We start from the raw sequence: 55,528 nt of genomic DNA, 5'->3' as shown, positions 1-55,528 counted from the left end.
TACACGCATTTCTCCGCGCGCGTGCCGGGCCCCGATGCGCATTTCCTGATCAACGCCTATGGCCTGACCTTCGAAGAAATCACCGCGTCCAACCTGGTCAAGGTCGATATCGACGGCGAGATCCTGCGCGACGACACCGGCCTTGGCATCAACCCGGCCGGCTACGTGATCCACAGCGCTATCCACGCCGCGCGCCACGACGTGGGCTGCGTGCTCCATACCCACACGGCCGCCGGCATCGGCGTGTCCGCGCAGCGCGATGGCCTGCTGATGATTTCGCAGCACGCCATGCGCTTCTTCGACAGGGTGGCCTATCACGACTACGAAGGCATCGCCATCGACCTGGACGAACGCTCCCGGCTGGTGGCGGACCTGGGCGAGCGCGACATCTTCATCCTGCGCAACCACGGCCTGCTGACCTGCGCGCCCACCATTGCGCAAGCCTTCCAGGAACTGCATATGCTGGAGCGCGCCTGCGTAGCGCAACTGGCCGCGCAGTCCGGCGGTGCGCCCCTGGTGATCGCGCCGGATGCCGTGGCGCGCAAGGTGGCGGACCTGGTGGTGAGCAATGCCGGCGGCCCCGTCACGCGCAAGCACTGGGCCGCCCTGCTGCGGCAGCTCGATCGCAGCGACCCGTCGTATCGCCAGTAATTGCCAGTAATTGCCAGTAGTTGCCGGTAATCGTCATTAGCCGCCAGTCACTGTCAGTGCGGCGGTAACGACGGCACGTGCTCCGTGGCCGGCTCAGCGCCGGTGGTCGAAGCGTCGCGCCAGCCGCTCGCCGCCAAACTGCACCAGCGTGACCAGCGCGACCAGGATCACGATCACATTGAACATCACCGCGGTCTCGTAACGCTCGTAGCCGTAGCGGATGGCCAGGTCGCCCAGGCCGCCGGCGCCCACCGCGCCGGCCATGGCCGACGAGCCGATCATGGCGATCACGCTGACGGTTGCGCCGCCAACGATGCCGGGCAGCGCTTCGGGCAGCAGCACGTGGCGCACGATGTGCCAGCGCCGGCAGCCCATGGCGCGCGCGGCCTCGATCAGGCCCGGATCGATCTCGTTCAGGCTGACCTGCGCAATGCGCGCAAAGAAGGGAATCAGGTGCACGCTCAGCGGCACCACCGCCGCCCACGTGCCCATGGTGGTGCCGACGATCAGCCGCGTCACGGGCAGCATCGCCACCAGCAGGATGATGAACGGGATCGAGCGGAAGGTGTTGACCAGCGCCGACAGCGTACGGTGCAGCCGCGGACGCGGGCGCAAGCCGCCCGGCGCGCTCAACGTCAGCACGATGGCCAGCGCCATGCCGCACACAAACACCACCAGGCAGGCGGCGCTCACCATCAGCAAGGTCTCGCCCAGCGCCCTCACGTACTTGTCAGCCATTGGCGGGAACATAAGCCTGTATCTCGATATTGGCGCGCGCACTCGCGTACGACGCGTTGGCCGCATTGGCGGCATGCATGGCATTGGCAAACTCGCCGCGGGCCGGCACTGGCAAATCCAGCCGCAGCGGGCGCAGCAGCGCCAGCGTGGCGGCGGCCTGCGGCTCGGCAAACACCTGCCACACCGTGCCCAGTTCCACCGCACGGCCTTGGTCGAGCACCAGCACGCGGTCGCAAGCCTGGCGGATCACTGCCATGTCGTGCGTGATCAGCACCACGGTCAGTCCAAGCGTGCGGTTGATATCGCGCAGCAGGGCCAGGATCGACTCGGTGGTCTCGGGGTCCAGCGCCGAGGTAGCCTCGTCGCACAGCAGGATCTCCGGGCGGTGCACCAGCGCGCGCGCAATGCCCACGCGCTGCTTCTGCCCGCCGGACAGCGTGGCCGGGTAAACCTGCGCCTTGTCGGCCAGGCCCACCAGTTCCAGCAACGCCATCACGCGCGGCACAATCTCCGCGCGCGGCACGCCGGCCACGCGCAAGGGCAAGGCCACGTTCTCGAACACGGTCTTGGCCGACAGCAAATTGAAATGCTGGAAGATCATGCCGATGCGCCGGCGCAGCGCCACCAGGCCATCTTCATCCAGCGTGCCCACGTCCACGCCATCCACGCGCACCTGCCCGGCGCTGGGACGCTCCAGCATGTTGATGGTGCGCAAGAGCGTGGACTTGCCCGCGCCGCTACGCCCGATGATGCCGAAGACCTCCGCGCGCGCCACCGTGAACGACACGTCCTGCAAAGCGGCCGCGGGCGCGCCCGGGTAGTGCTTGCCAAGCTGCTCGAAGACGATGTGCGGCGGACTTGATTGCAGCGGGGGCGCCTGTGACACGATGAAAATCCTCCGGAAACAACATGAACAACATGAACAACGACATCCGCCACATCAGAACGCCGGGATCACCGAGCCCTGGTACTTGGTCAGGATGAACTTGCGCACCTCGTCCGACTGGTACGCCTTGATCAGCGGTGCCACCCACGGCGCGGCCTTGTCACGCTCGCGCACGGCGATCACGTTCACGTACGGGTTGTGCTCCTTCTTCTCCACCGCAATGCCATCGCGCGTGGCGATCAGCCCGGCCTGGTAGGCAAAGGTGTTGACCACGGCGGCGGCATCCACGTCCGGCAGCGAGCGCGCCAGCACCACCGAGGCGCTCTCCACCAGGTCCAGTTTCTTCGGGTTGGCGGTGATATCGCCCAGCGTGGCCGTGCCGGTGTACGGGTCGAAACCCTCGCGCAGCTTGATCAGCCCATGATCGCGCAGGATCACCAGCGCCCGGGTCTGGTTGCTCGGATCATTGGGAATGCCCAGCCGCGCGCCCTGCGGCAGCGACTCCAGTGACTTGTATTTGCGCGAGTAAAAGGCGATCGGCGAGATCAGCGTGTCCGCCACCGCCACGATCTTGTAGCCGCGCTGGTTGATCTGGTCACGCAGGAACGGCTTGTGCTGGAACGCGTTGGCGTCGAGATCGCCATTGTTCAGCGCTTCGTTGGGGCTGGCGGTGCCGGTAATCACGATCGGCTCCACGTTGAGGCCTTGCTTCCTGGCCACCTTGGTCACCACTTCCCATATCTCTTCGTCCACCCCGCCGCGCACGCCGACCTTGATGGGCTTGTCGGCGGCCAGCGCCGGGGCGGCGCCGATGGCAAGCGCCGTCGTGGCGGCGAGGACCGTGGAGAAAATTGCACGCAGGTTCATAAGCCGTTCACCTCGAAGACGTTGCTGGCGTTGATTGAGCTGGCGAAGTGCCAGGCAACCAGTCTAGGTAAGCGACGGCATGCCGGTCCAAGAATAAAACCGCAATAGCAAATCCGGAAAACCTGCCAGCGTGGCAGCCGTGGCGACCAGAAGTCAAAACGTGCGCACGCCGTACGCATATCCATGCGCCGATTTGTTCCTTCCGCACGCAGGGCCGGCTGCGTAGAGTGACGGGTTTCCGTACGCCGCGCGAGCTGCACGGCTCGCGCCGCCATCACCCCAAGGCTTCACCATGGCTTCCTCCCCGGGGCACGCGCCCGCCTCCCCCATCCACAGCGAAGTCGATTTCGGCGCGCCGGGCAAGCACACCGGCTACCTGCGCCTGCCGCACTCCGCGCATCGCTCCGCCTATGGCTGGCTGCCCATCCCGATCGCCTCGGTACGCAACGGTGAAGGCCCCGCCGTGCTGGTGATGGCAGGCAACCACGGCGACGAATACGAAGGCCAGATCCTGGTCTCGCGGCTGATCCGCGCGCTCACGCCGGAGATGGTGCAGGGCCAGGTGATCCTGCTGCCGATGGCCAACTATCCGGCCGCGCAAGCCGGCCTGCGCACGTCGCCGCTGGACGGGGGAAACCTCAACCGCAGCTTTCCTGGCGATGCGCGCGGCACGCCGACGCAAGTCATCGCCGACTATATCGAGCGTTCGCTGCTCACGCGCGTGAGCCTGGCTATCGACCTGCACTCCGGCGGCAGTTCACTGCAATACCACGGCGCCACCTTGTTTGCCCAGGCCGCGCAAGACGCTGCCGCCAAGGCGCGACTGTTCGACGCGGTGCATGCCTTCGGCTTGCCGCACACCTTCATCAACGAGGTTCCCAACCCGGTCGGCTTGCTGGCGGCGGCGCGCCGCCAGGGCGTGCTGGCACTGCTGACCGAACTCGGCGGCGCGGGCATGGTGGATGCCGTGGCCCTGCAAGATGCGTGGCAAGGCTTGCTGCATCTGCTCGGGCACCTTGGCGTTGTGCGCGGCCCGCTGGTGCCTGCTGCGGCGCCGCACACCACCCGCCTGCTGCGCGTGGACCGGGAGCGCCACTATGTTTACGCGCGGGAAGACGGCATCTTCGAGCCACTGGTGCAACTTGGCGATCGCGTGGACGCCGGCCAGCCCGCGGCGCTGCTGCATACGCCGCACAGCCTCGAGCGCGAGCCGGTGATCGCCCGCTTCCCGGCAAGCGGGCTGGTGATCTGCAAGCGCGTGCCCGCGCTCACGCAGCGCGGCGATTGCCTCTTCCAGCTGGCCGACGATTGATCAGCGTTTGCTCCGCACAAGACGCGCATGCCGGCATCACGCCGTCGCTTTACACCTCACCAGTATGCATTCCCATGCCCAGGCTATCTGACTCACCACGCCGCACCCTCCTTGCGCTCGTGCTCACCACCCTGCTCGGCAGCGCCACCGCCCACGCCGACGCCACGCTGGATCGCATCCACCAGCGCAAGACAATCAGCATCGGCGTCATCGTCAACGGCACGGGCGGCTTCGGCTCGATCGATCCGGCCAGCGGCGAGATGATCGGCTTCAATCCGGATCTGGCCAGGCAGATCGCCAGGGACCTGGGCGTGCAAGCCGAACTGGTACCCGTGCTGCCAGCCAACCGCGTACAGTTCCTGCAGCAAGGCAAGGTGGACCTGCTGGTTGCCAGCATGCTGCTGACCCCGGAGCGTGCCGCGCAGATGGATTACGCGCCCACGCCGTACTATCGCAACGGCGGCACCGCGGTCTTTCTCAAGCGCAGCGGCATCAAGCGCTGGGAGGATCTGCGCGGCAAGCCGGTCTGCCTTTCGCAGGGCAGCAGCTATGCCAAGCCGCTGAGCGCGCAATACGGTGCCGAGCTCAAAGGCTTCAAGGGCATGTCCGAATCGCTGCTGGCGCTGCGCGGCGGCGCCTCATGCGTGGCAGCCGTGCATGAGAGCGTGACACTGAACACGCTGGTGGCGCGCGATCCGGAATGGCGCGACTACGCGGTGCTGCCCGACGAGGTCGATCCCGCCCCGCAGGTGGCCTGGGTGCGCAAGGGCGAGAAAGACACGGCGGCGGTGGTGGATCGCATCATCCAAGACCTGCACCGCTCCGGCCGGCTGATCGAACTGGAGAGCAAGGCCGACCTGCTGCCGCGCTCACCGCTGCTGGCGCAATTGCACCGCAAGTTCAGCGGCAAGCCTTAGAGGCCGTTTCAGATAGCTTCTGGCGTCGGTGCGCGGCCTTGGCCGATCCGCTTGTACTGTCTGCGGCCGCGCGCCTGGACAGGACCGCTTCGCTTCATGTTGAAACGGCCTCTTAGGCAACGATCTACTTCAGGTATTTCCATACGCCATTCTGGATCTGGACCAGCACCGCGGCCCGCTTGTCGTAGCCAACATGGTCGGTCCGGGACATCGTCGTCACGCCTTGGGTCGTCACGACACCGCTGGTGCTCTCCAGCGCGTCGCGCAGCGCAGTGCGGAACGCCTCGGTGCCCGGTTTGCCCTTGCCAAGGGCGGCGGGAATCGCCGCGCGCAGCACCAGGCCCGCATCCCAGACATTGGCCGAGAAAATCGAGGCTGAGTTAGGGCCGTACGCGGCCTCRTAGCGCTTGATGAAATCCTGTGCCACGGGTCGCAGGTTCTCATTCTGGATCGCCTTGAGTGCCCACCGTCGTTTCTCGTCCTGCGGCTCGACGATCCTGGCGCTGGCGGCCAGGCTCATCAACGGCACCTTGGTCTCGGCGGCAATGTCGACCAGCGCAATGGTCGACGGCGTAACCGAGGAGCCCATCACCACGTCCACCTTGTGTTCATCCACCAGGCGGCGAAAGTTACGTACGCTGACGCTCGGATCCGAGGTGTCATCGAGGAGGATGAAGTTCAGCTTCTGCCCTGCGACCTCCTTTGGCAGAAGGTCGATCGCGCGCTTTGCCGGCATGCCGAGTGACGCCGCCGGACCGGTCAGCGACAGGGTGACGCCGACGTTGATATCGGCACGCGCGGGGGGTGCTGCCAGGCCGGCCATGGCGAGCACGGCAACCAGTATTGAGCGAATGGGATGGAACATCGTCTTGTCTCCTTGGATGATCGCGGCCATCTGGGTGGCGCGTGTTGTGGTGCTTTTGCCAGGCGGCGGGGCTGCGCGGCGTGCTCAGATGTCCAGTTCCAGCTCGGGAGTCAGCGCCCGGGAAACGCAAATCATGATGGCAGTGTTGGCCTCGCGCTCTTCGTCGCTCAGCACGTAGTCCCTGTGGTCCGCCTTGCCGGACAGCAGGGGCACCTCGCAACTGCGGCACAGCCCCTCGCGGCAGGAGAACGGCAACGGCAAACTGTTGTGCTCAAGCGTTTCGAGAATGGTGGAACCGGCGGGCACGGTGAAACGGCCGCCGTGCCGGTGCAGGACAACCGTGAAAGCCGTGTCCGCATCGGCACCGGCATCGGCGCTGGCCTGCCGCGGATCCGCGCTGAACCGCTCGAAGTGCGTGGCAGCGCGTGGCACACCCGCCGCCTCCGCCTTGACGGCCACCGCATCCATCAGTGGCAAAGGCCCACAGCAATACACGTGACCGCCCTCGTGCAGCCCGCCAAGAAAAGAGGCAAGATCCGCCAGCGCACCCTGGCTCTCGTCATCGACATGCAGTTGCACCCTTTCCCCATAGCGCGACAACGTATCCAGGTAGGCCGCGCGCTGGCGCGAGCGCATGCAGTAGAGCAGTTTCCACGGCCGGCCGTTGGCCTCGCACCAGCGGATCATGCTGAGAATCGGCGTGATGCCGATGCCGCCGGCGATAAACAGATGCGCCGAGGCAGCCGCGTCGATGCCGAACAACGAACGCGGCGCGCTCACGGCGAGCGCGTCGCCCTCCTTGAGTCCTTCGTGGACATACTGCGATCCCCCGCGCGACGAGGGCGCGAGCCCCACGCCAAGGCAGTAGCGGTCAGTCTCCGCGGAGTCGTTGCACAGCGAGTATTGCCTGACGATGTTGCCGGGCAGGTGCACATCGATATGCGCGCCCGCGGTGAACGCCGGCAAGGCGCCGCCGCAGGGGCGCCGCAGCTCGATGCCGAGAATGCCCTCGGCCTCCGCGGTCATCCTGGATACGATCAGTTCGAGCATGCCGGGCTACCTCTGCGCGGACGCCGCCGCTTCCTCTTCGAGCTTCTGGTTCACCGCCCAACGGAATTGCGAGAGCGCGGCGTCGATGGAAAACGGCATCATCTTGAAGCTGGGATCAAGCTCAAGGCTTCGCTGCTGCGCCGAGATGATCTCGCGGTCTTCGTCGAACGCGGTGACCACGCTTTGGTGAATCGACGCGGTGACTTCCGGCTTGTCGATGGCAAAGTTGTGCGGATGGGCGAAGAAGTAGTGCGTGGAGTTTTCCGTCTCGGGGGTGATGGCCTGGCAGCCACGGAATTCGGCGGCATCGACGCGCACGCCCGCCGGCGCGCCCGTGCCGGTGGGAGACATGCCGGAGTCCATTAACAGGATGGCGGGGATCGTGAAGTTGTAGATGTTCCAGCGATCGACCTTCCCGGGATAATCCTTGACGGCCTTGGCGAAGGCGGGCGCTTCGGTATTGATGGCCCAGCGCGTGATCCGCACGCCGCCATCGATACGCTCCACCTTGGGCCGCACCGCGGCATAGTCCTCGCTGCCGCCCAGGGTGGTGGGGTGAACGAACGGCAGGTGCGAGAAGTCCAGCAGGTTGTCGCAGATCAGCAGGTAATTCACGTCGTAGTGGATGTAGCCGTCCAGGCTGCGCCACTCCGGATGGTCCAGCCACTGCGTATCCGGGATCAGCGACGGATCGGCATTGTCCGGGTCTCCCATCCAGATCCACACCCAGCGGTGTTGCTCGACGATGGGGAACTTGCGCACCTTGGCCTGCGGCGGAATGCGTTCCTGCGCGGGCGCCTCGATGCATTTACCCGCGCTGTCGAATTTCAGGCCGTGATACATGCAGCGAATGCAATCGCCTTCCCTGCGCCCGACCGACAGCGGCGCGCCACGATGGCAACAGCGATCCTCCAGCGCGACGATGCTGCCGTCTTCCTTGCGGTACATCACGACAGGCACGCCGATGATGGTGCGGGAGAACATGCCTTCGCCAGGGATTTCCTTATCCCAGCCGGCTACATACCAGGTGTTTTTGATGAACATGCGGGGTTCCTTGGAGCGTTCACTTTGCGCCCGGCGCGCAGATTCAGGGCGCACGTTGCCATGCACGCATTGCTTGCAAGCAATGCGTGTTGCGGGCGTTAAAAAAAGCGGAGAGTCAGGATGGCGGCAATGCGCCTTGCAGGGCGGGACGCAGGTGGCGTCGCGTGCGAGCGTGGGGTGTCATGTCTTGTCTCCAGTGCGGCGACCCATCTCCGGGGTCCTTGACTGCAGAATAGATTTGGAGGAAACATGCGTCAACGTCATCCACCTAATAGCGAGAATGTACGCCATGCATGCAGATGAGCTGGACCTCAACCTCCTTACGGTGTTCGATGCGATGCTGCGCGAGCGCAGCGTGACCAAGGCCGCGCAAGAGCTGGGCCTGACGCAAAGCGCGATGAGCCACGCGTTGAACCGGCTGCGCGCCTTCTTCGACGACCAGTTGTTCGTCAAGACACCAGCAGGCATGATGCCCACGCACAAGGCGCAGGAGCTGACCGAGGCCATTGTGGGCGTGATGGCCACTGTGCGGCAGCAAGTTCTATCGCAATCCCGCTTCGATCCGCTAGCGGCACGGCGCACGTTCAACCTGTGCATGACCGACATGGGCGAACTGGTCTTCCTGCCGCCGCTGATCAGCAGGCTGCGCCGCGAGGCACCGCACTGCAAGCTGCGCACGTTGCAGGTTCCACTACAGCAGATTGAGGGCATGCTCGGCACGGGCGAGGCCGACCTGGCTCTGGGATCGATTCGCGCCGCGCCGGAAGGCTTGTTCCAGCAGCGCTTGTTCATGCACTCGTTCGTGACCATCGTGAGCGCGCGCAACCAGGAGGTTGGCGATGCCCTGACGCTCGAGCAGTTCCAGCGCATGCCGCAGATTGTGGTCACGCTGTCCGGGCGCGCCAGCGCGGCGTATGACAGCGCGTTTGACGACCATGGCATCCAGCGCAATATCTACCTCTCGACGCCGCACTTCCTGGTAGTGCCGCTGCTGATGGAGCAGCAGCCGGACCTGATCGCCACGGTACCGCTGGAGCTCGCCAACGTCTTTGCCCGCTACGGCACGGTGCGCGTGATGCAGCCGCCGGTGGCGCTGCCGGAATTCGCCATCAAGCAGCATTGGCATCCGCGTTTCCACCATGACCCGGCAATCATCTGGCTGCGCGAGCTGGTGAAACGGACCTTCGAACATTATCCACGGGTCTACGATGGCGAGGACGAGGCGGCGGTGCCTGTGCCGCAACCCAAGCGGCACAGGCGCGTGGCAAAAGGAAAGTAAGCGGCGGCTCGGCTATCCGTTCCCCGCGGCTGCCTCTAGCGGCGCTATCGGCTCCATCGCGCCAAACCGCCACGACAACCGCCGCGCCGCCTGCAACAGCGTCCCGGCCGTTGCGCCGTCCGTACCGCTGTCGAAGCTGCCCGATGTGCCAATCAGGGCGATGACGAGCGCAATGCTGCCGGTGTGGTCGAACACGGCCGCCGCAAGTGTGTCGATGCCGGGCACGGGCCGGCTCAGCGCATTGTCGATCCGCTGCGCGCGGATTTGCGCCAGCCGGGCCGCGTACGCTGGCGCAAGCGCTTCGCCCGCGCCGCCGTCCGCTTCGACGACTTCCGATTTCGGTACACCTGCGAGCCGAAGCGCGTCCTGGCCCAGCAGGCCGATCAGCACAGGCTCCGGCAGGTGCGCCGCGAACAGCCGGCCGATCGCCGTATTGACCAGCGACAGCACAGTGCCGACCCGCAGGCTGACGTGCTGCGGCCGCGCGGCTTCCTCCAGGCGGACCACGGTCGGCCCCAGCGGGCCAAGCACTGCCATTGCCACGCTCAGGCTGGTCGCGCCCGCCAGTTCGATCACTTCCGGCTCGGCCTCGCGGGTTGGCGAGAGCCGCTGCAAGGCGATCAGCCCGAGTTCGAGGCCCAGCGGGCCGGACAGGAAATTGCCCGCCGCGTCGCGCGCCAGCAAGCCGATCTTCTGCAGGCTGACCAGATGCGGGAACGCTTTGGCGGGCGGCATGCCGGCCGCGCGTGCAAGGTCGCGCAAGGGCAGCGGCCGCCCGGCCGCGACCAGCGCGGCGAGCAACTGGCCGGTGTTGTCCAGCGACTGGATGCCGCGTTGCGGCTTGGCGGCTTCGCCCAGGATGTCGTCGATTGGCATGGGGGCGGGTGTCATTCGGCTTCGGTAGTGGCGGCGATCGCGTCACGGATGGCGGCGGCGGTGTCTAGCAATGCGACAGCCACGGGGCCGCGCCAGCCCACATCGATGGCGCCGGTCGATCCCACCACGGTCAGCGCCAGGCGCAGCCGCCCGCTGGCGTCCAGCACCGGCACGCACAGACTGCTGACGGCGGGGCTTGGCGCGTCGATGCTGCGCTCGATGCCACGCTCGCGGATGGCGGCAAGATCCGCAGCGAACGCGGTGGCGTCCACGGCGGGCGTGTCGCCCGCGTGCTGTTGCGCCCAGATCGCCTGCCACTGGCCGGGCGGGAGAAACGCGCAGAACACGCGGCCGGTCGCCGTTGCCGACAGCGACATCACCGTGCCAACGTGCAGGTTCACGTGCAAGGGCGAGCCCGCGTGCGCATAGCGCACGATGGTGGGGCCCTGCGGGCCGGCGGCGCAGATCGCCACACTGAACCCGCACGAGCCAGCCAGCGCGGCCACCCGCGGCACCGCCGCCCGGTAGGCCGGATCGTGATCCAGATACAGCATGCCGAGCTGCAGCGCCAGCGGGCCTGGCTCGTAGCGCCCTGACAGGTGGTCGCGCTTGATCAGGCCAAGCCGCACCAGGCTGACCAGGTAAGTGTGTGCTTGCGCGGGCGCAATCTGCACGCTGGCCGCAAGCTCGGCCAGGGCCATCGGCGCACGGACATCGGCCAGCGCGCGCAGGAGGCGGCCGCCGACTTCCACGCTCTGGATGCCGCGCTGCGCCTTTTCCTCGCCGCCGGCGTCCGCCATGTGGTCCTCGGATCGCGCTGATCGTGCTGATCGTGCTGGTCGTGGCATTCGGCCCCCGCTTGAAAACCCAGATAGTAATCGACCCGGCGCTATCCACCTGGCGGGACCAAGGGTTTCCCCTCGGATTTCTGGGTCTTGCTTGTGCCTTACCCGTCTCGCCATGTTAGTTAGTCAAAAACAATACGATTTGTTATTGACTAATTTCACTGCGATTCCTAAGATGGCCTTACCCCGATACCGGTGCAGCTATAGAGTGAATACGGGGCGAGACAGTCCCCCGCTATGCAGTGATCCGCTCCGGCGCCTGCTGTCTCGTCTTTTCCCCACGCAAGACAAAAGAGATGAGGCAAGCATGAGCAAGGCATTCGCATCCCAGGCCGACCTGGAAGCCAAGAAAGTCACCTTCACCCAGCTCTCCGAGAACGCTTACGCGTACACCGCCGAGGGCGACCCCAACTCCGGCGTGATCATTGGCGACGACGGCGTGCTGATCGTCGACACCACCGCCACGCCCGCCATGGCGCAAGACCTGATCGCCAGGATCCGCTCGGTGACGGACAAGCCCATCAAGTACGTCGTGCTCTCGCACTACCACGCGGTGCGCGTGCTGGGTGCTTCGGCCTATTTCGCCGAAGGCGCGCAGCAGATCATCGCCAGCCGCGGCACCTACGAAATGATCGTGGAGCGCGGCGAAGCCGACATGAAGTCGGAGATCGAACGCTTCCCGCGCCTGTTCGCCGGCGTGGAAACCGTGCCGGGCCTGACCTGGCCGACGCTGGTGTTCGAGAAAGAAATCACCCTGTACCTCGGCAAGCTCGAAGTGCGCATCGCCCATCTGGGCTCGGGCCACACCAAGGGCGATACCGTGGTCTGGCTGCCGTCGCAGAAGGTGCTGTTCTCCGGCGACCTGGTGGAATACGACGCGGCCTGCTACTGCGGCGACGCGCAACTCGAGCAATGGCCCGCCACGCTCGACGCCCTGCAGGCGCTGGGCGCCGAGAAGCTCGTCCCCGGCCGCGGCCCGGCCCTGACCAATCCGGAAGAGGTCAAGAAGGGCATCGAGTACACCAAGGATTTCGTCACCACGCTGTTCCAGGCGGGCAAGGAAGCCGTGGTGGACCGCCTGGACCTGAAGAGCGCGATGGCCCATACGCGCAAATCGATGGACCCGAAATTCGGCCACGTCTTCATCTACGAGCACTGCCTGCCGTTCGACGTGTCGCGCGCCTTCGATGAGGCCAGCGGCATCCAGCATCCGCGCATCTGGACCGCGCAGCGCGACAAGGAAATGTGGGCCGCGCTGCAAAACTGAAGGCCAATCGCCGCAGAGATGGAATGGCCGTACAGAGTGGATGGAGACACAAGCATGAGCAACGATTACCAGAACCAGTCATTTGAGTACCAGCCCTGCCGCGAGCAAAGGCAGGCGCACGCAGGCAAGCCGCACCCGGTGATCGTCGTCGGCGCCGGGCCGGTCGGCCTGGCCACCGCGATCGACCTGGCCCAGCACGGCGTGCCGGTGGTGCTGGTGGACGATGACTGCACGCTGTCGAGCGGATCCCGCGCAATCTGCTTTGCCAAGCGCACGCTGGATGTCTTCGACCGGCTCGGCTGCGGCGAACCCATGGTGGACAAGGGCGTGCGCTGGCACGTCGGCAAGGTCTTCGTGCGCGACGAGCAGGTCTACACCTTCGACCTGCTGCCCGAGGCCGGCCATCAGCGTCCGGCCTTCATCAACCTGCAGCAGTATTACGTCGAAGGCTTCCTGCTCGATCGCGCGCGCCAGTTGCCGAACCTGGAGATCCGCTGGAAGCACAAGGTGACGGGCATCGAACAGCGTCACGCCGGCACGCCGGACGCGGCCGTGGTGCTGACCATCGACACGCCGGACGGCCCCTATGCGCTCACCGGACGCTACGTGGTGGCGGCCGATGGCTCGCGCAGCCCGCTGCGCAACCTTCTGGGCCTGGACAGCAAGGGCCGCACATTCAAGGATCGCTTCCTGATCGCTGACGTGAAGATGGAAGCCGAATTCCCCACGGAGCGCTGGTTCTGGTTCGACCCGCCTTTCCATCCGAACCAGTCGGTGCTGCTGCACCGCCAGCCCGACAATGTCTGGCGCATCGACTTCCAGCTCGGCTGGGACGCCGATCCCGTGCTGGAAAAAACGCCGGAGCGCGTGATTCCGCGCGTGCAGGCGCTGCTCGGGCCGGACGCGAAGTTCGAGCTGGAATGGGTCAGCGTCTATACCTTCTCCTGCCTGCGCATGGACAGCTTCCGCCATGGCCATGTGCTGTTTGCCGGCGACTCCGCGCATGGCGTCTCGCCGTTCGGCGCGCGCGGCGCCAACAGCGGCGTGCAGGACGCGGAGAACCTTGCGTGGAAGCTGGCGTACGTGATCCAGGGCCGCGCGCCGGACAGCCTGCTCGACACCTATGCAAGCGAGCGCGAATACGCTGCCGACGAGAACATCCGCAACTCGACGCGCTCGACGGATTTCATCACGCCGAAGAGTGCGGTCAGCAAGGTGTTCCGCGATGCCGTGCTGGCACTGTCGAAGAAGCATGCGTTCGCCCGGCAGCTGGTGAATAGCGGGCGGCTGTCATTGCCATCCGTGCTGCGCGATTCGACGCTCAACACGCCTGACACCGGCGACTTTGCCGGCACCATGGAGCCGGGCACGGCCTGCGTGGATGCGCCGGTCCGCGGTGCGCAAGGCCAAGGATGGCTACTGCCGCAACTAGGCGGGCAATTCACCGCGCTGCTGTTCGGCACGCCCGACGCCGACAGCCTGGCCGCCTTGCAACGGCTGCAGCAAGGCACGCTGCCGCTCAGGCTGGTCGTGGTCAGCGCGGATGCCCTGTCCGCAGCATCGCCCGGCATAGCGGTATGGCATGACGCCGAGGGACTCGCGGCGCAGCGCTACGACGCGCGGCCCGGCACGCTGTACCTGATCCGCCCCGACCAGCATGTCTGCGCGCGCTGGCGGCAGGTCGACATCGCCGCCGTCCAGCAGGCCATGTCACGCGCGACCGGCAACTTGCTCGGCGCGCAGACCGGCGCACCGGCAGCGCAAGCGGCCGCTCCGGTAGCGGCATGAATCCCGCCGCGACATTCTGAGTCAGAGAGACAGCAATGGCACTCAATACCCAACCCAACCTGGCGCGCGCCGACGACTTCTACGAAGCCCTGATCGACATGCACCGCGATCTCGACGACGGCCAGAGCCAGGCGGCCAATGCGCAATTGATCCTGTTGCTCGCTAATCATATCGGCGACCACGACACGCTCGCCGCCGCCATGCAGCTCGCGCGGCAGGGCGCGGCGCCGGAGATCAGCGCGCAAGCCTGATTGCAGCGGGCGCGGCCCACTGCCCACTGCCCGCTTCCCGCTTCCACTCATTGCCAATACGCACCAGACGTCGGCATCCAGGGCCCCGCCGGGCCCGCGTTCCCGGAGACAATCCATGACCTATTCCTCTGCAGGGGCCATTGCGCCCCCGGCTTCTGCTGCCCGCGACGAAGACGCGCTCTATCGCAAGATCTGGCTGCGCATCATCCCTTTCCTCTTTGTCTGCTACGTCATCTCCTTCCTTGACCGGATCAATATCGGCTTTGCCCAGCTGCAGATGAAGCAGGACCTGGGCTTCAGCGATGCGATGTACGGGCTGGGCGCCGCGGTGTTCTATGTAGGCTACGTGCTGTGCGAGGTGCCCAGCAACATGCTGCTGGCCCGCTTTGGCGCCCGCCGCACCTTCACCCGCATCATGCTGCTGTGGGGCCTGGCATCGGTCGGCATGATGTGGGTGTCGACACCCACGCACTTCTATACGCTGCGCTTCCTGCTGGGCGTGTTCGAAGCCGGCTTCTTCCCGGGCATCGTGCTCTACCTGACTTACTGGTTCCCGGCGCGGCGGCGCGCTGCCGTGATGGCCATTTTCTTCGCGGGCGTTGCCGTGGCCGGCGTGCTGGGCGGGCTGGTGTCGGGCTGGATCATGCGCGACATGGCCGGCGTGCTCGGGCTCTATGGCTGGAAGTGGATGTTTGCCATCGAAGGCGCGCCCGCCATCTTGCTCGGGCTCGCCGCCGCGGTGTTCCTGGTCGATGGCCCGCAGCAGGCGAACTGGCTCACCGCCCCGGAGAAGGCATTGCTCGCCGCGCATAACGGGCCGGCCGGACAGGCCACGCGCGCGCACTCGTTGAGTGCACTCATCGAGGCGTTGCGCAACCCGCGCATCTACCTCTTTGCCTTCATTTACTTCGCGCTGACCTGCGGCTCGCTGACGCTGAGCTTCTGGATGCCCCTGATGATCCGGGACTTCGGCATCACCGATGTGATGTCCATCAGTCTTTACTCCGTCATCCCGAACGCCGTCGGCGCCGTCGGCCTGATCCTGATCGCCCGCCACTCCGACCGGCGCGGCGAGCGGCATCGCCATTTCGTAGCCTGCACGGTGGGCGGCGCGCTGGCACTGGCGCTGCTGACCCTGCACCTGCCCAGCTTCGCGGCGATGCTCGCGTTGCTGTCCGCCGCGTGCGTGCTGATCTTCGCCGCGCTGCCGATCTTCTGGTCCTTGCCGCCAAGCCACTTGCCAGCCCACACCGCCGCCACCGGCATTGCCTTTATCAGCAGCATCGGCATTACCAGCGGCATCGTCAGCCCGTGGGTGATCGGGCAAATCAAGACGCACACAGGCAGCATGGACAACGCGCTGTACCTGCTCGCGGGGTTGCTGCTGGCCAGCGGCGTCGCCATGTGGGCGGGCGTGCCGAAGGCCGAGCCACGGCACTGATCGCCGGGGGCCAGTTGGCCCCTGGGCTCCCATCTTTTTGGGGTTTCGACTAAACTTGCCCGCCCTCTTGTCGATATGAGGGGCGTACTGGCGCTTTCCTTGGCGCGCTCGCTTGGCGCGTGCGCGCCGGGCGGCCTCCAGGCAGGTCCAAGTCAACACCCAGAAAGGTCTTCCATGCACGCCGGTAGCTACAACAGTTTGCTTGTGCTGTTCTCACTGCTTGTGGCGATGCTGGCCTCCTACACCGCCCTGGACATGGCCGGGCGCATTGCCACCGCGCAAGGGCGCGCGGCCCACTGGTGGCTGGCGGGCGGCGCCTGCGCCATGGGTACCGGCATCTGGTCGATGCACTTCATCGCCATGCTGGCGTTCCACCTGCCGATTCCGCTGGGCTACGACCTGCCCATCACCGTGGCCTCGCTGCTGATCGCCATCGCGTCATCCGCGCTCGCGCTCTGGCTGGTGGGCCGGGAGACCTTGCCGTGGCGGCGCCTGGCTGGCGGCGCCTTGTTGATCGGCGGCGGCGTTGCCGGCATGCACTACACAGGCATGGCTGCACTGCGCATGGTGCCGGGTATCCACTACATCCCATCGTTGTTCGTCCTGTCCGTGGTCATTGCGGTCCTGGCATCGGGCACGGCGCTGTGGATCGCGTTCAACCTGCGGCGCGAGTCCGTCTGGGTGCGGCCCTTGCGGGCGAGTGCCTCGGTGGTGATGGGCTTTGCCATCGCCGGGATGCATTACACCGGCATGGCGGCCGCGCAATTTCCGATCGGCGCCGTCTGCGGCGCGGCGCGCGACGGCATGGACACCGGCTGGCTGGCCGTGGTGATCATCGTCGTCACGCTGGCCGTGCTGGCCATTGCCTTGATCACCTCGGTGCTCGATGTGCGCCTGGAAGCCCGCACCTCCATGCTGGCCATCTCGCTCGCCGAAGCCAACCAGGAACTGACCTACCTGGCGCTGCACGACAACCTCACCAAGCTCCCCAACCGCGTATTGCTGGAAGACCGGCTCGAGCAGGCGATCCAGGGCGCCACGCGGGAGAAGAGCCGCTTCGCCCTGATGTTCATGGACCTGGACGGCTTCAAGGCGGTCAACGACGCCTACGGCCATCCCATTGGCGATCAGTTGCTGGTGGAAGTCGCGCGGCGCATTGGCGCCAATGTCCGCTCGCAAGACACCATCGCACGGCTGGGTGGCGACGAGTTCGTGCTGCTGGCCGGCGTCAGCGAGCCGGCGGATGCCGCCACCCTTGCCGAGAAGGTGCTGAGCGCCATGCGCGAGCCCTTCCAGGTAGCCGGCCGCGAATTGCGCGTCTCCACCAGCATCGGCATTGCCATGTACCCAGGCGATGGCGAACTCCAGCACGACTTGCTGACCAACGCCGACGCGGCGATGTATCACGCCAAGGCGCTGGGCCGCAACACCATCTGCTTCTTCGAAGCATCGATGAACGCCAACGTGCACGAGCAGCTTCAGCTTGTGCAGGACATGCGCATGGCGCTGGAACGCCGTGAGCTGACCCTGCAGTACCAGCCCAAGCTCACCGCCCCCAACGGCCCGATAGTCGGCGTGGAAGCCCTGGTACGCTGGATGCATCCCACGCGTGGCCTGATCGCCCCGGACCAGTTCATTCCCCTCGCGGAGAAAACCGGCCTGATCGTGCCGATCGGGGACTGGATCCTGGACGAAGCCTGCCGGCAGATGCGGGCGTGGCGCAACGAGGGGCGCCCCGAGTGGAGCATGGCGGTCAACCTCTCGGCGCTGCAGTTCCGGCACGCCAGCCTGATCGCGACCGTGCGCGACACCCTGGCCCGGCATGCGCTGGAGCCATGCTGCCTGACGCTGGAGGTCACCGAATCCACGGCGATGCGCGACGCGGACGCGAGCCTGCAGATCCTGCAGCAGCTCCACGACATGGGCGTGCGCATCTCGATCGACGACTTCGGTACCGGCTACTCGAGCCTGCTGTATCTCAAGCGGCTGCCTGCGAGCGAGCTGAAGATCGATCGCGGGTTCATCCGGGACCTGTCACGCGATACCGAGGATGCGGCGATTGTCTCGGCCATTGTGGCGCTGGGGCGCACGCTGAATTTGAATATCGTTGCAGAAGGGGTCGAAACGGCGAAGCAGCAGGAGTTCCTGACGCGGCTTGGATGCAATTCGCTGCAAGGATTCCTGCTCGGACGACCGATGTCCGCGGAGAACCTGATTGCATCGCTGTCCAACGACAATCTGCTATCGGATGCCAGATGAAGAAGGCACCATAGGGTCATTCAATGACGCGGGCTACCTCACGCCGCATTATGACTAGCCAAATACTTGACCAACCCCTCAATCCCCCCCTTAGCCACAATATCTGCAAACTGCTTACGATAAACCTCAATCAACCAAGCCCCGCTCATATTGATATCGTAAATCGACCACCCCGCCGCACCCCGCTGCAGCCGATAATCGATCTGCACCACATCCCCGTTGTTCAGCACGCTGGTCTCCACCACCACATCATTTCCCGCGGTCCGCGGCGCCTTGTAGCGAAACTTCAGCGTCTGCTCGCGCACTTGTGAAAGGGACAAGGCGTAGCTGCGCACCAGCAGTGTCTGGAACTGCTCGTAAAGCTGCTTCTGCTGCTCAGGTGTGGCACTGCGCCAGGCGCTGCCGACCGCAAGCCGGGTAGTGCGCTGGAAGTCGGTATAAGGCAGGAACTGCCGGCGCACCACGGCCGTGATCTTGTCCAGATCGCCGTTACGGGTGTCGGCGTTGGCCTGGATGGTGGTGAGTACGCCTTCGACGGCGGCGCGGACCATGCGGTCCGGCGAGGAGCGGTCAACGCCTACGGCTGCGGGGTTCTCGCCAGGAGTCGCGGCCGGCGCGGCGATGGGCAAGGATGCGCCAAGGACAAAGATAAAGCCGGCGGAAACCGCGAGCACGGCGGCGTTGCATCCCGCACGGGCAAAGCGAAGGCGCAAACGGCGAGGCATCGCAATGATCCTCCACGAACAAGATGCGCTCGCCCGGGGCCCGGGGTACCCGCATCTCTTGCCTAATGCTAGTGCTTTGCCGCCAAAAATAAAATGACGAAAACGACAGTGGCCGGCGCGCACCGCGCACCGGCCAATGCCAGCAGGCAATTACTGTGTCAGCGCCTTGAAACCCTGCAGCAAGCGCTCGATGTCATCCATCTGGATATTGCCCATCGTGGAAATGCGGAACAACTCGGCCGACAGCCCGCCCTGCCCCGCATAGATGACAAACCCGCGTTCCTTCAGGCCGTCATGCAGTTGGGGATACGACAAGCCGGCCGGCAAGCGGTAGGCCCGCAGCACCACCGAGGACTGGTCCGACGGCCACAGGGCCGGCATGCCAAGGGCCTCAAGCCCGGCGCGCGCGCGTTCCGCAAGGGCCGCATAGCGCGCATGGCGGGCGCGCCAGCCACCCTCTTCCGCCAGTTCGCGCAGCGCTTCCACCAGTGCGTAATAGGCATGCACCGACGGCGTGAACGGTGTATTGCGCTGGTCCTGCAAGCGCGCGAGCCGCCCGAGATCCAGGTAGTACGTCCGGCTGGCGGCTTGCTCCAGCGCGCTGCGCCGCACAATGACGAACGATGCGCCCGGCACGCCATGCAGGCACTTGTTGGCCGTGGCCGCCACCGCGGCAATGCTGCCGCCGAAATCGATCGCCTCGGCGCCGAAGCTGCTCACGCCATCCACCAGCAGGCGCACATCCCGCGCGCGGCACAGTGCGTCCAGTGCCTGGAGATCATTCAGGCGGCCGGTGGTGGTTTCATGATGGATCACCGCCACGTGCGTGATCGCGCGGTCGGCGTCGAGCGCGGCGGCAATGCGGGCAAGATCGGGCGCCTGCATCCAGTCGTGCGCCACGACCTCATGGGCGATGCGGTACTGCGTGGCGATCTGCGTGATGCGCTCGCCGTACACGCCGTTCTGGACGATCAGCAGCTTGCCTTGCTCGGGCACCAGCGCGGCGATCATGCTCTCCACCGCCGCCGTGCCGGAGCCGGTCATCAGGACCGCGGCCCACTCGGCGGGATCCAGTTCGTAGATGTCCAGCAGGCGTGCGCGGGCTTCGTCCTGCAGGTCGAAAAACTCGCTTTCGCGGTGGCACAGGTCGGGCTGCAGCAAGCTTTGGCGAACACGTTCCGACAGGGTAACGGGGCCCGGATTGAGTAGCAGCATTTACTTCCCTCCTTGGTCGGCGCCGATGTGTCGCGCCAGGCGCGTCTTCACATCGACCGGGGTGATGGTCGGGCGCGGCAAGCCGTCCGGCGTGCCGGCGCTGATCGTCAGCGCGACAAAACGCGGGCCGGCGGCGCTCGCGGGCGCGGCCGTGAGCGTCTGGTCAAGCAGGTCGAGCTGGTCGCCCTCGGCCGCTGACGCATAGCCGCAGGCGGACGCCACGCCGGCAAACGAGACATGGTGCGACACGGTCGCCTGTCCGCCGGTGGAGTCATGGGCGCCGTTGTCCAGCAGCACATGCGTGAGGTTGCCCGGGCCATAGGCGCCGAGCGTGGCGAACACGCCCATGCGCATGAGCGCCGCGCCGTCGCCGTCCACGGCGACCACGTTGAGGTCCGGACGCGCGAGCGCAAGGCCTAGCGCGAAGGGCGTGAGACAGCCCATCGAACCCACCATGTAGAGCTGGTTGGCACGGTCGTCGAGCGCGTAAAGCTCACGCCCGCAGAAGCCGGTCGATGCCAGCACCACGGTCTTGTCCGCTGGCGTATGCGCGATCACGCGTTGCAGCGCGTCGCGGCGCGTAGGCAGGCCATCGCGCGAAGCGCCCTGCGCGCCCGAGAGCGGCGTGCACTTGGGGCGCGGCGCGGGCTGCTCCTGCTGCTTGAGCGCATACGGCGCGACGCTGCCCTTTTGCATCACCAGCGCGTATGGACGGCCGGTGGCATCCATATGCGCGACCGCGCGATCCAGCGCCGGGCCAACCTCGGCCGGGTCGGTCGGGAAGGTTTCCCACGGAATTTCCATGGTGTCGAGCATCGTCGGGGTGACCGGGCCCATCAGCGCGTGCTGCGGTTCGTCAGCCACGCCCGGCTGCCCGCGCCAGGTCACGATCAGCAACTGCGGCAGGCGAAACGTCCACGTGAGCGAGGTCAGCGGGCTGACCGCATTGCCCAGGCCGGAGTTCTGCATCATGGTGACGCCACGGCGGCCGCCCTGCGCGCCCAGCGTCACGCCGGCGATCAGCGCCACCGCATCGCCTTCGTTAGCCGCCGACACGTAGTGCAGCGACGGATCCTGCATCACGTAGTTGATGAACGGCGTGAGATACGAGCAGGGCACCCCGGCATACCAGTCGAAGCCGCGCGCACGCGCGGCCTCGACAAACTGTGCCGCTTCGATCATCGGGCTTCCTCTGCGTCCGTGCCGCCGACCGCAAACGGCGTCTGCGTATGCGCGAAATCGCCCGCGCGCCGGAAGTCGTCGAGGTCGTTCACGCCGCGCCAGTGGCCGTGCACATATTTCACTTCGATCTCTTCGCCGGCTTCGACCAGCGCGTTGAGCAGCGCGGGCATGTCCAGCGTGCTGAAGTCGTCGCGCTTGCGCAGTTCGGCGACCAGCTTCTGCAGGCGCACGCGGCCCTCGCCGCGCACGTTCAGCAGGCCGATCCAGCGGCCGTGCGGTGCCTGGGCTTGACCTGCGCCCGGCTCCTGGCCCTTGCTCGACACATGGCGCAGCAGGATCTTCTGGCCGAACAGGTCGCGGTCGTCGGGCGCGGAGCAATAGGCGAAGTCGCGCACGCTCTGGTTCGACTCCGTGGTCAGCGACGAGTCCACCACCACGCTGAACGGCGCGTCGCTCTCCAGCAGGTCGCGCAGGATATAGCTGCGGAACAGCAGGTCGCCGTAGGCGATCACGGTATCCGTCTGCAAACCGTCGACGGCGCACGCCAGCGAGGCCAGCTCGCCGGTCTGGGCATACTGCTCGTTGACCACCAGCTTGATGCCGGCCGTGTCGATGGCCTTGGCCTGGTAGCCGCCCACCACGGTGATGTCGTTGATCGACTGCTTCTTGAACGCGTCCACCAGCCAGCGCAGCAGCGGCTTGCCGGCCACGGGCAGCATGACCTTGGGACGGTCCTCGGTGAGGGGCTCCAGGCCGGTGCCGCGTCCGGCCGCCAGCACCACCGCCGCGCCCGGCGCTTGCGAGCCGGACAGGTAGATCTTCTCGGCGGTCGAGTATTCGTCGGCGTCCTGCAGGCGGAAGATCTCGTTGACGGTGGCGATGCGGTCTTCCACGTTGACCAGCGTCTCGCTGTCGTGGATTTCCTTGGCCACGGCCTGCATCGAGGATGCCGCCACGCGGATCAGGTGGTTGGCCCAGATCACCACGCTGATGCCGGCCTTGCGGAAGGCTTCGGTCGGGGTGCTGTAGTACTTGGTCGGCACGATCACCAGCKGGCCCCGGCCGGCCCACTCGCGCGCGAACTGCAGGATCTCGTCCGGGCGCGACAGCTTGCTGTGGATCAGGATGGCGTCGGCGCCGGCCTGGCGATAGGCCTCGGCGCGGCGCAGGGCTTCGTCCATGCCCCAGCCTGCGATCAGGGCTTCCACGCGGGCGACGATGGAGAAGTTGTCGTCCGACTGCGAATCCTTGCCGGCCTTGATCTTGCCGCAGAACTCATCGATCTCGGCCAGCGGCTGGCGCTCGCCGTCGATGAAGCTGTTGGTCTTGGGAAACTGCTTGTCCTCGATGCACACGCCGGCAATGCCGCGCTGCTCGAGCTTGCGCACCAGGCGGCGCACATTGTTGAAGTTGCCGTAGCCGGTGTCGCCGTCCAGCAGGATTGGCAGGTCGCTGGCATCGGCCATGAACTCCAGCGTATCGACCACCTGGGTCCAGCTGGCTTCGTTGTTGTCGCGCACGCCGTACTGGGCGGAGATTGCCAGGCCCGAACCCCAGATGGCCTTGAAACCGGCCTCGCGCACGATGCGCGCGGACAGCCCGTTGTGGGCTTCCATCATGAATTCCAGCTCGTTGCCGACAATCATCTGGCGCAGCCGGGCGCTGCGCGAAGCAGTCGAGAAAATCGGGTCAATCGCGTTCACTGTGCTACTCCCACAATCGGCTGAAGTTCGGGCAGGACTTCGTCGCGCGCGCGCGCCACGTCGTTCGGGAAATCGATCTCGATCCACGGTGCGCCGCTCACATCGGCGACATCGAATACGTGGCCGCCTTCGAGCAGCAGGTCGCGCACCGCTTCTTCGTGTGGCATGTTCGAGCGGCCGCTGTCGACATAGCCCTGGACGATCTGCGCCAGGCGGCGCGCGGTTTGCTCCTGAAAGCGGAAGAAACCGACCGACTCGCCAATGGTGTCGTACTCCAGGCCAACCGCGAGCTGCTTGCGCAGCTCCACCGGCACGCCGTCCTTGAGGCACAGCTTGACGGGTTCGTCGCCGGCCTCGAAATCGCGGTCGATCAAGAGGCGGTTGGTAGTGCCGCCCGCCACCAGCGCGCTGAGGATGCGCTCGTCGTAGAGCACGTCCGCATCCATCAGCAGCACGTCGCCACCGCGCGTGAGCGCATCGGCCACCGTGTGCACGGTCAGCACGCTGCCCAGGTCGTAACGCGGGTTCAGCACGATCTCCGGATAGGGGTCGCGCCCCAGCCGTACCAGTTCGGCTTCGACGTGTTCCGGCTGAAAGCCCAGCGCCAGCACGATCTCGTCCACCCCGGCCGCGTCGAGCATGCGCAGATGCCGCTCCAGCAGGGTGATGCCCTCAAAACGCAGCAGGCATTTGGGGAATTGCTCCCCGGGTTGTTGCTGAAGTCGCAGGCCTAGGCCCGCGGCAAGGATGATTGCTCGCATTCGTTCTCCGCACCCATGCAAATTGCCATCGATCAATCGGCGGCCCGCTGCACACCTGCTGCACGCCGCCGTTGGAATTTTCGTTCACTCAAATGTAAATACAGCAGCCCCGGCGCGCCGAGCCCGATCTCGCGGGCGCGCTTTGCCAGGGACAGTGCCAGCGCCGCATCGGGCGGCAGGCCGACGATGGGCGCCAGCAGCAGGTAGCCGCCTTCCTGCGCGCCCAGCGAGCCGGGAATGGCAAACGCCGCGCCACGAATCGCCTGCCCCACGCTCTCCAGCAGCAAGGCGTCGAGCCAGCTGACGGGATGCCCGAGGAAATGCAGGGCCAGCCAGACCTCGCCCGTGCCGACCAGCCAGCCCACCAGGCTCAGCGCGAAGGTGGACGCCACCTTGCGGCGGTCGCGGTACATGCCTTGCACGGCCGCGTCCACGGCATCGGCGCGCATGGTCAACCCCGACCAGTCGCGCTTGCCGAACACCTTCGACAGCAGGCGCAGCACCCGGCCGAACAGGCCGCGCTTCTGCACCACGTAGAAACCCGCTATGCATAGCGCAAGCACGGCGGTAGCGACCAGGGTCGGCGTGCGCAGGTCCGCAAGCGCGTCGTGCCCGCCATACAGGCCAAACAGCGCCAGGCCGATAAAGGCGAACACCATCTGCGCCAGCGCCTGCATGGTGGTGCTCACCGTGATGGCCGCGGCGGCGTCGCGCATGCGCGTGCCGCGCTGCGCCAGGTAGCGCACCATCAGGACCGGGCCACCGATCTGCCCCGCGGGCAGCAGGCTGTTGACGGACTCCCCGGCCCAGCGCGCCAGCAGCGCGTCGCGCATGGTGCCGTGGCCGGCCCGGCGGTCGAACAACACGTAGATGGCGCCGGCGTCCAGCACCAGCGGCAGCAGGTGGAACGCGGCGACCAGCACCAGGCCCCAGCCGGCCGACATGAACGTCGACGCGACGGAGCCGAATCCCTGCCAGGCGAGCAGCGCGACAAAGAGCGCCGCGCCGATCGACAGGAAAAGCATGGCAGCACGGGTCATGGGCGGGGCTTCTGGCCCGGCACCAGTCTCTTGAACACTTGCCGGAAGCCGAAATAGGCGACCGCATCCTTCATATTGGAGATGAAGCGCAGCCACGGACGCATGCCCGGATCGGTCACGTATTCGAACGTCAGCGACACGCGCATTTCGTTGGCGCCGGCCGGCGTGATGCGGTGGCGCAGCTTGTCGCCATCGAAGAACACCAGCCCGCCGGGCGTGGTCTGCACCGAGCCGGGCTCATCGGGCACCTGCGCGTTGCGCGTGTGCAGTTCGTAGTCCAGGCGGCATGATGATTCCTCGATCACGCCCAGCAGCAGCGTGTAGCGGCGGCCGTCGTAATAAGAGGTGTCGTAGTGCCAGCCAATGTGGTCACCCTGGCGCGTGTAGTAATACAGCGCGTAGGCATGGGGATCGGAGTCGGGGGAGAGCAGCAGCTTCTCGCCGCACATCTGCTCCAGCCAGCCGATCAGCGCCTTCGACCGGTACAGCTCGGCGATGAACGGCGCGAGCTCGTCGATGGTGTGCCGGCTGACGCTGCCGCCCTGCTTGTGGCCGGGCAGGTAGTTGCGGTTGATCTGCGGCAGCAGCGCGCGGGCGCTGGCCACCAGTTGCGCGGTGACCTCAGGCGCCAGAAAATCCTCCAGGTGCAGGAAAGCGCCCTGGCGCACGAAATCGGCGCGCAGCTGCTTGCTGTCGAGCCGGGCGGTGCGCTCGGCCACGGAGGCATCGGGATTGGGCAGCATGGCGCCGGGGGCAGGTTCCACGCCCGGCCTTTGGCGGGAGGGAACTAAAGCGGAGGACGGGTCGTCCAGCGTGATGTCGTTGGCTTGCTCGCTCATCGGGTTTCTCAGATCTCCGTCGAAGCCGTGGCCGGCAGGGGACGCCGCATCACGCGCCAGTAATCGATGATGACCCAGGCCGCGAACAGGGGGGCGCCGATCGACGCCGCCATCAGGAACGGCGCGATGCCGCTGGTCAGCGTAACGAGCGGAAGCAGGTAAAGCACGTCTTCTGTCTCGAAACCGCCGGCAGAGGCTTGCTTCGTCCCGCTTTTCCCCACGCGCGACTCGATCCGCATGCGCAGGAAGAAGATCAGCGCCACCGCCACGCCGGCGAGCGTGCCTTGCAGGACAGGCGACATCGCATCTGCCGCGGCCTGCCCGGAAATGGCTACGCCCATGCCCACGAAGAGCAGGACGGTAATCAGCGCATCGCTCGCCAGGTCATAAAAATGACCTATCTTGCTCGATTTACCGCTAATTCTCGCCAATTCTCCATCAGTGTGGTCAACGAAGTTGGACACCACGATCAGGAGCGCACCGTAGTTGGTCCACGCGAAACCGCCCTGCATCAGGCACGCTACCCCGGCAAGGCCGATCACGAGCCGCAGGGTGGTCAAGTGGTTCGGAGTGATCCAGGAGTCCTTGAGCGGGCGGACAAGCGCGCGCGCCAGACGGGCATCCCAGGTACGCGGAGCGGGAGGCTCGCCACGAGAATTCTTTGGATTTTTATTCATCAGGAAAAAGGTCCACCGGCAGGAAAGCTGCCGCACGGCTCGCATACTAGCGCTGGTTCGCGCACATTGCATTGCGGAAACAGAACGGCCGAGCCGGCCGGGTCGCTAGACAGGGATACCGCCAGTCAAACCGCTATGGTAAGCGAAGTGAACCGCAACAGCACGCGCGCGGTGCCGGGCGGCTGGCAGGCAGGGGGTTCCTGCCTAGCTTGCGGAGCTGATGGTGGGTGCGGGATGCCATGCGATGGCTTGCTCCCGCTTGCGCAGGCGCAGGCGAGCGCCCGGGGGGGACGGACGGGCGCTCGTGATGGCGTTGTGCTGCCGGCTCATGCCGGCAACCCTTGCCCGGTCATTGCCCGGCCCGGCGCGGATCCACCGGCACCTCGCAACTGGCGCGCGCCTCGATCGCCTCGCCACCGGCCAGGCACAACTCCTCCTGAAAGCGGCCCGCGACCAGTTGCACGCCCATCGGCACGCCTTCCACCAGCCCGGTCGGCACCGACATCCCGGGCAGGCCCAGGATCGCGGTGGCCAGCATCGGGCTTTGCGCGTCGAGTATCCGGCGCATCGCGTCGTCGCCCTTCTGATCCGCGTCGATGGGGAATGGCGGCTGCCACGAGACCGGCAAGAGCAGCAGCGGATAGCGCGCAAGGAACGCCTGCCATTCGCGCAGCAAAGTAGAGCGCTGCGACAGCGCGGCCATGTATTGCGTCAAGCCTAGCTGAGGCGTGTGGCAGTTCATGCTTGCGAACGCTTTGCGCATGGGGTTGTCGCCATCTTGCTCGACGGCCTGCCGCACCCCAGCCCCCGCCTCGTTCAAGGTCAGCGCAAGCCATAAGTCCGCCGCCTCGCGCAGCCGCGGCGGGGCCACCTCTTCGATGGTGCAACCCGCCTGCTCCAGCCAATGCGCCGCCTGCCTGACCGCACCCGCCACCGCAGGCGAGACGGCGTAACCCGGCAGTTCCGCGCAAACGGCCACGCGTACAGGAAATCGGACCGAGCCTTCAAGCGGCGCCGGTACCCACCAGGGATCCCTTGGATCCGGCGCCGCCATGGCGGCAAGACCCAGCCTCAGGTCCGCGACCTGTCGTGCCAGTGGTCCCTGCACCGAGCTGATCTGCATGCCGAGGGTCCGCTCTTTCGCTTGCGACGGATTGAACGCCGGTACCCGGCCCAGGCTTGGCCGCAGTCCGGGCACGCCACAGGCATAAGCGGGATAACGGATCGATCCACCCTGATCATTGCCGTGGGCAAGCGGCCCGATGCCCGCCGCCACCGCGGCCGCGGCGCCGCCGCTGGAGCCGCCAGGCGTGCGCTCCGGGTTCCATGGATTCACCGTGCGGCCATGCAGGTCGTTATCGGTGAACCAGCGCATGGAAAACGCCGGCGTATTGGTGCGGCCGATGACAATAGCACCCGCCTTGCGCAGGTTCGCCACTACCGGGCTGTCGGCGCAGGCCAGCACATCGCGGTAGGCGCCCACCCCGTTGGTGGTGGCGCAGCCTTCCAGGTCCACATTGACCTTCACCGTGACCGGGACCCCATGCAAGGGGCCAGCCGGCTCGCCCCTTGCCAGTGCGGCGTCGGCCAGTGCCGCCGCCTGCATCGCCTGCGCGGCCAGCACTTCCACCACGGCGTTGATCTGCGGATTCGCCTGGTCAAGCCGATGCAGGCAACTGGCAACGGCCTCCTCGCACGACACCTCGCGAAAACGGATACGGCTTGCCAGGTCAACAGCGCTCCAGCGCCAGATTTCATTGCTCATCGGACTTCCTCCCTTTGGTCCCTGCTTTCGCCCGCGACGCCGGGCATGCGCGTTTCAATCTGCCCTGACCCCAGCGCGCTTGACGCTCGCGGCCCACTTCGGCACCTCGCTATGAATCAGCGTCGAGAACTCGGCGGGCGTCGAGGGCATCGCGTCCACCGACAGCAGTGCATTGGCTCGTACCACTGCGGGATCCCTGAGGGCGCTGTTCAGCGCCGCATTGAGCTTGCGAATCACAGCCTTGGGCGTGCCCGCCGGAGCGACCACGCCACCCCAGGCGACCACATTGAATCCCTTGATGCCGCTCTCGTCGATGGTCGGYACATTGGGCAATACGGAGGCACGTTGCAGGCTGGTAACCGCGAGAGGCTTGACGCGGCCGGACTGGATGAACTGCTGCACGGCGGAAATGTTGTCGATCATGATGTCGACCTGCCCGTTGACGATGTCGCCGAGGGCCTGGGCGCCGCTTTTGTAAGGCACGTGCAGCATGACGGTGCCTGTGCTGGCCTTGATCAGCTCGCCTGCAAGCTGTCCCGCGGAGCCGACGCCAGGCGAGCCCATCACCACTTTCCCCGGATGCTTGTGGGCATAGGCGATCAGTTCTTCCAGGTTGCTGGCCGGGAAGTCCTTGCGCGCGATCAGCACGTAGGCGTTGCTCACGGCCAGCCCGACCGGCTCGATGTCCTTCTCCGGGTCGTAGGGCAGCTTGGTGTAGAAGGCGCGGTTGATGGCTAGCGTGACCAGGTTGCCATACCCGATGGTGTAGCCGTCCGGCGCCGAAGCGGCCAGCACCTGTGTACCGACGATGCCGCCCGCGCTGCCGCGGTTGTCCAGCACCACCGGCTGACCCAGCTCCCGTCCCATGACTTCGGCGATGGGGCGCATGGTGACGTCGACCCCCGAGCCTGCCGCATAGGGCACGATCAACTTGATCGGGCGGTCCGGCCACTCCGCGCGCGCGAACGCGGCGGCTGTGAGCAGGCTGAAGAGAAACAAAACGCGCAAAACCGGGGAAAGCCTCGATCTCATGGGATGTCCTTTCATACGTGTTCGATGCAGGTTCGATGCAGGTTCGATGCAGGCCATGTCAGCGGCACAAGCCCCTTGGCGGGCCGGCGCCCGGCGCGGTGTGTGCAGGCAAAGCGTAAGCAATCGACATGAAAACCGGTAGACTAAATATTCTTATTCATGACAACTATGAGTTGTCATTGCAATGGCAACACGAATTCACCGGAAACCGGAAACGCCATGAAAGACCACCACCTGAAAGCTTGGCTGCGGCTCGTCGAAACCGGCAGCATTCGCGCCGCCGCGCGTAGCCTGCATCTGAGCCAGGCGGCCATCACGAAGGCGGTAAAAGAACTGGAAGAGGACCTCGATGCGCCGCTGGTCGTGCGCAGTTCACGCGGCGTGACCCTCACCGAGTGCGGGCATCAGCTCACCTTGCGTGCCCGCATGGCACGGGCGCAGCTTGCGCTGGCGCGCCAGGATATCCGAGAACTGCAGGGGGGCAATACCGCGCGCGTCGCGGTGGCGGTTACACCGATGGCGTTCCTCAGTGTCCTGCCGGAAGTGCTGCGGTCCTTCCGGCTCAGCATGCCCCTGGCCGACGTCACGATCGATGAAGGACTGATGCCCATGGTGCTGCCGGCCCTGCGCGAAGGCGCTGTGGACTTTGCCGTGGCTGCGCCAGTGCGCGAATCGATCGGGAGCGACTTCAGTTTCGAGCCGCTGCTCAACCTCGAGACGATGCTGGCGTGCCGGCGCGGGCATCCGCTGGAAAATGCCACGCAGTGGGACGAATTGCTGGAATGCGAGTGGCTGATGTACCTGTCGCCAGGCAGCCAGCACACGCACTTCCTGGAGAACATCCGCGATGCGGGACTCGCCCGGCCCCGCCGCATCATCAAGGTCAATACCTTTGGCGTGGGCTGGAACCTGCTGACGCGCAGCGACGCCCTGCTGACCTGCCCCGCTGGCATGCTGAAGACGGCGCCGTATGGCGACCAGGTCAGCCGCATCCCGCTGGCCATGTCCCTGCCGCCAATCACGCTCGGCATTCTTACCTTGCGCGACAATCCGCTCTCGCTCGCCGCAACACGGTTTGCCGATCTCTTTCGCCGCGCGATCAGGAATGACGCCCGGCTTGCCTGAGCGCGAGCGCCGCCCGGACACGATATTCGGCCGGGCAGGATCGACCCGCGCGGTCTACTCGGAACGCTGCGCCGCCTGCGGATCAAGCCGTGCTGCCTAGCGCGCCAGCAGGACTCCCGCAGCCAGGCCATCAGCTCAGCGAGCACGGCCTATGGCCATGGGGTATGCACCGGCAAGGCCGCCAACGCCGGCTTCAAGCAATACGGCGAGGCTCCCTCCCAGCCACAGTCCCGCCGGGCCTGGGCCCACTTCAGGGCTGGCTGCCTTCGCTGGCCCGTACCCTGGGATCATCCTGCGCGGAGGATGGCGCGGCGATGGCCGGGGGCACGCTTGCAGACACCACCGCCGGTGGGTTCGCCGGCGCCGCATCCAGGACACCCGGGGCGACGGCCGGGCTGCTTGCGCCCGGCAACGCGGGCGGCACCGCCGATGCCGCCACGCTGGTGTCTGGCTCGGCAGCCGCCGCTGGCTCCGGTGCGGGGCGCGCGGCCCGCTTGGGCGCGGGCGGGGCTTCCGGCTTGGCCGCCGGCCCGAACCACCGCTGGTACCAGCCGCGTATCGTCCAGCCCAAGGCTTCAAAGAGGCCGGTCTCCTTCTGCTCCACGAAGCGGATGTTCGCATCGATCATGCGGGACCGGAGCGAACGCTGGAAAAAGTCGCCCACCATCGGCAGCGCGCTGTGCGCGCCCTGGCCCCAGTAGTCGCTGCGCAGCGTCACCCGGCTGTCGTTGAACCCGACCCAGGCGCCGGCTACCAGTTGCGGATGCATCAGGATGAACCAGCCATCGGCGTTGTCCTGCGTGGTGCCGGTCTTGCCGGCGACATCCGCGCGAATGCCGAAGCGCGTGCGGATGCTCGCGCCGGTGCCGCGGTCGATCACGCCGCGCATCACGTCGAGCAGGGTCTGCACGGTGGCAACCGGCAGTGCCTGCTCGGGTGACGCTGGACGGAACGTCTCCAGCACCTCGCCCTTGCGATCTTCGATGCGCGATACCATCACCGGCTCCAGGTAGGCGCCCTGATTGGCGATGGTGCCGTAGGCACTGACCATTTCCCTCAAGGTGACCGGGCTGGTGCCCAGCGCCAGCGAGGGCACGGGATCGAGCCGGCTTTGCCGCACGCCCATGGCGCGCGCCAGCTTGGCCACCTTGGCCGGGCCAACGCTCTGCATCAGTTGCGCGGTGATGGTGTTCTTGGAATACACCAGGCCATCGCGCAGGCTCATGGCACGCCCGCTCGGGGGGCCATCGTCGGAGGGCCGCCAGACCTCGCCGCCGGCGAGCGGGATTTCCACGGCCTGGTCGATGAAGGTGTCGTCGGGCTTGGCACCTTGCTCGAACGCAGCGCCATACACGAACGGCTTGAACGTGGAACCCGGCTGGCGCTGCGCCTGTTGGACGTGATCGAAGGCATCCAGGGTGAAGTCGCGGCTGCCTACCCATGCCTTGATCTCGCCGGTGCGCGGGTCCAGCGCGAGGAAGCCAGCCTGGATGCGGGTCTTGGACTGGCGCAGCGCCTGCATGAAGGCGGTGTCAGCCAGCAACTGCTTCATGGCCGCCTCCGGTGTCTGCCCGGACTCCCTGGCCGTGCGGTACGCCGGGGTCTCGCGCACAAAGGCCTGTACGAGGTCTTTGTTGGCGGCCCAGCCGGAGCGCGGCGCCCACGCGGCGTCGGCGATGCCTTGCAGCTGGTTGCCCTGGCGCGCCACCGCCTGGTTGGCCAGCGCCTGCAGGCGTGAATCGATGGTGGTGCGCACCACGAGCCCGTCGGTGTAGATGTTGTAGTCGTTGCGGTCCGCCCAGGCGATCAGCCATTTGCGCAACTGCTGGGCGAAGTGCGGCGCCGGGCCGGGCGGCTCGGTCTGCCGCTCGAAGTCGATGCGCAGCGGGCGCTTCTTCAGCAACTCGTATTTCGCCGGCTCCAGCTTCTGGTACTTGACCATCTGCGCCAGCACGGTATTGCGCCGCTGCACGGCGCGCTCGGGGTTGATGACCGGGTTGTAGTAGCTGTTGCCCTTGAGCATGCCGATCAGCGTGGCACTTTCCAGCACGTCCAGCCGGCCGGCGGATTTATCGAAGTAGGTACGCGCCGCCATCTCGATGCCGTAAGCGTTGTACAGGAACGGCACGGTGTTGAGATAGGTCTCGAGAATCTCGTCCTTGGTGTAGAGCGCCTCGATCTTCAGCGCCGTGATGGCTTCCTTGAGCTTGCGCGTGAGCGTAGGCGCGCGGCCGATCTCGTCAGGATAGAGATTGCGGGCCAGCTGCTGCGTGATGGTGGAGCCACCTTGCCGGTCGCCGGAGAAGGTATGCAGCGCGGCCGAGCCCATGCGGCGCCAGTCCAGGCCAAAGTGCTGGTAAAAGCGGTGATCCTCGGTGGCGATCAGCGCGGTCGTCACATTGGGCGAGATATCGGCCAGGCGGACCCATTCGCGGTTGGCCCACTTGAACACGGCCAGCGGCTTGCCATCGGCTGACAGGATCTGCGCGGGCTGGTCGGACTTGGCCTTGCGGATATCGCTGATGCCCGGGGTGAACGGAATCAGCACCAGCACATAGAGCAGGAACAGCACCGGCACGGCGGCCACTGCCTTGGCCACGCCGCGGCGCGTGGGGCGCCGCAAGCGGGCAAGCCGCTCAGCGGCCAGGGTTTTGATCTGGGCCAGATTCATGAAGCAAGCAGCATGGGGCGGAGTCACATTCCGGCACGAAGAAAGGCCTGCATCCTACCAAAATCGCTTGCCGCACCCCGGCATATCGTCCCGAGTCTGGGAATCAAGGCCGGATCGGGGCCACTTCAGTCGAAGCGGTGCTCCTTCAGCACCAGGCTCTCGTCCAGGCGCTCGTACTTGGACGCGTAGCTGGCATCGAAGCGCACCACGCGCTTGAGCTCCGGGGCATACCACGCCACCGCCGTGTAAGGCACGGAGGATGGTGCGCCATACGAGACGCCGTAGAACGGCCGCGCCACATAGCCCTTGTAGGCCAGGCGCAAGACGCGGAAGCTGCCGGCGGGCACCGTGATGGTGGATTCCCCGGTCACCTCGCCGGTGAGTTCCGTGCGCAAGTCGGTGCCGGCCTGCTTGTAACTGGTTTTCCATCGGGCGCCCGGCTTGACATCTGCCGGCACCCAGCCGCGCGGCGGCGATGCGCCATCGAACTCGCCGCCGCTGGGGGTGCTGATCCGCTCGACGCGGCCGTCCAGGGTCTCGACACGGGCGCCCTGGTTGAACGTGATGCGCTCCCCTTCGACGCGGTCGACCCGGTAGACCACATCGCGCCGCTTGCGCGTCAGCTTGTCGACCAGTTCATAGCGCCAGACCTCGCCAACGCGGGGCGACTCGCCGCCAGCCGGGGCAGCGCCGGCCTCGTCCACCACAGGCGCCGCAGCCGCCGGCGCTGGCGCGGACGAGCGATAGCTGGCCATCGCCGCCACGCCGCGCTCCTTGATCTGAGCGATCCAGCTGGCGGGCAACGCCTTGAGCTTTTCGCCGGGCGCGCGCCGTGCCGACAGGATGCCCACGAGCCGGCCCGTCTCATCGAACAGGCCGCCACCGCTGGCCGCCGCCGGGAAATCAAGCGTGAGCTCGATGCGGTCCAGCTTGCCGTCCGAGCCCGCGCGCAACCCGGACACGCTGCCGTCCAGCACAACCACGCCCGTGGCCTCCGGGCTGGCTGCCGCAAGCACCTTCTGCCCGAACGACGGTGCCGCCGCGGCCGACACGCTGACGGCCGGCGCGTTGAAGTTCGCCACCCGCAGCAGGCACAGGTCGCGATCCACGTCCGGCGCWTCCAGCGTGGCRTCGTAGCTCACGTTGTCGCGCCGCACGGCRATSSCGCKCGCRCCGGCCAGCACGTGGCARGCCGTAACCAGTTGCCCCGGGCCGATCACCACGGCGGAGCCCGACGCCAGCGGCGCGTTGTTGGCACCCATTGCCCGCACGGCATAGATGCTTGGCGTGAGCTTGGTGAGCAGCTGCGCGGCATCGAGCGCGCAGGCATTGGCGGCGGCGAGCGCCAGGAAGACAGGAGTAGCGATCAGAGCGAAGCGGCGCATCGGTTGCGGTGACGTTGTCATGTGCAGGAAGCCGGGAGGGGTTGCCGGTCCGCGTGACAAGGCAGACGGCTTCGCGCAAATGCGCGACGGCGGCGAGGGTGTCTCTATTCTGGTGTGGCCGTATTCTGCAATGGCCGGACCGATAGGACAAGGGCGGCGCCGCTGCGCGAAGGCGATTGCGGGCAAGCCGGCGATCCGCTAACATCATGCGCCATGACCCGCGCGCAAAACCCGTCGATTATTCGCACCATCCCTGGGATGGTGGGTTAGCGCACGTGGACTGAGCACACAAAGCGACCCGCCCAACGAGGCGGGTTTTTTGTGCCCGCCTCCTTGGGGCCCGCAAACACCAAGGAGCCTGAAGATGCAGCCAACCCGCCCCGCAGCAGCAGCAGCACAAGCAGCAGCACCCGCCGTCCTCTATATGGTCTGCGGCAAGATCGGCTCCGGAAAATCGACACTGGCCAGGCAGCTCGCTGCCCGGCCAGCCACCGTGCGGATCAGCGAGGACGACTGGCTGTCACGCTTGTATCCCGGCGAGATCCGGGAGGTAGCCGACTATGCCCGCTGTGCCGGAAGATTGCGTGACGCCGTGGCCAGCCACATCGACGCGCTGCTGCTGGCGGGCATGTCGGTCGTGCTTGATTTCCCTGCCAACACGCCGGCCACCCGAAGCTGGGCCAGGGCCATCGTCGAGCAGGCGGGCGTGGCGCATCAACTCCACTACCTCGATGTGCCTGACGCCGTGTGCAAGGCCCGTCTGCGCGCGCGCAACGCCAGCGGCACGCATCCGTTCGAGACGACCGACGCGCAGTTCGATGCCATCACGCGTTACTTCGTGGCGCCGTCAGCGGACGAGGGTTTCAACGTGATCCGGCATGAGCCATCCGAGGCCGGCGCGGCGGCGACCTGACAGGCAAAGCCGGGGAGGCAGCGGGCCGCATGGTTTGGCTCGCTATCATGGCGAACACGTTCACCCACTAATCGAAATCCGCCATGTCCCAGATGTTCGAGCTTGCATCCACCCTGCCGGTCAGTGCCTGCCAGGCATGGCAGCGCGCGACCACGTCTGAAGGCATCAACGACGAGCTGTTTCCCTGGCTGCGCATGACGGCGCCCCCCGCCATGCGCGGCAAGGCGATCGGCGAGCTGCCGCTCGGCGAGCGGCTTGGCCGCAGCTGGCTACTGGCGTTCGGCATGTTTCCCGTGGACGCGGACGACATCATGCTGGCGGAGGTGGGGCCGGGCTACCGCTTCAAGGAAACGTCGCGGATGCTGAGCATGCGCAGCTGGGTGCACGAGCGAACAGTTCGAGATACCCCCTGCGGCTGCGAGGTGCACGACCGGCTCACCTTTGCCTTGCGCGGACCCGCAGCCTGGCTGCCCGGCGGTGGCAGCGCGATGGCAGCCGTCGTGAAATGGCTGTTTCGCCACCGTCATCGGCGCCTGGCACGGTGGGCACGAAATGCCAGGCGCATTGAATCCCCCGCCTCGCCCGATAATTCAAAATATTTCAATGAATAATTGAGATTTTAGTCACCAACGCGATCGGCCGGCGCCTAGAATTTCCTCACCGGCCCAGCAATCAAGCAGATCCAGCGATCCACGCGATGCGAGCCAAATTCAAATATTTCCAACTTTGTCGAGGCACTGCATCATGAACCCCAACGCTACCCAAATCGCTATCGTCTACCACAGCGGCTACGGCCACACCGCTAGGCAAGCACAGGCCGTTGCACGTGGCGCCGCCAGCGTCGATGGCGTGGAGAGCCTGTTGATCAGCGTCGACGACATCGACCAGCACTGGGACACGCTCGAAAACGTGGACGGCATCATCTTCGGCGCSCCCACCTACATGGGCAGCGCSTCGGCGCAGTTCAAAGGCTTTATGGACGCCACCTCGCGCAACGTGTTCGCCAAGGGCGGCAAATGGGCCAACAAGGTGGCGGCAGGTTTCACCAACTCGGCCTCGCGTTCGGGCGACAAGCTTGCCACGCTGCAGCAGATCGCGATCTTCTCCGCGCAACACGGCATGCACTGGGTCAACCTTGGCCTGCCCCCGGGCCACAACAACTCGAAGTCGACCGAGGATTCGCTCAATCGCCACGGCTTCTTCCTGGGTGCGGCAGCGCAGTCGAATGCAGACGAAAGCGCTGATGTGGTGCCGCCGCCGGCAGACCTGCGCACGGCCGAGCATCTGGGTGCGCGCGTGGCGGAAGTGGCCCAGCAACTGGCGGCTGGCCGCGCGGCATTGGCGTCGCTGAAGAAGGCCGCCTGAGGGCTTGCGCACCCATGCGCTCCACGTGATTGAAACGTTTCATAGCGTGCTACACTGCATGCCACAGGAAACGACGATATCCGTGGAGTGCCATGCAGAAAAAAGCGGCAGCGCAGCGCAAGCCGACCCTGAAGGACCTGGCCGAGCAAGCGGGCGTCTCGGTTGGCACCGCCTCCAACGTGATGGCGGGGCGAGGCGGCCCGTCCGCCGAGACCGTCACCCACGTGTTCGAGGTGGCGCGCAAGATCGGCTATGTCACCAACGCCGCGGCCCGCAGCCTGCGCTCGCGGCGCTCGCGCCTGGTGGCATGCCTGGTGCCGGACATCACCAACCGCTTCTACGGCGTGATCGTGCGCGCGGCCGAACATGTGCTGCGCGAAGCCGGCTACACCTTGCTGCTGGTCGACACCCATAACGACACCGAACGCGAATGCGAGCTGCTGCTGGACGTGACCCGCGTCGGCGTTGACGGCGTGCTGTTCGCGCCCGGCTCCGAGAGCTCCGGAAAGCTGCAGCAGCAGATCGCGCAGGTGGATGTGCCGCTGGTGATCCTGGACCGCGATATCGCCCCGGATCGGCCCAGCGTCAAGGTGGACCACTTCAGCGGCGCGCTGAAGACCGCCAACTATCTGCTCGATCTCGGCCACCGTCGCATTGCCCTGCTCTTCCCCAGCTCGCACCTGCGCCCCGCGCGCGAGCGCTGGCATGCCTTCGAGACGGCTGCCGCCGCGCGCGGCATCGGCGATGCGCTGGAGCTTGTGCGCATCGACACCAGCTCGATGGACGTCGCTTTTTCGCAATGCCTGGCGTTGTTCCAGCAAGCCGCGCCGCCGACCGCCATCTTTGGGCTCGGCACGACGCTGCTCGCCGGCGCGCTCAAGGCGGCACGCCAGACCGGCAGGGACATTCCCGGCGACCTGTCGGTGGTATGCGTGGGCGATACCGAACTGGCCCAGGTGCACACACCCGAGCTGACCACGCTCACCTGGAACCTGCAGGACCTGGGGCGCCATGCCGCCCGCCTGCTCCTTGCCGAGATGGAGCCCGGCATCGATCCGCAAGGCAGCCCTGGCGCAACCGGGCACCTGATGCTGACCTGCGAGCTGATCCTGCGCGAGTCCTGCGCCGCCGTCGACACGGGGGCTGGCAGGAAACCGGCGCGAGGCCGAGCGAAGAGCCTCGCCAGCTAAGACTGCAGCGTTATCGCCAGACCCATCGCGCAAGCACCTGCCGGGCGGCGCAATGCCGCCCTTGCAGCATCCCCTCCCCAAGCTCATGCCCCTTGCAGCCGGTCGTTTACCCTTTATATGAAACGTTTCAATTCCATGCTATATTTTTCCCATCCCTCGTAGCGGGGACCATAAGAACGATCACCCAAAGATCACCATAAGATCACCACGGAGACAGCCACAGCATGCCGGACAGCAATCGCAAAGGAATGAGCCGGCTTGCCGGCAAGGCAGCCATCGTCGTAGGCGCGGGATCGATCGGCGCCGAGACCAGCAACGGCGCAGCCGCCGCCATCGTCTACGCCCGCGAAGGCGCGCGGGTGCTGTGCGTGGACCGCGACCTGGCGCTGGCCCGCAGGACCGCGAGCCAGATCGAGGATGCGGGCGGAAGCGCCAGCGCCTTCGAGGCCGACGTGCGCGACGGCGCGCGGCTGGCGGCCATGGTGGCGGCCTGCCGCGAGCGCTATGGCCGCATCGACGTGCTGCACAACAACGTGGGCATCGAGGAGATCGGCGAGCTCGAGGACATCACGGAGCCATCCTGGGACCGGGTGTTCGACATCAACCTGAAAGGCGCCATGCTCGCCTGCCAGAAGGCAATGCCGCACATGATCGCGCAGGGCGGCGGCTCGATCATCAACATCTCGTCGATCGCCAGCCGCAAATGGGGCCCGATGCCCTTTCTCTCCTACAACGCATCGAAGGCCGCGCTCAACCACATGACGCGGATCCTCGCGCGCCGCTACGCCGCGGACCAGGTGCGCTGCAATGTGATCCTGCCCGGCCTGATCGATACGCCGCATGCGGCCCACCTGACCGATGGCGACGAAGCCGCCGTGCAGGCCGCGCGCGAGTTTCGCAACAGCCGCTGCCCCATGGGCCGGCAAGGCACGCCGTGGGATATCGCCTACGCGGCGTTGTTCCTTGCCTCCGATGAGTCGCGTTATGTGACGGGCCTGGAGATGGTGGTAGATGGCGGACTGGGGCTTTGACGGAAACAGACAGCGAATCGAAGGCCGCGCCGCGGCACATAACAAAGAACCAGGAGACGCCCCATGCCCCGCCACCTAGCCGCCGCTACGCTCGTCGTCGCGCTTGCCGCGCCCGCCATCGCAGCGCGGGCCAATGAATCCTCCGCCGACTACCCCTCCCACCCCATCCGCCTGTTGCTGCCGATCTCGGCCGGCTCCGGCGGCGACATCCTTGGGCGCGTGCTCGCGCAGCGCATGTCGGCCATCCTGAAGCAGCCCATCGTGGTGGAGAACAAGGGTGGCGCCTCCGGCATCATCGGCACGCAAGCGGTCGCGCGCGCGGCGCCCGACGGCTACACCTTCACGCTCGGCGGCGCGACCACGCATATGCTGAACGCCGCGGTCTACACCAAGCTGCCATATGACCCGGTGAAGGACTTCACCGCCATCGGCCAGGTCGGCACGGCCGCCATCCTGCTGGTGGCCAGCAATGACTTTCCCGCGAACGACATCAAGGAGCTGGTGGCGTACACCAAGAGCCATCCCAACGAAGTGCAGTACGCCAGTTGGGGCACCGGCTCCACGGGACAATTCTGCGGCGAGGTGCTCAAGCAGCTGGCCGGCGCCTCCATGACGCATATTCCCTACAAGACCGTGCCTCAGGTGCTCAACGACATCGTTGCCGGGCATATCAAGCTGGGCTATGTGGACATGACTTCGGGCACGCCCTTCGTCAAGTCCGGCAAGGTCAAGGCGATCGGCACCTGTACCTCGCGCTCGCCGAGCCTGCCCGGGGTGAAGAGCTATGTCGACGAGGGCATYGATTTTGACCGTGTATTCCGCTGGGGCCTGTATGTGCCCGCCGGCACGCCCAGGCCGATCGTACAGAAGCTGTCGGACGCCTTGAACCAGGTGCTGGCCATGCCGGAGATCAAGGCACGCCTGCTGGAGATGGGCATCGCGGCCACGCCGATGAGCGGCGAGGAACTCGGCAAGCTGAATGCGCGCGATATCCCGGCGTGGAAAGAAGTAGCAAAAACCGCCGGGGTGACGCAGGACTAAGCGCCTGATGCGCGCGTCAATGCACGCGCCATTGCATCAATCACTCGACAAGCCTGCAAACCCAAAAACCACAGAACCCAAATCACGGAGCCCTGAACATGGATAGTCTGTCTCTCGCCCGCATGCAGACCGTGCGCGACCATATGGCCCTGGAGTGCACCCAGGAATGGGACGCCGTCATCGCCACCTTTGCCCATCCGCGCTACGAGATGCACGGAGGCGGCGCGGTCTTCGACGGCGAGCAAGCGGTGCGCGGCTACTTTGCGTCTTCGCGCACGCCCTTCCCCGACCAGGCCAACGAGATCATCAGCATCGCCGCGGCCGGCGACACGGTGCTGGTGGAATTCTGGCTCACTGGCACCCACCTTGGACCCTTGAAGGCGAACGGCACCGTCTACCCGCCCACGGGCCGCGCGTTTCGCGTGCGCATGGCCGCGTCGTTCGAGTTCGCGCCCGACAGCGACAAGATCGTTTGCGAGCGGCCGTACTTCGACCAGGGGGCAAAGCTGCGCTCGCTGGGGCTGGTCGCCGCCTAGCGGATGGCGTTTCAGGCCACGCTTCCCGCGCCGCAGCCACATCCGCCACGCTATTCGACTTCGCCTTCCTCGCTGTCGCCGCCTTCCAGCGCTTGCGCAGCGCGCTCGTGATCCATCGCGGCCCGGGCAAGCGCCGCCGCAACCGGCGGCGCGCTCTCCTTGCGCTCGCTGTACCGGTCCGTCAGGTAAGCGGAGCGGTCGCGGACCAGCAAGGTGAATTTGACCAGCTCCTCCATCACGTCGACCACCCGGTCATAGAACGCGGAAGGTGCCATGCGGCCATCCGCGTCGAATTCCTGGTAGGCCTTCGGCACGGATGACTGGTTCGGGATCGTCACCATGCGCATCCAGCGCCCGAGCACACGCAACGCATTGACGGCATTGTAGGACTGCGAGCCGCCGCACACCTGCATGACGGCCAGCGTGCGGCCCTGCGTGGGACGAATGCCGCCGATCTCCAGCGGCAACCAGTCGATCTGGTTCTTGAACACCGCGGTCAGCGTGCCGTGCCGCTCGGGGCTGCACCAGACCTGGCCCTCCGACCATGCGGACAGCGCGCGCAGCTCGGCCACCTTCGGATGATCCGCCGGCACGCTGTCCGTGACGGGAAGGCCATGCGGATCGAACACCTTGGTTTGCGCGCCGAGGTACCGAAGGATCCGCTCGGCTTCGAGCGTAAGCAGGCGGCTGTAGGAGTTCGAGCGTAGCGAGCCGTAGAGCAGGAGAATGCGCGGCGCATGCGTTGAGACGCTGCGCGGCTCCAGCCTTTGATCGGTGGGTATGTCCAGCAGCGGCAGCACGACGTTACGCAGCGCATCCGTCATCGGCCGACCCTCCGGCCGTCGGCGTCGATCACGCGCTCGCCATCTTCCTTGGCAAAGGCGCCGCGCTGCGGCGATGGCAGGATGTCCAGCACCAATTCAGATGGCCGGCACAGCCGCACGCCGAGCGGCGTCACCACAAACGGCCGGTTGATCAGGATCGGGTGCGCCTGCATGGCGTCGAGCAGTTGGTCGTCGGTGAGCGCCGGATCCCCCAGGCCGAGTTCGGCGTAGGGTGTCCCTTTCTCACGCAGCGCTTCGCGTACCGTCAGCCCGGCACCGGCGATCATCGCCTTGAGCACCGCGCGCTCCGGCGGTTGCGCCAGGTACGCGATGACTTCGGGCTCGATCCCGGCGTTGCGAATCATTGCGAGCGTATTGCGCGATGTGCCGCAGTCGGGGTTGTGATAGATCTGAACGTGCATGCTTGACTACCTTGATGGATGCTTCTGGATGCCGGCTTCGTACCAGGGCCGCGAGCGGTTGACGATGCGCACCACCAGCAACATGACGGGCACCTCGATCAGCACGCCCACCACGGTAGCCAGCGCCGCGCCCGACTGGAAGCCAAACAGGCTGATGGCCGTGGCAACGGCCAGCTCGAAGAAATTGCTCGCGCCGATCAGGCTGGACGGGCCGGCCACGCAATGCGCGACGCCAAGCTTGCGATTGAGCAGATAGGCCAGCCCCGAGTTGAGGAACACCTGGATCAGGATCGGCACGGCCAGCATCGCGATCACCAGAGGCTGGTTGACGATGGCCTGCCCCTGGAAGCCGAACAGCAGCACCAGCGTGGCCAGCAGCGCGCAGATGGCGTAAGGGCCGAGCGCCGCCACCGCCCGCCGATACGCCGCGTCTCCTCGTGCGAGAAGCGCCCGGCGGATGACCTGCGCCACGGCCACGGGAACGATGATGTAGAGCGCGACGGAGGTGGCCAGGGTGTCCCACGGCACCGCGATGGACGACAGGCCCAGCAGCAGCGCCACCACCGGCGCGAAGGCGACCACCATGATGGCATCGTTCAGCGCGACCTGCGACAGCGTGAAGTACGGATCGCCCTTGCAGAGCTGCGACCACACGAACACCATCGCCGTGCACGGCGCGGCCGCCAGCAGGATCAACCCGGCGACGTAGCTGTCGAGCTGGCCGGCGGGCAGCCATCCGGCAAAGACGTGCCGCACGAACAGCCAGCCCAGCAGCGCCATCGAGAACGGCTTCACCAGCCAGTTCACGAACAGCGTCACGCCAATGCCACGCCAAACGCCGGCCACCTGGCCCATCGCCCCGAAATCGATCCGGATCAGCATCGGGATGATCATCACCCAGATCAGCGCGCCCACAGGCAGGTTGACCTGCGCCACCTCCATGCTGGCCACGGTGGCGAAAAAGCCGGGCATGGCCTGCCCCAGCACGATCCCCGCGACGATGCACAGCGCCACCCACAGCGTCAGGTAGCGCTCGAAAAAACCAATGGCCTGCGCGGGCGCATCCGCCACAGCGGGCCGCGCGGATTCAGCGTGCTGCATCGGAGGCCTCCGGCTTGGCGTCGCAGCACGCCGGCGCGGCGGGCACCTCGCATGGCGTCCCGCCACAGCAGTTCTCGGTCAGGAAGGCAACGAGGCCGCTCATGGCCGCGAAGTTGGCCGAGTAGATCACGAAGCGCCCGTCCTGGCGGGAAGCCACCAGTTCCGCGTGGGACAGGTCCTTCAGGTGAAACGAGAGGCTGGAGGGCGAAATGCCGACCTGTTGGGCGATGTCGCCGGCGGCGATGCCCCTCGGGCCCGCTACCACCAGCGCGCGGAAGATGGCAAGACGGGATTCGTGGGCAAGGGCGCCAAGGGCGCGTACGACCAGGTTCGAGTTCATGCCCCGGATCATAACGCCATCATTTCAATATTTCAACAATCATTGAAATGGTACGAGCAGGCATAAAAGCGATCCGCGAGCCTCCTTGTGCCTGGTGCCTGGTGCCTGGTGCCTGGTGCCTGGCCAAAACAGCTTATGTCGCTTCAAGCACAGAGAGAATATTGCCGGCCGGGTCCTTGAACCAGGCGATGACGGGGCCGCCCTCGCTGCGGCAGATGCCCCGTTCGTCGGTCTTCAGCCCCGGCAGGTCGTAGGTCTCGAAGCGCACGCCGAGCTTGCCAAGTGCCTCCACGGCCTTGTCCACGCTCTTCACCGGGAAATTCAGCACCGTGAACGTCGCAGGCACGTGGTTCGGCTTGGGATAAAGCAGCACGTTGTTGCCGCCGGCGATATACAGGGTCAGCAAGCCCCCGCTCGCGGACACTTCCAGCCCCAGCGTACCGCCATAGAAGTTCGTGGCCTTGGCGATGTCGTCGACCGAGAATCCGCTGAAAGCATGACTGTCGCGCAACATGGCTTGCTCCTTGAAATCACTTCCGCGCATGCGGAAACAAAACCGGCCCGCTCGCGCCGCAGCGGCCTACGGGCCAGTATTGTTCATCGCGGCGGGGGACTCAAGGCGGGCGAGGTAACAAAGCACAGCGCGCAATTCAGCCTGGGCTTACTTCGTGCTGCCAGGCTCCGCCGCCTCGGTGCGCTGGAGCGCACGGCTGCACTTGCGCGCAAGCCGCGCAGGCGATTGCTCAGCCTCAAGCGCCTTTGATGCGGCGATCAGCATCGCGGGCAAGGCAGGATCGCGCCTTGCCTCGTCCATGGCCGCCTGATCGTCGGCACCCAGCTTGCCAAGCTCCACCGACAAGGCTGCCTCATAGCGCGGCGCGTTCGCGGGATCCAGCTTCGCGCAAGCCATCGGGAAGGCGACGATGGAGGCGTACATCGCCACCTTGAATTCCGGCGGCAACGCTCCGCACGGCGCATCGGGCGGGCACTGCGTGGTGGAAAAACTGCTTGCAGAGAACAATGCCAGGATCAATGTGTTGACTGTCTTGATATGCATGGTGGTGTTCGCGCCTGTGACGGGCAACGCCTCAGGCCGCCGCATCCGCCCGCCCCCTGACCGGCAGCCAGATTTCCACGGTGCCCGTTCCCGCCACCGGATCGAAGTCCGCGCTGTAGCGCTCAAACTCAGGCGCATGCCCGGCCTGGAACCCGGACGCCGGCAGCCAATGATGCCAGATGCGGTGAAACGTCTCGTGCAGCGTCGAGACATCGCCTGCATGCACGAATACGGCGTAGCGCTGCGGCTCGACCTTGATGCAGCGAAACGATGATGGCAGTCCGTCCGGGCTGCTCACTTCCACGCCAGCCACATACTCGAAGCTGCCATCGTCCCTAGGATTGCAGCACAGGCCGTAGGTCAAACCGCCCACCTGGCCCGGAACTTCGCCAATGCAGGGGCCGAACGCTTCCCAGAGCGCAGGGATGCCGCCGTTCGTTTCCAGGGTGAACCGCCCGCCGAGGCCCGCTATCCAGAATGTGCGGCCGGCTTCAAAACGGGGGGTGGGCAGAGCGGTCGAGTTCGGTTCTTGCATGCGTTGTGGCTCAGAGAAACAGCAGTCCATGGGAGATGTGCGGCGTGCGCGGCGCCAAGCATAGCGCAAACGCCGCCGGCACTTGATGCGCCTATTCGAACCTCGTACCATGCCTTGGTTAGCGAAATATATCGATGTATATAACGCAGGTCAAAGCAGGCGCCCTGGCCAACCAAGGAGAGCGTTCCGTGAATGAAGCACTGTCCGCCAGCACTGGCGAGAGCAAAGTGCGGCAATACCAGTCCGATGCACTGACGATTTCGGGGCTGACGCAAACGCTCAGCCTGGACGCCGCAGCCCTGACGGGCTGCGCTGATGTGGTGGGCGGGCCGGCAACCATCCAATGCTATTCGGGGCGCCATGTCCGCGAAGTGCGGCACTGGCGCGGCGTGCGCGTGACGCAGTTGCTTGACCTCGCCGGCATGCAGGCGCTGCCCATCGGGCGGCGCAAGCAGAGCGTGGTCGCCGTGGTCGCGAAAGACGGCTACCGATGCCTGTTTACCTGGCACGAGCTGTACAACACGGCCGTGGGCAGCGGCGTGATCCTGGTGGTGGAAAAGGACGGCGTGGCATTCGATCCCGACCTTGGCGGACTCCACCTGGTGTCATTGCGCGACCTCAAGCTTGGCCCGCGCCAGGCGCTGGCGGTCAGTGGCATCGAGGTCCGGCATTGGCCAGATTAGGGTTCAGGGCTCAGGGCTTGGGCCGCAAGCTCAAGGCTTGGCCAGCAGCTTGATCAGGCCGTTGATCTCGGCTTCGCAAGCCTTGGCCGCGCGTAGCTCCGCGGCGCGGTAGAGCCGGATCGCTTCCTCGCCCACCGGCGTGAGCACGGTGCCGCCGCCCTGCGCGCCGCCATGCTCGGAATCCACTGCCGGCCTGGCCAGCGAGCGGTTGATTTCGTTGAGCAGATCCCAGGCCCGCTTGTAGGACATGTCGAGGTGTTTCGCCGCGGCGGAAATGGAGCCGCATTCGCGGATCGCTTCCAGCAGCGCAATCTTGCCGGGGCCAATGGCGATGGTATCGCCCAGCATCACGCGCATGCGAAACAGCGCCTGCGGCGTATCCGGGCTGACCGAGGTTCGGGAGCGAGCAAGTTTGACCATGGCGGCATGGTACCCCGGCGGCATCCCCAGCGGAATATGCGCGCTATGCAATAGCGCCTGCGTGGGCAGCGCCATACGACCCGCAAAGCGTTATGTTAGAGTGAATATAACGAAAAGAAATAAGCCACAGGGGAGATCCACATGTTCAAGATGAAGCGTCCGGTGTCCGTATGGCTCGGCACCGCCTTTGTGCCACTGTGCCTGGGAGCCTGTGGCGGCTCCGATGCCGAGACACCGGCCACTGCAGCCACCCCGGTAACGCAGCCTGTGCAAGCGCAGCGGCAGCTCCAGGTCGGCGGCGCGCTGGACCGGCCCGCCACGCTGACGCTCGCGCAGCTCCAGGCGCGTCCGGCCGTCACCCAGGCCGTCAGCTTCTCAAGCGGCTCCGGCGCGCAAACCCACACCTATGTGGGGACGGCATTGTGGGACCTGCTCGATGGCATGGGCATCCAGGTGAATGGCGCCGTCAAGAACGACGTGCTCGGCAAGTACGTGCTGGCGACCGGCGCCGATGGCTATAAGGCGGTGTTCTCGCTGGGCGAGATCAAGCCGGATTTCGGCAACCGGGCCAGCCAGGTTGTCTATAGCGAAACGGTGAATGGCGTCGCGACCCCGCTCACGGCTGATGGACTGCTGCGCTTGACCGCGCCGGGCGACGGCAAGGGCGGCCGCTATGTCTCAGGCCTGCTGCGGCTGGATGTGCGCGCGTCCGGCTCTACGGCCATGGGCACAGGCGGCGCGCCATCCACCCTCCTCACCGTGACGGGCGCGGTCAAGCAGCCCGGCACGTTCGACCTGACTGCCCTGAAAGCCCTGCCGGTGGTCACGCGCACGGTGGGCGCCAACATCTACACGGGCGTGAGCTTGTGGGATTTCCTGAACACCACGATCGGCCTCGCCACCAACCCGGCGGTGAAAAACGACGTGCTGGCCATGTATGTGGTGGCAACCGGTAGCGACGGCTACAAGACCCTGGTCGCGCTGGGCGAGATCGAGCCCGGCTTTGGCAACCAGCCGGACCTCATCGCCTATGCCATGGACGGCGCGCCGCTGGGCGCCAACGGATTTGCCAGGCTGGTGATCCCCAACGATGGCAAGGCGGGCCGCTACGTCTCCAAGCTGATCAGCCTGGAAGTGTTCGCGGCACCGGCCGCCCAATAGGCGCCATTGCGCGGCAAGCTTATGCGCGCGCGGCCAGCAAGACGCTGGAGGCCTTGAAGATGGCGACGGCCGCGCCGCCTTGCACCAGCCCGAGGCTGGTCACGCTGTCATTGGTGATGATGGCCACGATCTCGCCGCCCTGCGCCAGGCCGATGGAGACCTCCGCATTCACCGCCCCGATCTTGATGCCCGATACCGTGCCGGCAAGCTRGTTGCGCGCGGAGAGCAGGATGTCCGGGTCGGGCACACCCACGATCACGGACGATGCCTTGATCAGCGCGACGGCTTCCTTGCCGACAGCCAGCCCGAGGCGCTTCGTGCTCTCGGCGGTGATGGTCGCCACGATCCGCACGCCGCCGGCGATCTCCAGCTCGATTTCGTCGTTCACCGCGCCTTTGTGGACTGCGGTGACCTTGCCGCTCAATTGGTTTCTTGCGCTGGTTTTCATCATATTCTCGCCTCGTCATGTCGGCGGCCATCGCCCGGCCGCATGGGTCCCGGCCTGTCGCGCCCGGGTGCCTGATCGGCAGATCATAGCGCGTTCACATCCCTTCGCCATGCCGTCCTTCCTGATAACCATTCTTGCTCAGGCCCGGACGTAGACCCACGCCTGAACGCCTGACTTCAACGTCACCGCGATGCGCTTGTAGTCCGAGACTTCATAGGCATCGGCCGCGGCCAGTTCCTGCGCGGTGATCTCGAAGACCATGCCGGCCACCTCATCGTTGGGATCCGGGCTGGGCTGGACGATCGGATGATGCGTCTTTCCGCTGGTCGCAACCACGGCAGGGTCATCGATGGCGACCATCGATTGCGAGTAGCCGGGGATGGCGTCATGGCGGCCGACCAGCTCGCGGCCGAAGTTGGCGATCTGCACCGCCTTGTCTTGCAGCGTCCCGTAAGAAAAAAGCAGTACAGCCGCATCTTTCGCATCCACCATCATCACCACTCCTTTTGATCTGCCTGTCTGGCGCTGCAATTCTAGGGCATGCCCAGTGGTTGCTGGCAGCGCTGCATGACATGCCTTACGCGTCTGCGACGCGCTGCGTCGCCGCTGCACACCCGTTATATTCAATGGTATATTTCGCTGACCAAACGGGAATCCTGGCGTTGCTCCTCTCCGAGGCATGGCAACGCGCCACCCTGCCCGTCTTCTCCCACGTGAGGTCCGCATGCACACGCCACCGTTTCGCCTTGCTCGCGCCAATGGCATTGGTGCAGCGCTTGGCCAGGAGCAGCCACTGGCCGCCGGTTGTTGCACGCCGGCCGAGCCGCAGAGCCGCGCTGTACGGCGGCGCACGCGCCTGGCCGAACTGGACTCGCAACTGCACTGCTCGGTGATCGGCACCTGCATGACCACCGGCGAGCTGCGCAAGCTGGTACCGCGCTTCACCACGCTGGACCGGCAGCGCGCCACCGACCTCGAAATCCACCACGAAGCGGTCAAGCTTTCCAGCGCGGGCGGCGAGGGTTGCAAAGCATTCCAGAAAGCGCTCGACGAGCGCTACGCGAGCACCTTGAAGCGTTTCGGCGTGGCCAAGGATGCGGATGCCGTGCGCAAGCTCTGGGACGATGCCGTCAGCAGCGGCGACATCCCGGCGGCTTACTGGGCGGTGATGACACACCCAGAAGCCAGCACCGCGGTTCGCCAAGCGGCGTTTGGCGAGGTGCATATGCTGTCGCACCTGGTGGGTGCGGCGAATCGCGCCGACATCCGCCGGCTGATCGCGCTGGAAGAAGAAAACGCCACGCTGCGGGACAAGCTCGAGCGCCAGCAGGAGCGCCTGCAGGCGTTGAACACACGGCATGAAATAGCGATCCGCCAGATGAGCGAGCAGCTCAGCCAGCTGAACGTGCGCGCGGTCCGGCAAGCGGGGCCGCGCGACACGGGCACAGATACGGATACGGCATTGCAGATGCTGCGAGAGAGCCTGGCGGCACGCGATGCGGAACTCGCACTGCAAGCAAGCCGCCGCGAAGCCGCGGAGCAACGCGCCATGCGCGAACACGAGCAGATGCAAGCGGTGCGCGCGCAGCTTGACGACGCACTGGCCCAGCTGAAGATCAGCCGCGCCGAATCGGAAGCCATGGAACGCGCCGTGCTCCCCGCCGCGGCACAAGGGGAGGAGCGCCACGCCGGGCTGCGCCAGCTACAGGGAAAACGCATTGTCTATGTCGGCGGACGCCCCGGCTCCAACCACACCCTGAAATCGCTGGTGGAATCCACCGGCGGCCAGCTCGTGCTGCACGACGGCGGCATCGAGGACAGGAAGGGCCTGCTGGCGGCAACCGTGGCCCGCGCGGACATGGTGGTGTTTCCCGTCGACTGCATCGACCATGACTCCATGAGCATGCTCAAGCGCGTCTGCGAGCGCCATCAGGTGGCCTACTATCCCTTGCGAACCGCCAGCGTGGCCAGCTTTGTCGAGCTGACCACGCGCGTCAGCGCAGCGGCGTAGCAAGAAGCCTGCGCCAGGGTATCGGCTTCGGAAGGCTGACAAACCTGAAGCTTTAGCCGAAGCCGCCGAACGGGCAAACGCCGCGCGCCATGACGACGGCTGTCTCTCCCTCGCCCCTCAGGGGGAGAGGGCCGGGGAGAGGGGTGGCTTAGCTAGGAGCCACTTGAAGCGAAGCCTTTGGTGTTTTCCAGCACGCAGGCGTAACGAGCGCCCGCCCGCTCCCCCACGCGGGAGCGGGAAGCACGGCAAGGCAGATCCGGCTTTGTCGGCAAGTATCAGGGCTTGGTGCCGCCCAACCCGCCAAGCAGTCCGCCGAGCAGGCCACCCGTGCCCGCGTTGCCGCCGCCCGCCGCGCTAGTTGCACCAGTGGCGCCTGCCAGCACGTTGGTGACCGGAGCCAATGCACTGGTCAGCGAGCCAGGCAAGGCACCAGGCAGCGCGCTGCCACCACTGCCCGCGGCATGCGTCACCGTGCCGAGGGTGTTGTTGAGCAGGCTGGTCACTGGCGCGAGCAGGCCCGACGCTGGCGTATTGCCCGGTGCCAGGCCACCCGTCAGCCCGCCAAGCAGGTTCGTGACCGGGGCCAGCGGATTATTGCCAGTGCCGCCCGTGGGGGCGTTGACCAGTCCGCCCAGCGCGGAAACCGTATTGCCGGTGGACGTCACGATGCCCCCCAGGCTGGATACCACCGGCGCGTTGGTCTGCGTGATCGTAGTGCCAACGGTGCCCACCGTACCGCCAACAGTGCGCAGCAGATTGTCGACGACGGAACCCAGGCCGGTCGCTGCGCCCAGGGTCTGCGTGGCGCCGGTCAGCGTGGAGGTCAGCGGCACGATCGCCTGGCCGAGTGTGCCTGTGATCTGGGTCACCGGATTGGTGATGGCCTGCGGTCCCGCGCCACCCACGATCTGGCCAACCTGGCTGACGATGGATCCCACAGGCGTGGTGACGGCGGCCAGCGGGCCGGTGCCCACCGCGCCGACGGCACTGCCCACGCCGCTGATTGCCGTGCCGAGTTGATTGAGTGCCGAGGGGCCGGTCGCGCCGGTGAGCCCCGTGCCGCCGGTGGCGCCGGTGGGTCCCGTGCCACCCGCCGGGCCGGTGGCTCCCGTGGGTCCCGCAGATCCGGTGGCGCCAGTGGGACCCGAGGGACCTGTAGCTCCCGTGGCGCCGCCCGCACCGTTCGTGCCCGTCGCACCCGTGGCACCGGTAGCGCCTGCGGAACCCGTTGCGCCCGTGGCTCCCGCTGCGCCGTCCGCCCCGTTCGTCCCCGTGGCGCCGGTAGCCCCGGCATCGCCCTTGGCACCTGCACTACCGGCCGCACCCGTGACACCGGCATTGCCCGCCGCTCCCGTATTGCCCGTCGGGCCAGTGGCGCCTGTCTTGCCCATGGCGCCGTCGGATCCGTTGGCGCAGCCGCCAAGCAGCACCAACGCGCCCAATGTGATACCAAGGAAATATTGCTGATTGCGCACGGTCAGACCTCTCTGGTTATTGCGTTGAATCGTCAAGTAGAGGCCTGGACGCAATAGTTATGCCCGAGGTGAAAGGCGCCTCTTCCCGTGCCGCACGCGACCGTGCTCACGGCCCAGGAACCCGCTTGTAGATTGGCTTTGCGGGAAATGGATAAAACCGGGATCGCGCGTTTGAAGCGCGCCCTTCGCCCACCTGTTCCGTTACGCGTTACGTAACGTCCCCCGGCTCCACCGCCAACCAAACAGAAGAAATGGGCGCCTGGCACGCGCGCGCCAAACCCGGGGTTTATCCGGATCGGCAACTGCCAAGCGGCGACAGTCTTGCGCCGGCACGCTGCAGATAATCACGCCAGGCAACGGACTGCGGCATCGGCCGCAGTGTTCCGCAGATTGCCCGCCACGGAGCTTTCAGCATGACCACAACCCTCTCCCCCGATCTCAAGGCGCGCCGCGAGCGCCTGGTGCTTGACCACTTCGCCGATGAAACCCGGCAGGATTTCGACGCCGTGCTCGCCACCTTCCCGCACCCGCACTACGAGCTGATTCCCAGTGGCGAAGTGCATGACGGCATCGACACCGTGCGCCAGTACTACATCGACAGCCGCCTGGCCTTCCCCGACCAGCGCCACGAGATCATCCAGCTGCGCCACACGGACGATGCCGTGATCGTGGAGTTCTGGCTGCTAGGCACGCACCGCGGCCCGTTGCGCGGCTTGCCGCCGACGGGCAATGCGTTTCGCTGCCGCATGATCGCGCTGTTCATCTTCGAGGGCGAGCGCCTGGTTTGCGAGCGCGTGTATTTCGACACGCTGACGATGCTGCGCCAGTTGCTGGCCGGCACGCCGCCGGACATGCTGCCCCAACTGATCGGCGGCCTGCTGGGCCAGCCACAAGCGCGCCAGGCCGAAGCCGCATAAAAAGAAAAACAAGAACCACAGGAGACAACCCATGAAACGCGAACCCGATCCGACAGGCCTGCTGCCGATCTCCGATTTTGACGGCGCGCGCAGCGCCAGCGCGCCACAGGACCGCCTGCGCGCACTGCGCCGGGGCGCGGCGCACTTCCGCGAGCAGTTCCTGGAAGCACCGCCGGTCCGGTTCGCGCGCAGCTTCAACCTGCTGCGGGTTCCCTACCCGGCCTGGTACGCCTTTAACGGCGTGTACTCGCAGCAGATGCTCAAGCCGCACCTGATCCACCTGCTGTCGCGCATGGTGCTGATCCAGTACGAGGACTTCGCGGGGTGCCTGCGCACGCTGCTGTTTACCCCCGCGGACTTCGAGGCCGGCGCCGAGACGCCCTACTTCAAGCGCATGAGCACGCAGACGCCGCGGTTCCTGCACAACACCATCGCGCCCGTCTACGGCACGGTGCTGCAAGCGCTGGCACGCTGCGGCGTGGCGCCCGAGCAGATCGACTACATCACCTACGATCACCTGCACACGCAGGACGTGCGCCGCTGGCTCGGCAGCGGCGCGAGCCGCGGATTGCTGCCCAACGCGAGGCTTCTGGTGCACCGGCAGGAACTGGCCAGCGTGCACGGCCTGCTGCCGGTGCAGGCCGACTGGTACTGCCCCAATGGCCTCGCGGACGTGCCACGGGAACGCATCGTCGCTTTCGACGGCAGCGTGCACCTGGGCCACGGCCTGGCGCTGGTGCACACGCCAGGGCACACCGAAGGCAACCATTCGCTGGTCTATCGCACGCCTGACGGCATCCGCGTGAGCAGCGAGAACGGTGTCAGCGCGGACAGCTGGTCGCCGGAACACTCGCGCCACAACGGCATCCGGCGCTTTGCGCGCGCCACCGGGGCCGAGGTGATCCTGAATGGCAATACGCAGGAGGGCAGCAACGACCAGTACCTGTCCATGGTGCTGGAGAAAACCATCGCGGGCGCCTCCGAAGCGCATCCGTTTTGCAACGTCGTGCCGTCGTCCGAGTGCACGCCGTACTGGCTGTTCCCAGGCGCGCCGTCCAGCCAATTGTGGGGCGAGACCGAGTTCGGCCACCCGACCAGCACGCGGGCAGACCGGGGGCCCGCGCAATGAACACCGCCACCCTCACCAAGCCGGCCGGCGCGGCCGCCGCCGATCCGGCCAGCGACGCCGAACTGTTCCGCAAGATCACATGGCGTCTGCTGCCGCTGCTATGCGTGTGCTATGTCTTCAATTACCTGGACCGGACCAACGTTGGCTATGCGCAGCTGCAGATGCGCGAGGACCTCGGCTTTGGCGATGCCGTCTTTGGCCTGGGCGCGAGCATCTTCTTTCTCGGCTATGCGCTGTTCGAGGTGCCCAGCAACCTGATGCTGGCGAAGATCGGCGTGCGGGCCACGCTGCTGCGCATCATGGGGCTGTGGGGACTGGCGTCCGCGGCCATGATCTTCGTGAGCACGCCCACGCAGTTCTATGCGTTGCGGTTCCTGATCGGGGTGCTGGAGGCCGGGTTCGCGCCGGGGGTGCTGTTCTACTTCACGCTCTGGTACCCGTCGCGCCGCCGGGCACAGGTGACGGCGCTCTTCTTCATGGCTTATGGCGCCGCGCCAATCGTGGCCGGGCCGCTGGCGGGCCTGGTGATGACGTTTCTCAACGGCGCGTGGTCCTTGCAGGGGTGGCAGTGGCTGTTCCTGCTGGAGGGGATCCCGAGCGTGCTGCTGGGCATCCTGGCCTTCTTCATCCTGTCGGACGGTCCTGCGCAGGCACGGTGGCTCAGCGCCCCTGAGCGGCAACGTGTCGTCCGGTTGCTGGAGGAGGACCAGGCCGCCAATGGCATCCGCGCGACCCACGGCTTTGGCGCCGCGATGCGCGACCGGCGCGTGTGGATGCTCGGCCTGATCTCGTTTCTCGCCATCCTGGGCATCTACGCCTTGTCGTTCTGGCAGCCCACGCTGTTGAAGATGATGGGGCTGAGCGTGCTGCAGGTGGGGTTTTACGCGGTGGTGCCGGCGGTCACCGGGATTGCGGCATCCATCGTCATGGGGCGCCATTCGGACCGCACGGGGGAGCGGCGCTGGCATTTTGCCGTGGCGGCGCTGGTTGGCGCGCTGGGCTTGTCGCTCACCACGCTGTTCATGCACAACCCGCTGGCGGCGGTGCTGTGCCTGGCGCTGTCGTCGGCAGGCATCTCCAGCGCCTTCACGATTCTCTGGTCCGTGCCGGGCAGCATCCTGGCGGACCGGGGCGCGGCTGCCGGCATCGCCATGATCAGCACGATCGGCAGCAGCGCGGGCCTGGTGGCGCCGGTCATGGTGGGCACCATCAAGGCGGCCACCGGCGGCTTCACGGATAGCCTGTACATCCTCAGCGCGGCCCTGGTGCTGGCCGCGCTGCTCTTCGTGCTGGCGTTTCCCATGCGCATGGCTGCGCTTGAAACCCGCCCCGCGCGTTAAGCGTTGCCGCGGCGTGCATCCAGGCTGAAGCGGCCTGCACCGTAGACCACGATCTGCAGCAGGCCGCCGGCCATCGCGATGTTCTTGAAGAAGTGGATGAACTGGTTCTGGTCCGCCAGGTTGGCATGGAAGGCCAGCGCGGTCGCCACGCTAAAGACGGCCAGGATGGCAGCTACCAGGCGGGTGCGGTATCCCAGCACCAGGGCGACGCCGCCCACCACTTCCACGGCGATGGCAATGGCCAGCGCCACTTGCGGCAGCGGCAGGCCGGCCGACTGGATGTAGCCGATCATGGCGGCCGGCGCGGCCAGCTTGGACGCACCGGAGAGCAGGAAGATGGCGCTGATCAGGACACGGCCCAGCGCTGCCACGCCGGCTTCGGCGGGTGTGTCGGCACGGGAGTTGGCCTGGGCGTTGAGTTGGGCATTGGGTTGGGCGGCTTGGGACATGGTGGTTCTCCATTCGATGCGGCCGCACGGTCATGGCAGGCCGGTTGTATCAGGGGATCAGGGGATCAGGGGATCAGGGGATTAGGGGGTCAGGGTTCAGGTTCGGGTTCAGGGTCTGAATCGGGTACTGCAACCGATGGGCCTAAATGTAGGTGGATTTTTACGTCCGCGAAACTGGGATAATATGGATCGAAACGTTCGATAAAATCGACAAGATGCCAAATCCCGGTACGCCCACGCTGGATCAACTGAAGGTGTTCCTGACCGTGGTGGACGTCGGCAGCTTTGCCGGCGCGGCCCGCAAGCTCAGCCGGGCGACCTCGGTCATCAGCTATACGATCGCCAACCTGGAGAATCAGCTCGGCGTGGCGCTGTTCGACCGCAAGACCACCAAAAAGCCGCAACTGACCGAGGCGGGCCGCACCGTGCTGGCCGAGGCGCGCACGGTCACCATGGGCATCGACGGGCTGCGCGCGAAGGTCAAGGGCCTGCTGCAAGGCCTGGAGGCCGAGGTCCACCTGGCGCTGGACGTGATGCTGCCGGCATCCCGGGTGGTGGACGCGCTGAAGGCCTTTCGAGAGGCATTTCCCACGGTAGCGCTGCACCTGCACATGGAAGCACTTGGCGCCGTGACGCAGATGGTGCTGGACCGCGCCGCCGCCATTGGCGTCAGCGGGCCGCTCA

At 66.2% G+C, this 55,528-nt stretch carries 56 protein-coding genes (2 of these 56 running past the window's edge); 24 read left to right on the top strand and 32 right to left on the bottom strand.

Annotation, left to right across the window (positions count from 1 at the left end; translation table 11 throughout):
• Positions 1-651, top strand: partial view of a class II aldolase/adducin family protein gene (locus AC1DQR_RS16680; protein ID WP_416051000.1) — the 3' portion only. Its footprint begins 171 nt before the window's first position; only the last 651 of its 822 coding nucleotides appear in the window; its start codon lies off the left edge, out of view; its stop codon occupies positions 649-651.
• Positions 652-744: 93 nt separating this feature from the next.
• On the opposite strand, the gene AC1DQR_RS16675 is transcribed toward AC1DQR_RS16680, so the two are convergent.
• From AC1DQR_RS16675 to AC1DQR_RS16665, 3 genes are read right to left on the bottom strand one after another with little or no spacing between them, the layout of a single operon-like run.
• Positions 745-1,401 carry a methionine ABC transporter permease gene (locus tag AC1DQR_RS16675; RefSeq protein WP_416051001.1) on the bottom strand — a complete coding sequence of 219 codons (657 nt, stop codon included), beginning with the start codon at positions 1,399-1,401 and terminating at the stop codon, positions 745-747.
• Positions 1,382-2,275: a methionine ABC transporter ATP-binding protein gene (locus AC1DQR_RS16670; RefSeq protein ID WP_416051002.1), complete on the bottom strand. Its 894-nt coding sequence runs from the start codon at positions 2,273-2,275 to the stop codon at positions 1,382-1,384. The genes AC1DQR_RS16675 and AC1DQR_RS16670 overlap by 20 nt, the downstream gene beginning before the upstream one ends.
• Before the next feature lie 54 nt (positions 2,276-2,329).
• Positions 2,330-3,142 (bottom strand): MetQ/NlpA family ABC transporter substrate-binding protein, encoded by an 813-nt coding sequence (locus AC1DQR_RS16665; protein WP_416051003.1) that lies wholly within the window; start codon positions 3,140-3,142, stop codon positions 2,330-2,332.
• Positions 3,143-3,434: 292 nt separating this feature from the next.
• Between AC1DQR_RS16665 and AC1DQR_RS16660 the strand changes: the two genes are divergently transcribed.
• Together AC1DQR_RS16660 and AC1DQR_RS16655 are read left to right on the top strand one after the other, a co-directional pair.
• A complete protein-coding gene (locus AC1DQR_RS16660) occupies positions 3,435-4,454 on the top strand; it encodes a succinylglutamate desuccinylase/aspartoacylase family protein (protein ID WP_416051004.1) in 1,020 nt (339 codons plus the stop codon).
• A 74-nt stretch (positions 4,455-4,528) separates the two neighbouring features.
• The gene (locus tag AC1DQR_RS16655; protein ID WP_416051005.1) at positions 4,529-5,371 is read left to right on the top strand and encodes a transporter substrate-binding domain-containing protein; all 843 of its coding nucleotides are present in this window, start codon (positions 4,529-4,531) and stop codon (positions 5,369-5,371) included.
• 124 nt (positions 5,372-5,495) lie between these two features.
• Here the strand turns inward: AC1DQR_RS16655 and AC1DQR_RS16650 are convergent, their stop codons facing one another.
• The 3 genes from AC1DQR_RS16650 to AC1DQR_RS16640 are packed head-to-tail and all read right to left on the bottom strand — an operon-like array spanning position 5,496 to position 8,330.
• Positions 5,496-6,266 carry an ABC transporter substrate-binding protein gene (locus AC1DQR_RS16650; protein WP_416051006.1) on the bottom strand — a complete coding sequence of 257 codons (771 nt, stop codon included), beginning with the start codon at positions 6,264-6,266 and terminating at the stop codon, positions 5,496-5,498.
• A 54-nt stretch (positions 6,267-6,320) separates the two neighbouring features.
• Positions 6,321-7,286, bottom strand: coding sequence for a PDR/VanB family oxidoreductase (locus tag AC1DQR_RS16645; protein WP_416051007.1), 966 nt, complete (start codon positions 7,284-7,286; stop codon positions 6,321-6,323).
• 6 nt (positions 7,287-7,292) lie between these two features.
• Positions 7,293-8,330: an aromatic ring-hydroxylating dioxygenase subunit alpha gene (locus AC1DQR_RS16640; protein ID WP_477133383.1), complete on the bottom strand. Its 1,038-nt coding sequence runs from the start codon at positions 8,328-8,330 to the stop codon at positions 7,293-7,295.
• Between the two features lie 289 nt (positions 8,331-8,619).
• Here AC1DQR_RS16640 and AC1DQR_RS16635 point away from each other — a divergent pair, with 289 nt between their 5' ends.
• Positions 8,620-9,609 (top strand): LysR family transcriptional regulator, encoded by a 990-nt coding sequence (locus tag AC1DQR_RS16635; RefSeq protein ID WP_416051009.1) that lies wholly within the window; start codon positions 8,620-8,622, stop codon positions 9,607-9,609.
• A 12-nt stretch (positions 9,610-9,621) separates the two neighbouring features.
• On the opposite strand, the gene AC1DQR_RS16630 is transcribed toward AC1DQR_RS16635, so the two are convergent.
• Both AC1DQR_RS16630 and AC1DQR_RS16625 read right to left on the bottom strand, forming a co-directional pair.
• A complete protein-coding gene (locus AC1DQR_RS16630; protein ID WP_416051010.1) occupies positions 9,622-10,485 on the bottom strand; it encodes an IclR family transcriptional regulator in 864 nt (287 codons plus the stop codon).
• Positions 10,486-10,496: 11 nt separating this feature from the next.
• On the bottom strand, positions 10,497-11,285 hold the full coding sequence (locus AC1DQR_RS16625; RefSeq protein WP_416051011.1) for an IclR family transcriptional regulator: 789 nt from the start codon (positions 11,283-11,285) through the stop codon (positions 10,497-10,499).
• Positions 11,286-11,637: 352 nt separating this feature from the next.
• On the opposite strand from AC1DQR_RS16625, the gene AC1DQR_RS16620 reads away from it, so the two are divergent.
• The 5 genes from AC1DQR_RS16620 (at position 11,638) to AC1DQR_RS16600 (ending at position 18,336) form a co-directional block, all read left to right on the top strand.
• On the top strand, positions 11,638-12,597 hold the full coding sequence (locus AC1DQR_RS16620) for an MBL fold metallo-hydrolase (RefSeq protein WP_183035123.1): 960 nt from the start codon (positions 11,638-11,640) through the stop codon (positions 12,595-12,597).
• Positions 12,598-12,651: 54 nt separating this feature from the next.
• On the top strand, positions 12,652-14,385 hold the full coding sequence (locus AC1DQR_RS16615; protein WP_416051012.1) for an FAD-dependent oxidoreductase: 1,734 nt from the start codon (positions 12,652-12,654) through the stop codon (positions 14,383-14,385).
• 35 nt (positions 14,386-14,420) lie between these two features.
• On the top strand, positions 14,421-14,636 hold the full coding sequence (locus AC1DQR_RS16610; RefSeq protein WP_174427511.1) for a DUF2783 domain-containing protein: 216 nt from the start codon (positions 14,421-14,423) through the stop codon (positions 14,634-14,636).
• Between the two features lie 115 nt (positions 14,637-14,751).
• Positions 14,752-16,077 carry an MFS transporter gene (locus AC1DQR_RS16605; protein ID WP_416051013.1) on the top strand — a complete coding sequence of 442 codons (1,326 nt, stop codon included), beginning with the start codon at positions 14,752-14,754 and terminating at the stop codon, positions 16,075-16,077.
• 174 nt (positions 16,078-16,251) lie between these two features.
• On the top strand, positions 16,252-18,336 hold the full coding sequence (locus AC1DQR_RS16600) for a putative bifunctional diguanylate cyclase/phosphodiesterase (protein ID WP_477133382.1): 2,085 nt from the start codon (positions 16,252-16,254) through the stop codon (positions 18,334-18,336).
• Between the two features lie 38 nt (positions 18,337-18,374).
• On the opposite strand, the gene AC1DQR_RS16595 is transcribed toward AC1DQR_RS16600, so the two are convergent.
• The 10 genes from AC1DQR_RS16595 to AC1DQR_RS16550 form a co-directional block, all read right to left on the bottom strand.
• Positions 18,375-18,887: an MlaC/ttg2D family ABC transporter substrate-binding protein gene (locus AC1DQR_RS16595; RefSeq protein ID WP_416053322.1), complete on the bottom strand. Its 513-nt coding sequence runs from the start codon at positions 18,885-18,887 to the stop codon at positions 18,375-18,377.
• Between the two features lie 324 nt (positions 18,888-19,211).
• Positions 19,212-20,276, bottom strand: a complete 1,065-nt coding sequence (locus AC1DQR_RS16590) for a 2-aminoethylphosphonate aminotransferase (protein WP_416051015.1) — start codon at positions 20,274-20,276, stop codon at positions 19,212-19,214.
• Positions 20,277-21,458: a phosphonopyruvate decarboxylase gene (aepY, locus tag AC1DQR_RS16585; RefSeq protein ID WP_416051016.1), complete on the bottom strand. Its 1,182-nt coding sequence runs from the start codon at positions 21,456-21,458 to the stop codon at positions 20,277-20,279.
• Complete coding sequence (aepX, locus tag AC1DQR_RS16580; protein ID WP_477133408.1) at positions 21,455-23,104, bottom strand: phosphoenolpyruvate mutase; 1,650 nt, start codon at positions 23,102-23,104, stop codon at positions 21,455-21,457. The genes aepY and aepX overlap by 4 nt, the downstream gene beginning before the upstream one ends.
• Before the next feature lie 53 nt (positions 23,105-23,157).
• A complete protein-coding gene (locus AC1DQR_RS16575; RefSeq protein WP_150984325.1) occupies positions 23,158-23,922 on the bottom strand; it encodes a phosphocholine cytidylyltransferase family protein in 765 nt (254 codons plus the stop codon).
• 32 nt (positions 23,923-23,954) lie between these two features.
• On the bottom strand, positions 23,955-24,962 hold the full coding sequence (locus tag AC1DQR_RS16570) for an HpnL family protein (RefSeq protein ID WP_416051017.1): 1,008 nt from the start codon (positions 24,960-24,962) through the stop codon (positions 23,955-23,957).
• Positions 24,959-25,801, bottom strand: coding sequence for a HalD/BesD family halogenase (locus AC1DQR_RS16565; protein ID WP_416051018.1), 843 nt, complete (start codon positions 25,799-25,801; stop codon positions 24,959-24,961). The genes AC1DQR_RS16570 and AC1DQR_RS16565 overlap by 4 nt, the downstream gene beginning before the upstream one ends.
• A gap of 8 nt (positions 25,802-25,809) precedes the next feature.
• The gene (locus tag AC1DQR_RS16560; protein WP_416053324.1) at positions 25,810-26,478 is read right to left on the bottom strand and encodes a CDP-alcohol phosphatidyltransferase family protein; all 669 of its coding nucleotides are present in this window, start codon (positions 26,476-26,478) and stop codon (positions 25,810-25,812) included.
• Between the two features lie 349 nt (positions 26,479-26,827).
• Positions 26,828-28,243, bottom strand: coding sequence for an amidase family protein (locus AC1DQR_RS16555; protein ID WP_477133381.1), 1,416 nt, complete (start codon positions 28,241-28,243; stop codon positions 26,828-26,830).
• Between the two features lie 54 nt (positions 28,244-28,297).
• The gene (locus AC1DQR_RS16550) at positions 28,298-29,275 is read right to left on the bottom strand and encodes a Bug family tripartite tricarboxylate transporter substrate binding protein (protein ID WP_416051020.1); all 978 of its coding nucleotides are present in this window, start codon (positions 29,273-29,275) and stop codon (positions 28,298-28,300) included.
• 219 nt (positions 29,276-29,494) lie between these two features.
• Here AC1DQR_RS16550 and AC1DQR_RS16545 point away from each other — a divergent pair, with 219 nt between their 5' ends.
• The gene (locus AC1DQR_RS16545; RefSeq protein ID WP_416051021.1) at positions 29,495-30,400 is read left to right on the top strand and encodes a LysR substrate-binding domain-containing protein; all 906 of its coding nucleotides are present in this window, start codon (positions 29,495-29,497) and stop codon (positions 30,398-30,400) included.
• 250 nt (positions 30,401-30,650) lie between these two features.
• Here AC1DQR_RS16545 and AC1DQR_RS16540 read toward each other — a convergent pair whose 3' ends face one another.
• Positions 30,651-33,071: a penicillin-binding protein 1A gene (locus AC1DQR_RS16540; RefSeq protein WP_416051022.1), complete on the bottom strand. Its 2,421-nt coding sequence runs from the start codon at positions 33,069-33,071 to the stop codon at positions 30,651-30,653.
• 125 nt (positions 33,072-33,196) lie between these two features.
• The gene (locus tag AC1DQR_RS16535; RefSeq protein ID WP_477133380.1) at positions 33,197-34,477 is read right to left on the bottom strand and encodes a S1 family peptidase; all 1,281 of its coding nucleotides are present in this window, start codon (positions 34,475-34,477) and stop codon (positions 33,197-33,199) included.
• Positions 34,478-34,820: 343 nt separating this feature from the next.
• On the opposite strand from AC1DQR_RS16535, the gene AC1DQR_RS16530 reads away from it, so the two are divergent.
• The 7 genes from AC1DQR_RS16530 to AC1DQR_RS16500 all read left to right on the top strand — a co-directional run bounded on the left by AC1DQR_RS16530 (position 34,821) and on the right by AC1DQR_RS16500 (position 40,532).
• Complete coding sequence (locus AC1DQR_RS16530) at positions 34,821-35,369, top strand: P-loop nucleotide/nucleoside kinase family protein (RefSeq protein WP_477133379.1); 549 nt, start codon at positions 34,821-34,823, stop codon at positions 35,367-35,369.
• An 83-nt stretch (positions 35,370-35,452) separates the two neighbouring features.
• Entirely contained in the window at positions 35,453-35,980 is a 528-nt protein-coding gene (locus AC1DQR_RS16525) for a hypothetical protein (RefSeq protein ID WP_477133378.1), read from the top strand.
• Between the two features lie 133 nt (positions 35,981-36,113).
• Positions 36,114-36,734, top strand: a complete 621-nt coding sequence (locus tag AC1DQR_RS16520) for a flavodoxin family protein (protein ID WP_174427499.1) — start codon at positions 36,114-36,116, stop codon at positions 36,732-36,734.
• Positions 36,735-36,826: 92 nt separating this feature from the next.
• A complete protein-coding gene (locus AC1DQR_RS16515) occupies positions 36,827-37,924 on the top strand; it encodes a LacI family DNA-binding transcriptional regulator (protein ID WP_416051026.1) in 1,098 nt (365 codons plus the stop codon).
• Positions 37,925-38,148: 224 nt separating this feature from the next.
• Positions 38,149-38,955 (top strand): SDR family NAD(P)-dependent oxidoreductase, encoded by an 807-nt coding sequence (locus AC1DQR_RS16510; protein ID WP_416051027.1) that lies wholly within the window; start codon positions 38,149-38,151, stop codon positions 38,953-38,955.
• Between the two features lie 63 nt (positions 38,956-39,018).
• Positions 39,019-39,996, top strand: coding sequence for a Bug family tripartite tricarboxylate transporter substrate binding protein (locus tag AC1DQR_RS16505; protein WP_416051028.1), 978 nt, complete (start codon positions 39,019-39,021; stop codon positions 39,994-39,996).
• Between the two features lie 98 nt (positions 39,997-40,094).
• Positions 40,095-40,532: an ester cyclase gene (locus tag AC1DQR_RS16500; RefSeq protein ID WP_416051029.1), complete on the top strand. Its 438-nt coding sequence runs from the start codon at positions 40,095-40,097 to the stop codon at positions 40,530-40,532.
• Between the two features lie 50 nt (positions 40,533-40,582).
• Here the strand turns inward: AC1DQR_RS16500 and arsH are convergent, their stop codons facing one another.
• The 7 genes from arsH to AC1DQR_RS16465 all read right to left on the bottom strand — a co-directional run bounded on the left by arsH (position 40,583) and on the right by AC1DQR_RS16465 (position 44,811).
• Positions 40,583-41,356 (bottom strand): arsenical resistance protein ArsH, encoded by a 774-nt coding sequence (gene arsH / locus AC1DQR_RS16495; RefSeq protein ID WP_477133377.1) that lies wholly within the window; start codon positions 41,354-41,356, stop codon positions 40,583-40,585.
• The gene (gene arsC / locus AC1DQR_RS16490; RefSeq protein ID WP_416051031.1) at positions 41,353-41,778 is read right to left on the bottom strand and encodes an arsenate reductase (glutaredoxin); all 426 of its coding nucleotides are present in this window, start codon (positions 41,776-41,778) and stop codon (positions 41,353-41,355) included. Before arsC ends, arsH begins: the two co-directional genes overlap by 4 nt.
• 6 nt (positions 41,779-41,784) lie before the next feature.
• Positions 41,785-42,879, bottom strand: coding sequence for an ACR3 family arsenite efflux transporter (arsB, locus tag AC1DQR_RS16485; RefSeq protein ID WP_477133376.1), 1,095 nt, complete (start codon positions 42,877-42,879; stop codon positions 41,785-41,787).
• Entirely contained in the window at positions 42,866-43,219 is a 354-nt protein-coding gene (locus AC1DQR_RS16480) for an ArsR/SmtB family transcription factor (protein ID WP_416051033.1), read from the bottom strand. The genes arsB and AC1DQR_RS16480 overlap by 14 nt, the downstream gene beginning before the upstream one ends.
• A gap of 133 nt (positions 43,220-43,352) precedes the next feature.
• Positions 43,353-43,733 (bottom strand): VOC family protein, encoded by a 381-nt coding sequence (locus AC1DQR_RS16475; RefSeq protein WP_416051034.1) that lies wholly within the window; start codon positions 43,731-43,733, stop codon positions 43,353-43,355.
• A gap of 147 nt (positions 43,734-43,880) precedes the next feature.
• The gene (locus AC1DQR_RS16470) at positions 43,881-44,276 is read right to left on the bottom strand and encodes a hypothetical protein (protein ID WP_477133375.1); all 396 of its coding nucleotides are present in this window, start codon (positions 44,274-44,276) and stop codon (positions 43,881-43,883) included.
• A 31-nt stretch (positions 44,277-44,307) separates the two neighbouring features.
• Positions 44,308-44,811, bottom strand: a complete 504-nt coding sequence (locus tag AC1DQR_RS16465; protein ID WP_416051036.1) for a GyrI-like domain-containing protein — start codon at positions 44,809-44,811, stop codon at positions 44,308-44,310.
• A 188-nt stretch (positions 44,812-44,999) separates the two neighbouring features.
• On the opposite strand from AC1DQR_RS16465, the gene AC1DQR_RS16460 reads away from it, so the two are divergent.
• Positions 45,000-45,494 (top strand): hypothetical protein, encoded by a 495-nt coding sequence (locus AC1DQR_RS16460; protein ID WP_477133374.1) that lies wholly within the window; start codon positions 45,000-45,002, stop codon positions 45,492-45,494.
• A gap of 30 nt (positions 45,495-45,524) precedes the next feature.
• Here AC1DQR_RS16460 and AC1DQR_RS16455 read toward each other — a convergent pair whose 3' ends face one another.
• The gene (locus AC1DQR_RS16455) at positions 45,525-45,851 is read right to left on the bottom strand and encodes a winged helix-turn-helix domain-containing protein (protein ID WP_043357615.1); all 327 of its coding nucleotides are present in this window, start codon (positions 45,849-45,851) and stop codon (positions 45,525-45,527) included.
• A 204-nt stretch (positions 45,852-46,055) separates the two neighbouring features.
• Here AC1DQR_RS16455 and AC1DQR_RS16450 point away from each other — a divergent pair, with 204 nt between their 5' ends.
• On the top strand, positions 46,056-47,075 hold the full coding sequence (locus AC1DQR_RS16450) for a molybdopterin-binding oxidoreductase (RefSeq protein WP_416051038.1): 1,020 nt from the start codon (positions 46,056-46,058) through the stop codon (positions 47,073-47,075).
• 19 nt (positions 47,076-47,094) lie between these two features.
• Here AC1DQR_RS16450 and AC1DQR_RS16445 read toward each other — a convergent pair whose 3' ends face one another.
• Positions 47,095-47,526, bottom strand: a complete 432-nt coding sequence (locus AC1DQR_RS16445; protein ID WP_477133373.1) for a TOBE domain-containing protein — start codon at positions 47,524-47,526, stop codon at positions 47,095-47,097.
• A gap of 135 nt (positions 47,527-47,661) precedes the next feature.
• Positions 47,662-48,018 carry a gamma-glutamylcyclotransferase family protein gene (locus AC1DQR_RS16440; protein ID WP_477133372.1) on the bottom strand — a complete coding sequence of 119 codons (357 nt, stop codon included), beginning with the start codon at positions 48,016-48,018 and terminating at the stop codon, positions 47,662-47,664.
• Positions 48,019-48,247: 229 nt separating this feature from the next.
• Here AC1DQR_RS16440 and AC1DQR_RS16435 point away from each other — a divergent pair, with 229 nt between their 5' ends.
• Entirely contained in the window at positions 48,248-49,534 is a 1,287-nt protein-coding gene (locus AC1DQR_RS16435) for a DUF2325 domain-containing protein (protein ID WP_477133371.1), read from the top strand.
• Positions 49,535-49,809: 275 nt separating this feature from the next.
• On the opposite strand, the gene AC1DQR_RS16430 is transcribed toward AC1DQR_RS16435, so the two are convergent.
• Positions 49,810-51,009 (bottom strand): collagen-like triple helix repeat-containing protein, encoded by a 1,200-nt coding sequence (locus tag AC1DQR_RS16430; RefSeq protein WP_416051042.1) that lies wholly within the window; start codon positions 51,007-51,009, stop codon positions 49,810-49,812.
• A 413-nt stretch (positions 51,010-51,422) separates the two neighbouring features.
• Here AC1DQR_RS16430 and AC1DQR_RS16425 point away from each other — a divergent pair, with 413 nt between their 5' ends.
• Genes AC1DQR_RS16425 through AC1DQR_RS16415 form a run of 3 tightly spaced genes read left to right on the top strand, consistent with a single transcriptional unit; the run spans position 51,423 to position 54,395 of the window.
• Positions 51,423-51,926, top strand: coding sequence for an ester cyclase (locus AC1DQR_RS16425; RefSeq protein ID WP_253930605.1), 504 nt, complete (start codon positions 51,423-51,425; stop codon positions 51,924-51,926).
• A 31-nt stretch (positions 51,927-51,957) separates the two neighbouring features.
• Positions 51,958-53,055: an MBL fold metallo-hydrolase gene (locus tag AC1DQR_RS16420; protein ID WP_416051043.1), complete on the top strand. Its 1,098-nt coding sequence runs from the start codon at positions 51,958-51,960 to the stop codon at positions 53,053-53,055.
• A complete protein-coding gene (locus AC1DQR_RS16415) occupies positions 53,052-54,395 on the top strand; it encodes an MFS transporter (protein ID WP_416051044.1) in 1,344 nt (447 codons plus the stop codon). Before AC1DQR_RS16420 ends, AC1DQR_RS16415 begins: the two co-directional genes overlap by 4 nt.
• On the opposite strand, the gene AC1DQR_RS16410 is transcribed toward AC1DQR_RS16415, so the two are convergent.
• The gene (locus AC1DQR_RS16410) at positions 54,392-54,844 is read right to left on the bottom strand and encodes a DoxX family protein (protein ID WP_416051045.1); all 453 of its coding nucleotides are present in this window, start codon (positions 54,842-54,844) and stop codon (positions 54,392-54,394) included. The genes AC1DQR_RS16415 and AC1DQR_RS16410 overlap by 4 nt on opposite strands.
• Before the next feature lie 215 nt (positions 54,845-55,059).
• Between AC1DQR_RS16410 and AC1DQR_RS16405 the strand changes: the two genes are divergently transcribed.
• Positions 55,060-55,528, top strand: partial view of a LysR family transcriptional regulator gene (locus tag AC1DQR_RS16405; RefSeq protein ID WP_416051046.1) — the 5' portion only. It continues 431 nt past the right edge of the window; 469 of the gene's 900 nt are visible here — the first part of the coding sequence; it begins with the start codon at positions 55,060-55,062; its stop codon lies beyond the right edge, outside the window.

The organism is Cupriavidus sp. 05L411 (assembly GCF_056398045.1).
Note: the sequence above shows the minus strand (reverse complement) of the source record. Positions and strands in the feature narration are given on the sequence as shown.

Bases quoted from the DNA above. Each gene is read 5' to 3' on its own strand.
- AC1DQR_RS16615 (WP_416051012.1), top strand. From the start codon at position 12,652: ATGAGCAACGATTACCAGAACCAGTCATTTGAGTACCAGCCCTGCCGC.
- AC1DQR_RS16560 (WP_416053324.1), bottom strand. From the start codon at position 26,478: ATGAATAAAAATCCAAAGAATTCTCGTGGCGAGCCTCCCGCTCCGCGT.
- AC1DQR_RS16415 (WP_416051044.1), top strand. From the start codon at position 53,052: ATGAACACCGCCACCCTCACCAAGCCGGCCGGCGCGGCCGCCGCCGAT.
- AC1DQR_RS16635 (WP_416051009.1), top strand. From the start codon at position 8,620: ATGCATGCAGATGAGCTGGACCTCAACCTCCTTACGGTGTTCGATGCG.
- AC1DQR_RS16595 (WP_416053322.1), bottom strand. From the start codon at position 18,887: ATGGTCCGCGCCGCCGTCGAAGGCGTACTCACCACCATCCAGGCCAAC.
- AC1DQR_RS16655 (WP_416051005.1), top strand. From the start codon at position 4,529: ATGCCCAGGCTATCTGACTCACCACGCCGCACCCTCCTTGCGCTCGTG.
- AC1DQR_RS16450 (WP_416051038.1), top strand. From the start codon at position 46,056: ATGTTCAAGATGAAGCGTCCGGTGTCCGTATGGCTCGGCACCGCCTTT.
- AC1DQR_RS16625 (WP_416051011.1), bottom strand. From the start codon at position 11,285: ATGGCGGACGCCGGCGGCGAGGAAAAGGCGCAGCGCGGCATCCAGAGC.
- AC1DQR_RS16420 (WP_416051043.1), top strand. From the start codon at position 51,958: ATGAAACGCGAACCCGATCCGACAGGCCTGCTGCCGATCTCCGATTTT.
- AC1DQR_RS16540 (WP_416051022.1), bottom strand. From the start codon at position 33,071: ATGAATCTGGCCCAGATCAAAACCCTGGCCGCTGAGCGGCTTGCCCGC.
- AC1DQR_RS16660 (WP_416051004.1), top strand. From the start codon at position 3,435: ATGGCTTCCTCCCCGGGGCACGCGCCCGCCTCCCCCATCCACAGCGAA.
- AC1DQR_RS16640 (WP_477133383.1), bottom strand. From the start codon at position 8,330: ATGTTCATCAAAAACACCTGGTATGTAGCCGGCTGGGATAAGGAAATC.
- arsC (WP_416051031.1), bottom strand. From the start codon at position 41,778: ATGCACGTTCAGATCTATCACAACCCCGACTGCGGCACATCGCGCAAT.
- AC1DQR_RS16605 (WP_416051013.1), top strand. From the start codon at position 14,752: ATGACCTATTCCTCTGCAGGGGCCATTGCGCCCCCGGCTTCTGCTGCC.
- AC1DQR_RS16410 (WP_416051045.1), bottom strand. From the start codon at position 54,844: ATGTCCCAAGCCGCCCAACCCAATGCCCAACTCAACGCCCAGGCCAAC.
- AC1DQR_RS16475 (WP_416051034.1), bottom strand. From the start codon at position 43,733: ATGTTGCGCGACAGTCATGCTTTCAGCGGATTCTCGGTCGACGACATC.
- AC1DQR_RS16675 (WP_416051001.1), bottom strand. From the start codon at position 1,401: ATGTTCCCGCCAATGGCTGACAAGTACGTGAGGGCGCTGGGCGAGACC.
- AC1DQR_RS16665 (WP_416051003.1), bottom strand. From the start codon at position 3,142: ATGAACCTGCGTGCAATTTTCTCCACGGTCCTCGCCGCCACGACGGCG.
- arsH (WP_477133377.1), bottom strand. From the start codon at position 41,356: ATGACGGATGCGCTGCGTAACGTCGTGCTGCCGCTGCTGGACATACCC.
- AC1DQR_RS16440 (WP_477133372.1), bottom strand. From the start codon at position 48,018: ATGATGGTGGATGCGAAAGATGCGGCTGTACTGCTTTTTTCTTACGGG.
- aepY (WP_416051016.1), bottom strand. From the start codon at position 21,458: ATGATCGAAGCGGCACAGTTTGTCGAGGCCGCGCGTGCGCGCGGCTTC.
- AC1DQR_RS16510 (WP_416051027.1), top strand. From the start codon at position 38,149: ATGCCGGACAGCAATCGCAAAGGAATGAGCCGGCTTGCCGGCAAGGCA.
- arsB (WP_477133376.1), bottom strand. From the start codon at position 42,879: ATGCAGCACGCTGAATCCGCGCGGCCCGCTGTGGCGGATGCGCCCGCG.
- AC1DQR_RS16515 (WP_416051026.1), top strand. From the start codon at position 36,827: ATGCAGAAAAAAGCGGCAGCGCAGCGCAAGCCGACCCTGAAGGACCTG.
- AC1DQR_RS16620 (WP_183035123.1), top strand. From the start codon at position 11,638: ATGAGCAAGGCATTCGCATCCCAGGCCGACCTGGAAGCCAAGAAAGTC.
- AC1DQR_RS16455 (WP_043357615.1), bottom strand. From the start codon at position 45,851: ATGCGCGTGATGCTGGGCGATACCATCGCCATTGGCCCCGGCAAGATT.
- AC1DQR_RS16645 (WP_416051007.1), bottom strand. From the start codon at position 7,286: ATGCTCGAACTGATCGTATCCAGGATGACCGCGGAGGCCGAGGGCATT.
- AC1DQR_RS16530 (WP_477133379.1), top strand. From the start codon at position 34,821: ATGCAGCCAACCCGCCCCGCAGCAGCAGCAGCACAAGCAGCAGCACCC.
- AC1DQR_RS16545 (WP_416051021.1), top strand. From the start codon at position 29,495: ATGAAAGACCACCACCTGAAAGCTTGGCTGCGGCTCGTCGAAACCGGC.
- AC1DQR_RS16480 (WP_416051033.1), bottom strand. From the start codon at position 43,219: ATGAACTCGAACCTGGTCGTACGCGCCCTTGGCGCCCTTGCCCACGAA.
- AC1DQR_RS16465 (WP_416051036.1), bottom strand. From the start codon at position 44,811: ATGCAAGAACCGAACTCGACCGCTCTGCCCACCCCCCGTTTTGAAGCC.
- AC1DQR_RS16470 (WP_477133375.1), bottom strand. From the start codon at position 44,276: ATGCATATCAAGACAGTCAACACATTGATCCTGGCATTGTTCTCTGCA.
- AC1DQR_RS16425 (WP_253930605.1), top strand. From the start codon at position 51,423: ATGACCACAACCCTCTCCCCCGATCTCAAGGCGCGCCGCGAGCGCCTG.
- AC1DQR_RS16555 (WP_477133381.1), bottom strand. From the start codon at position 28,243: ATGAGCAATGAAATCTGGCGCTGGAGCGCTGTTGACCTGGCAAGCCGT.
- AC1DQR_RS16610 (WP_174427511.1), top strand. From the start codon at position 14,421: ATGGCACTCAATACCCAACCCAACCTGGCGCGCGCCGACGACTTCTAC.
- AC1DQR_RS16500 (WP_416051029.1), top strand. From the start codon at position 40,095: ATGGATAGTCTGTCTCTCGCCCGCATGCAGACCGTGCGCGACCATATG.
- AC1DQR_RS16600 (WP_477133382.1), top strand. From the start codon at position 16,252: ATGCACGCCGGTAGCTACAACAGTTTGCTTGTGCTGTTCTCACTGCTT.
- AC1DQR_RS16630 (WP_416051010.1), bottom strand. From the start codon at position 10,485: ATGCCAATCGACGACATCCTGGGCGAAGCCGCCAAGCCGCAACGCGGC.
- AC1DQR_RS16590 (WP_416051015.1), bottom strand. From the start codon at position 20,276: ATGCTGCTACTCAATCCGGGCCCCGTTACCCTGTCGGAACGTGTTCGC.
- AC1DQR_RS16435 (WP_477133371.1), top strand. From the start codon at position 48,248: ATGCACACGCCACCGTTTCGCCTTGCTCGCGCCAATGGCATTGGTGCA.
- AC1DQR_RS16570 (WP_416051017.1), bottom strand. From the start codon at position 24,962: ATGACCCGTGCTGCCATGCTTTTCCTGTCGATCGGCGCGGCGCTCTTT.
- AC1DQR_RS16565 (WP_416051018.1), bottom strand. From the start codon at position 25,801: ATGAGCGAGCAAGCCAACGACATCACGCTGGACGACCCGTCCTCCGCT.
- AC1DQR_RS16525 (WP_477133378.1), top strand. From the start codon at position 35,453: ATGTCCCAGATGTTCGAGCTTGCATCCACCCTGCCGGTCAGTGCCTGC.
- AC1DQR_RS16575 (WP_150984325.1), bottom strand. From the start codon at position 23,922: ATGCGAGCAATCATCCTTGCCGCGGGCCTAGGCCTGCGACTTCAGCAA.